Origin of the sequence: Brevibacterium otitidis (genome assembly GCF_042429315.1) — a bacterium.
Lineage (GTDB): Bacteria > Actinomycetota > Actinomycetes > Actinomycetales > Brevibacteriaceae > Brevibacterium > Brevibacterium otitidis.
On record NZ_JBHMAU010000056.1, the window covers coordinates 1 to 43,537 of the forward strand.

Below are 43,537 nucleotides of genomic sequence, written 5' to 3' on the forward strand. Positions count from 1 at the left end.
AGGGTGTTCCACGTCGTGCCCAACTGGCGGGCCAGTCCCTGGACGGAGGCGTTCTCATACCGCAGCTGACGGATCGCCCACCGGACCGCGCGGGTTGTCAGCAGGCCGCGCGGGGCGGCTACCTGCGTGTTCTGCTCGAGGAACGTCACGACCGGGCAGGCAGACTCCCGGCAGATCCAGCGGTGCTTGCGCCACCGCAAGCGGGCAGGACGCCCAGCGGACGGAGCATCGATCAGGGTCACGGTGATGCGTCCGTGGCCGGTCGGGATGACGCCGCAACCGGGGCAACCGGTCAGCCGGTCGCAGGCCTCGACGTCGAGGACCACGCTCTCGTCGGTGGCATCGACGTCGGTCAGGTGCAGTCCGGGGAGGCCGAGGAGGACATCGCAGCGACTGCAACGGTCCAGAGATGTCGAGCAGGNTCATCATCAGGGACCTCGATGCTTATCCCCAGCACCCTTGCCCGATCGGCGTGCCCACACTCAACTCTGAAGAGCCACATAACGGAACATCGCACCGATGAGGGCAAGCTGTACATGTGCGCGGTCAAGGACGTGTTCAGCAACAAGATCGTCGGCTACACCATCGACGCACGGATGAAGTCCCGCCTGGCCGTCGCTGCGATCGAGGACGCTGTGGCACGTCGCGGCGGGCCACGCGCCGTGACCGGTTGCGTGGTGCACTCCGACCGCGGGTCGCAGTTCAGGTCGCGGAAGTTCCAGCACGCCTTGAAGCGTCTCGGCCTGGCGGGGTCGATGGGCCGAGTCGGTGCCGCTGGAGACAATGCGGCGATGGAATCGTTCTTCGCTGTGTTGCAAAAGAACGTCCTCAACCGGCGCCGGTGGGCCACCCGCGCACAGCTTCGCACAGCAATCGTCCACTGGGTCGAGCGGACCTATCACCAGAAGCGTCGGCAGCGCCGTCTGGGTAAACTGACCCCGGTTGAATACGAACTGGTTCACCACAAGGCCGTCGCCCTGACGGCATAAACCCCAGAGTCAACCAAACCTTCAGCAGTCCCTATTCGATATCTCCGACCTGACTGGGGTGCTCTAGGGATTTCGGACAGTGGCCCCAATAGAATTGGGGGTGTTATAGAAAGTGAGATTCTGTCCGAATGTCTACCTCTCGTCGTCGCTACAGCCAGGAGTTCAAGGACCAGCTGTGCGAGGAAGTTGTGTCCCAGTCGAAGACGATCCGCTCGGTCGCTGACGCCTACGGCATCGGCGCTGAAACCCTGCGGAACTGGGTCAAGAAGTACAAGGCCGCCCGCGGCGAAGATGAAGCACAGACGCCGCTGTCGGGATCGGAGCGGGCCCGGCTGGCGGAGCTGGAGCGGGAAAATCAGCAGCTGCGTGCCGAGGCCGCGTTCTTAAAAAAAAGCGGCCGCGTACTTCGCGCGGGAGCCACGGTAGTGGCGAAGTACGAATTCATCGACTCCCAACGCAAGCATGCCCACCCGGGATGGACGGTGGTGAACATGTGCGCCTGGCTGGAGGTCTCGAAGTCTGGCTACTACAACTGGCGCTTTCGCCCGCAGTCGGCCACCGCTGCACGTCGGCAGGCACTGACCGCACGGGTTCGGCACTTCTTCGAGGAATCGGATGGCACGTACGGGTACCGCCGCATCCACGCCGACCTGGCCGATGAGGGCACCGAGGCGTCCCCGGAGCTGGTCCGCCAGATTATGCGCGATGAGGCCCTCTACCCTGACTTGGCTCAAATTGGTGTGATGTAGATCATATTGACACTATGACCTGCGGGTTTGGGTTGTGAAGTGCTGGAATTCCTGACTAATCGGGTGGTTGGGGTGGNATATCGGTACCGATGCCGTTTTTCGACAGTCCGGTTGGCGCCACATCATGTGCCCGCTCTGCAACTGCGCCTAGGCTGGAGGAGAGGAGGCCATCATGGATCGCATCACCTTTCTGACCGGAGCTGGGATCTCCACCGGCGCCGGCATCCCCGACTTTCGCGGACCTGAAGGCATCTGGACGAAGGATCCCGATGCCGAACTCACCTCGACACTGTCCTACTACCTCGGCGATGCTGCGATCCGGCGCAAGGCGTGGCAGTATCGCTCGCAATCACGCTTCTGGGAAGCCGCACCGACACGCGCCCACCGCGCGATCGCCGAGTTCGAGCAGCGCACCGGTCGCGTGCGGGGCATCATCACCCAGAACGTGGACGGGCTGCACCAGCTGGCCGGCAGCAGCGATGCCCTCGTGCACGAAGTCCACGGCAACGTCCGCACCTGGCGCTGCGAGGACTGTCAGCAGACCGGCCCGATGAAGGACATGATCGACAGAGTCCGGGCCGGAAAGATCGAACCCCGCTGCCTGCAGTGCGGCGGCATCATCCGCGCGACGACGATCCTGTTCGGCGAGATGCTCGACGAGGCGGTGCTCGATGCGGCCATCGACGTAGCCGAGGACTGCGAGGTCATCATCGCCGTCGGCACGAGCCTGAATGTCACTCCCGTCGCCTCGCTGTTCCCCTTGGCGGTCGAGAGCGGGGCTGTCGGCTATATCGTCAACGCCGAGCCGACTCCCTTCGACGCATGGGCCGACGATGTGCTCGACGGGGACATTGAGGACGTTCTGCCGCCGCTGCTGTCCACACTGAGCTGATGAGCTAGACCCAGCGCCCCGGCTTTCGAGGCTTCTGGTCGGTCTCCGCCGCGCGAGGCAGCTGCAGGAACTCAGCGAACACCTCGGCGCCGGTGACCGTGACCGGCTGCTGAGCCCGGACCAGCCGGTCCTGGGTGAGCAGCATGGAGTGCTCTCGCCCAATGTGCGCGCCTCCGGCGGAGACCTCCATGAGCGAGCCGTTGGGCACATAGCCGACCTTCTCCGAGACGCGCCGGCTGGCCTCATTGCCCTCGAAGTAGGACGTCACGAGTTCGCGTGCACCGAAGTGGTCGAAGAAGGCGGCGGCGATCGTCTGGCGCATGAGGGTGCCGATGCCGTGTCCCTGATGCTGGCGGCCCAGCCACGACCCGGTCCCGACCGTGCGGCGCTGTGCGAAGGCGCGTGCGCCGGCACTCTGGACGCCGATTGCCTCACCTGCGAGCCGGGCGGTGAACTCGACGCGCCAGTTCTGTGGAGTCGCCTCCGCGCGGGTCCGCCAATGGTAGGTCGCCATGCTGCGCGCGACCTCCTCGGGAGTGCCCTTGTCCCAGTCGACGATGAAGGCACCGGGATGCGTCTTGACGCCGCCGGCGGCCAGCGCAGCGAGCTCCGGCAGATCGGATTCGCGGACAGGGGAGAGGCTCAGGTCCCCGCAGCTGATGGTCAGCGCGTACGGCGGCCAGATCTCCTCCAGGCTCAGGAGCATCTTTCGATATGCCATGCCATGACCCTATAACAGCGCTGTCCGCGGCAGCAGGGGAAACGGAGTGGGCCCGCACCGATGAGAGTCGATGCGGGCCCGATCACGGTCTCAGCGATCAGCTGTTGCGGCGCCGTGCCATCCACACTGCGGTGGTGCCGGCTGCTGCCAGCAGTGCGCCGATGCCGGCCAGTGCGCCGATCTGGGCACCGGTGCGCGGCAGGCGACCGTCGTCCACGGCGCGCTTATCATCATCATCGTCGTCGTCCTTCGGCTGCTCGGACGGATCATCCGACGGAGCCTCGCTCGTCTCGTCGCTGGGAGCCTGGGACGGATCTTCGCTCGGGTCCTCGCTGGGATCCTGCGAAGGCTCCTCGCTGGGCTCATCCGACGGGCCGTCGGTCGGCTCGTCAGTCGGTTCCTGGCTCGGCTCTTCGGTCGGCCCATCCTCAACGAGGCGGGAGTCGACATTGTAGAAGGTCGTCGAACCGGTCACCTCGTTGCCGACGATGAGCATGCCGGCGTTGCCCGCCTTGACTGCAGCGCCGTCGGCGGTCAGGTCAGCGGTCGGGACGAACACAATGCTCTCCGGGCCGGAGTCGCCGGCGTCAGCGACATTGTCCTCAGGCTGGACGCTGAAGTCGCGGTTGTTGACGTAGGTGACGTACTCAGAGTTGGCCGGATCGGTGATGTCGTAGACGAAGATGCCGCCGATACGCTCCAGGCCGATGAAGGCGTAGGTCTTCTCGCCGATCTGGCCGACCTCGATGGCCTCGGGCTCCGGGCCCTTGTCATCGGAGCGGTTGTCGAAGTTCGACTCGGTGTTGTCCGAGTTGAAGAAGTTCGGCAGGGCCTCTTCGGTGATCTGCTCGAAATCAGCGCCGGAGTCGAAGACCTGGTTGCCGTCGGTGTCGAGGATCGAGAACGACCGGCCGCCGACACCGTAGATGGTCTCGTAGCAGCTTCCGTCCTCCAACAGACCGTCAGCCGTCGTGATCTTCAGGCGGCCGAGATTCTCATCCTTGAGCATCTCCTCCTTACTCACCGGTGCCTCGTCACCGGGGCCGTCACCCTCGAAGAGCGAGTCACAGACCGGAGGCAGACCCTCCTTCTCATCACCGAGGTCCTTGACCCGCGCCTCTTCGGAGTAGGCATCGTAGTCGCGAGTATCGCCCTCATTGGCTGTCAGCAGGTAGTCCTTGCCGCCGATCTCAACCGACTTGATGGTGTCCGGCTGCAGGAACGACTCCACCGGCCAGTTCTGGAGATTGAACTTGTCATCCTTGTCCGACACATCGAACGGAACCACGGAGACATCCTGCGTGCCCATCGGCATCAGCTTCTCAGTCTTCGCCGACGGCAGATCGACGACGGCGATCGCGTTGGCTTCCTGCAGCGTGACATAGGCCTTGGTACCGATGACTGCGCTGTACTCCGGTTCGAGGTTCTCCGAGACCGGGAACTCCGGGGTGCCGGTGCCCGCGTCCTCACGGCCGCCGTAGATCCGCACGCCATCGGGCAGCGCATCGCCTTCGAAGTCATGGAAGTCGGCAGTTTTGACGCTGTCCTGGCTGGGAGCCTCAACCGCCTCGGGCAGGGTGATGATGCCCACCGAGCCCTCCGGGTCGACCGAGTAGTCGTCAGCCGGCTCGCCCTCATTGGCGACGACGCCGTACGTGCCGTCCTTGTCGAACACGATGGAGTCCGGCAGCGCACCGACGCCCACAGCGCCCAGCTGCTGGGGCTCATCGCCGGTGAGGTCGAAGAACGCAACCCAGCCGTCATCGGTCTTGGTCGGCGCTTCGAGCGCAACCGCAGCCAGACCGTCCGCGCGGACAGCCACAGAGTTGGCGACTGCGCCCTCCGGCACCGTCGTGCCGTCATCGGAGCTCATACCGGCAGTGGCCAGCTCGGTCACGAGGGTCGGCTTCGCAGCGTCGGAGGAGTCGAGCACCTGCACGGTTCCAGCCTGAGCATTGACGACCAGGGTCTGCTGCTTGGCCGGGTAGTAGCCGACGATCTCCGAGGCACCTTCGTCGAAGATGTCGGTGCGGTGCGAACCGAGGACAGACAGCTCGACAGCGGCGTCGGGAGCTGAATGGGAGGTGAAGTAATCCGGGTTGGCGGCGTTGGCCGGCAGCACGGTGACCGGTGCCAGGGCCGTGAGACCGACGACGCTCAGAGCGGTCAGACCAGCGGTGAAGCGAGACATAGAGGTTCTCCAGTCGAGTGCAAGGGGCACATTTGACCTTACGGTCTGGGATGGGCAGCGGATTGCGACAAAAGTGACGTCAAAGTGAATTCTCGGCTCCGCCGCCTGGAGCGATAGACTGGCCGGGCACTTCACCGACAGCCACATAGGGAGCACAGTGTCGAAGCCTGACGACGAATCACAGGACCGCCCGCGCCGCAGCAGCGACGGTCACAAGCGTCCCCGCGGCAGCGGACACGGCCCCCGCACCCAGCGCGGTGAGCGGAGCTTCGGTGACCGCTCCCGAGGCGGGAAGGGCTTCCAGCGCAGCGACCGGCGCCGGGATGATCGCCGCGACGGTCAGCGGTGGGACAACCGGCGTGATGATCGCCGCGGCGGCAAGGACTTCCGCCGGGACGAGCGCCGCGGCGGCAAGGACTTTCGGCGCGACGAGCGCCGTGGTGGGAAGGACTTCCGTCGGGCCGAGCGCAAGCGCAACGACCGTGAGCGCGGCGGCACCCGGCGTGAACGCCGGCACGAACCGCCGATTCCCGAAGGCATCACGGGCAAGGAGCTGCACTCCGAGACCCGCCGCCAGCTGCGGCCTTTGGAGAAGTCCAACGCCGACGTCGTTGCCAAGCACCTCGTCGCGGCTGGGCAGCTCGTCGATGCGGCCCCGGAGGTCGCGTATGAGCATGCCCAGGCTGCGCTCGGGCGCGCTGCCCGGATCGGTGCGGTGCGTGAGGCCGTCGGCATCGTCGCCTACCAGCTGGAGAAGTATGGAGAGGCGCTGCGGGAGCTGCGCACCCACCGGCGCATCACCGGTTCGAATGACAACGCCGCCCTCATGGCCGACTGCGAACGCGGTCGCGGCAATCCGCGCAAGGCCTTGGAAGTCGCCGCCGAGTTTGAAGCAGCGGAGCTCGACCCGGCCGTGCGCATCGAGCTGCTCATCGTCAAGGCCGGTGCCTACAGCGACCTCGGCGACAACGCCACTGCCAAGGAGATCCTCAGCAGTGCTGGCTTCACCGGCCACCCCGCTGGTGCCACCGTGCGGCTGCTGTCGGCTTATGCTGATCTGCTGCGCGTCGACGGCGAAACAGAGCTGGCGGACAAGTATGAACAGCTCGCTCGCCGCACTGCCAAGCTGAAGAACGTCATGTACGGCGATGAGGAGCCTGATCCCAACGCTGATGTCGAGATCATGACGATCCACGAGATCCCCGATGAGGAGCTCGCCGAGCCCGTCGCCGATGGGGCGGACGAGAACGAGGATCCAGCGCCTGGCGAGGATCCGGAAGCCGGCGATGCGGCTGCCTGGCCGGCCACCGCCTCGGGTGCGGCAGACGAGGCGCCGAGCAGCGAGGAGTCCGACGGCACCGCAGCAGAGGGCACCGCGGCACACGACGCCGAACCGGCCGAGGCACCTGCCGCGGAGCCGGAGCAGCCGGTGGCTGCGAACCTGTCCTTCGAGGATGAGGTCGAAGCCGAGCTGCAGGAGCTGCTCATCGAGGCCGGCATCGAGCCGGACGCCGGAACGCAGCCCGATGGCGGGGAGGAACCGCCGCAGGAGGAGACGCTCTTCTGAGCGGGCCGAAAGCACCCGAGACCGCTGAGCGCGCAAGGAGGCATCCATGAACGATCGCGCCGAGACCCGCACCGCATCGTCGGTGCTTGCGGCGACCGCCCACCTGGGGCCGGTCGACGGTGTGCTCTTCGATCTCGACGGCGTCATCTACGCCGGCCCCGAGGTGGTGCCCGGCGCCCAGGAAACCCTCACGCGGCTGGGGGAGGCCGGCATCCCCTACGGGTTCGTCACGAACAACGCCTCCCGCAGCGCCGAGGACATCGCCGCCCAGATCCGGTCCTATGGTCTGCCGGCTGAGGCTGCGCAGGTGACGACCTCGGCGCAGGTCGCTGCCCGCGCACTGGCCGCCGAGTTCCCATCCGGTGCCCCGATCCTGACGCTCGGCTCACCGGCATTGGCCGACTGCCTGCGCGAGGTCGGCCTCGCACCGGTCGCTGCGGGATCCGGGACAGTGCCGGCGGCGGTGGTGCAGGGATTCCACCGCGAACTCAACTGGTACGACTTCGCCGCGGCCTGCGAGGCGATCCGCGCCGGTGCCGCCTATTGGGCGACCAATCGCGACATCAGCATGCCCACCGATCGCGGTCCGATGCCCGGCAACGGTTCGTTCGTCCGCATCGTCGAGACCATCACCGGTGTCGAGCCGACCGTCACCGGGAAGCCCTCAGCGCTCATGATCACCGCCGCGGCAGCGGCGATCGGGGTGCAGCGCCCGCTCATGATCGGCGACCGGCTCGACACCGACATCGCCGGAGGCCGGGCGGCCGGCTATCCCACCGCACTCGTGCTCACCGGCATCCACCAGGTCGAGGATGCCCGGGCTGCCGGCGCCGAGGCGCAGCCGGACCTCATCGTCGCTGCCCTGCCCGAGCTGTTCGAACCGGTGACCGGCCGCAGCACAGAGGAGACCTCATGAACGACAGCGGCGCACAGCCCAACAGCCCGAAGCCCAGCTCCAGCCCGAAGCCCAGCCCGGCAGCTGCTGCCGGAGCGCTGGAGACCGCCGCCTGGCAGGAGGCAGTCGAGGCTCTCGAACACGCCGATGATGCCACCGCGCTCGAGCAGTCCGGCCGGCTGCTCGACGAGCTGGAGCAGGGGCTGTCCTCGCTATGACGCGGCGCAGCTCATGAGCGGACCGGACGCACAGCGCCTCGACGCAGCGCTCGTCACCCGCGGGCTGGCCGTCTCCCGCAACCGGGCTGCCCGGCAGATCGCGGCCGGGCACGTCGTCGTCAACGGCGGTGCCGCACAGAAGGCCTCGCAGAAGGTCAGCGCCGATGATGTCATCGAGCTGCGCGGTGAGGACCCGTGGGTGGCCCGCAGCGCCCACAAGCTGCTCGGCGCCTTGGAGGACTTCGGACTGCAGGACTTGCCCGCCGGAGCAGTGTGCCTGGACGCCGGCGCCTCGACCGGCGGATTCACCCAGGTGCTGCTGGCTGTGGGGGCCGCCCATGTGTACGCCGTCGACGTCGGCCACGATCAGCTGGCCCCGCTGCTGCGCGCCGATGCGCGGGTGACGAACCTCGAAGGCACCAATCTGCGGCATCTGCAGCTCCACCAGCTGCCGCCGCTGCCCGAACAGCAGGCTGGCAGGCAGAGCAGCGGCGTCGATCTCGTCGTCGCCGATGTCTCCTTCATCTCCCTGACCCTGCTGCTCGAACCGCTGCTGGCACTCACGCGCCCGGGCGGCGCCCTGCTGCTCATGGTCAAACCGCAGTTCGAACGCGGCCGACATGCCGTCAACCGCAACGGCGTCGTCACCGATCCGGCCGAGCGGAAGGCGGCCGTCGACACGGTCGCCGCCGCTGCACAGGCCGCTGGCGCCACCGTCCACGGCTGGTGCGAAACCCGGCTGCCCGGTCCGAGCGGCAACCGCGAGTACTTCATCCACATCACCCAAGCAGATTCTCAGGCTTGTACAGTTGACTGAGATCAGCACGCCAGACATCGGCCCGGCAGCAGCGGCCTGAGCGCCGCATCCGCACAGCCGAGGTCTGGCGATCGACTGCCCAGCTGCCGTGCAGCTGAGCCCAGCCAGCCGGCTGACGGCATGAGAGCCGCACTCGACGACACGATGAGGAAGGGGACAGACGTGCAGCGCAGCATCGCCGTCATGCTCCACCCGCAGCGCGCGGACTCCCGCGAAGCTGCCCTGCGCGTGTGCGCCACTCTGCACTCCGACGGCATCCAGCCGGTCATGCTCGCCTCCGATCATGAGATGCTCATCAGCCACACCGGCCTGCTCGACACGCCGGTGCGCGTCTGTGATGACGACAACGTCGCCTGCCTCGGACCCGACTGCGAACTCGTCATCGTCCTCGGCGGCGACGGCACCATCCTGCGGGCGGCAGAGAAGTTCCGTCACCTCGCCGTCCCGCTGCTGGGCGTCAACCTCGGCCACGTCGGTTTCCTCGCCGAAAGCGAACGTGAGAACCTCGACGCCGCCGTCCACCGGGCCGTCAGCCGCGACTACGAAGTCGATGAGCGCATGGCCCTCGATGTCCGCGTCATCGCCGATGGGCGGATCATCCACCGCACCTGGGCGCTGAACGAAGCGACGATCGAGAAGAGCGACGAATGCCGGATGATCGACGTCATCCTGGGCGTCGACTCCCGGCCGGTGTCCTCCTTCGGCTGTGACGGCGTCATCCTCGCCACCCCCACCGGCTCGACGGCCTACGCCTTCTCCGCCGGCGGCCCGATCGTGTGGCCGGATGTCGAAGCGCTCATGATGCTGCCGATCTCCGCTCACGCCCTGTTCACCAAGCCGCTCGTCGTCAGCCCCGACTCCCGCCTCGGCGTCGAATTCCAGCCCTCCCAGCCGGGCATGCACGCCGGCCTGTGGTGCGACGGCCGCCATGAGATCGACCTGCCGGCAGGCGCACGCATCGAAGCCCGTCGCTCGACGACCCCGGTCGCGCTCGCCCGCCTGTCGACGCGCCGCTTCGCCGACCGGCTCGTCGCCAAGTTCCAGCTGCCGGTCACCGGCTGGCGCGGCCCCAGCCGCACCACCGACACGAACACCCTGCCGGTCGTCAGCCCCGAGACCCAGCCGCGAGGCGATCGATGATCTCGAGTCTGCGCATCGAGAACCTCGGCGTCATCTCCGCAGCCGACATCGACCTCGGCTCCGGGCTGACCGTCGTCACCGGCGAGACCGGCGCCGGCAAGACGATGTTCGTCACCGCCCTCGACATGCTCACCGGCGCCCGCGCCGAACCGCGCGTCGTGCGCGCCGGTGCGCAGCGCGCCGTCGTCGAAGGGATCTTCGACCTCACCGACCAGGCCGCGTCAGCCCGCGAGCAGATCACCGAGCGCATCGGCGAAGCCGGAGGAGAAGCCGATGAGGAGGCGATCCTCACCCGCAGCATCCCCGCCGAGGGCCGCGCCCGAGCCACGGCCGGCGGACGGACCGTGCCGCTGGCAGTCCTCAAAGACGTCGGCAATGCGCTCGTGTCGATGCACGGCCAGTCGGAGCAGATCACCCTGCGCTCCGCAGCCAAACAGCGCGCCCTGCTCGACCGCTACGGCGGGCGGGCGATCGCCGAGGCGCTCGACAGCTACCAGCAGGCCTACCGGCGCTGGCAGGAGCTCGCAGCCGAGGCGGCGCGCCTGCGTGAGACCGCTGATGAGCGCGCAGCCCGCATCGCCTACCTCAACGAGAGCCTCGAGACGATCGACGCGGTGCGCCCGGTGGCAGGCGAGGATGAGGAGCTCCGGGCCCTGTCTGCCCGGCTGGGAGCGGCCGAGGACCTCAAACAGGCCGTCGGCACTGCCCATGATGCGCTCGCCGGCAGCGACTGGCAGGAGACGCACAACGCCCTCGACGCCCTCGAAGCCGCCATCGCCGAGGTGACCCGCGCCGCCGGCACCGACTCCAGCCTCGAAGCCCATGTCGAAGCGCTCACCGATGTGCGCATCCGGATGACGGACACCGCCACGGAGCTCGCGGCCTATGTCGCCTCCTTCTCCGACCTCGAAGGCCAGTCCCTGGAAGAGACCGAAGCCCGACGGGCAGCGCTCGGCTCCCTTTCGGCCTTCGGCGCCGATGTCGAGGAGGTGCTCGCCTTCGAGACGCAGGTTGGAGAAGAGCTGCTGGAGCTGCAGAACGCCGAGAGCTCCTCTGCCGGCATGGACGATGCCGTCGCCGCGGCCTTCGACGCTGTCACCGAGACCGGCCAGCGGCTCACACAGCTGCGCGAACAGGCCGCCGAGGAGTTCGCCGCCGCCGTCTCCGATGAGCTCACCGCCCTGTCGATGCCGCGGGCCCGGATCGTCTTCGAGATCACCGCGGCCGAACCCCACAGCCTCGGCACCGACACCGTGGCGATGCTCTTCAGCGCCCACGACGCTGCCGTGCCCGGAGAGATCGGCAAGCTCGCCTCCGGCGGTGAGCTCTCCCGCGTCATGCTCGCCATCGAAGTCGTCAAAGCCGCCAAGGACACCTTCCCGACCTTCGTGTTCGACGAGGTCGACGCCGGCGTCGGCGGCAAGGCCGCGATCGAGATCGGGCGGCGCCTGGCCCGGCTGGCCGCCCACTCCCAGGTCATCGTCGTCACCCACCTGGCGCAGGTCGCCGCCTGGGCCGACACCCACATCACCGTCGTCAAGGACGACCAGTCCGACGGCGCGGTCTCCGGTGTCACCACCCTCGACCAGGCGGGCCGTGAAGCGGAGCTGGCCCGGATGCTCGGCGGAATGGCCGACTCCGGATCCGCGCGCGCCCATGCGGTCGAGCTCATGGACACGGCGGCCGCGGAGAAAGCACAGTTCTGACATGCCGCATGCGACAATGGCGGCACCATGAAAATCCGCAGAAGCCGCGAGACCATCGAGACCGATCTGGCCATCGGCCCAGCCGTCACCCGCGTCGACCGCCGTACGAAGGACCTGACGAAGCGGCTGCAGCCCGGCGAGATCGCCGTCATCTGCCATTCCGATATCGACCGGGTCTCCGCTGAAGCACTCGTCGAATGCCGTCCCGCGGCCGTGGTCAACACCGTCAAGTCGATCTCCGGACGCTACCCCAACCTCGGGCCCGGCATCATCGTCGAAGCCGGCATCCCCCTCATCGACGAAGCCGGCGAAGAGCTCATGGACACCCTCACCGAAGGCGAGGAGCTCACCCTCAGCGAAGGCGTCATCGAACGCGACGGCGAGCCGGTGGGCGAAGGGCGCGTGCACACTCCGCTCAGCATCGAGAAGGAGATGAAGGAAGCCGAGTCCGGGATGAACAAGGTGCTCGTCGACTTCGTCGAGAACACCATCGAATACATCCGCAAGGACTCCGATCTGCTGTCCGAGGACTTCGTCGTCCCGCATGTGCGCACGAACTTCGCCGGCCGGCACGCCCTCATCGTGGTGCGCGGCTACCACTACAAAGAAGACCTCGCGATGCTGGGGACCTACATCCGCGAGTACCGGCCGATCCTCATCGGTGTCGACGGGGGTGCGGACGCGATCCTGGAGGCTGGCTATTCCCCGGACATGATCGTCGGCGATATGGACTCCGTCTCCGATGCCGCGCTGAGCTCCGGAGCCGAACTCGTCGTCCACGCCTATCGCGACGGCCGCGCGCCGGGCGTCGAACGGCTGCACGACCTCGGCCTCGAATGCGTCATCTTCCCCGCCTCGGGCACCAGCGAGGACATCGCGATGCTGCTGGCCGATGACAAGGGCTCACCGCTCATCGTCGCCGTCGGCAGCCATGACACGCTCATCGAGTTCCTCGACAAGGGACGCCGCGGTATGGCCTCGACGTTCCTCACCCGCCTGCGCGTGGGCTCCAAACTCCTCGACGCCAAAGGAGTCTCCCTGCTGTACCGGCAGCGGATCTCCTCCTGGCAGCTGACGATCCTCGCGCTGGCCGGCCTGTTCGCCCTGTTCATCGCGCTGTCGGCGACGCCGGCCGGGCAGACGCTGCTTGGACTCATCGGCGCCCAGTTCGACGGCATCATCCAGTGGTTCGAGAACCTGTTCTCACCCACTCCCACCCCCGAGGCGCTCGGCGGCCGCCTGCCGCACACCCACCTGCCCGTTTCCTGCCCCATCGATGAAGGGTCCGCTCTGACGTGATCGACTTCCGCTACCACCTCGTCTCGCTCATCTCGGTGTTCGTCGCCCTGGCGATCGGCATCGTGCTCGGTGCCGGACCGCTCAAGGAGCCGATCGGCGACTCCCTGGAGAGCCAGGTCGAGTCGCTGCGCGCCGACCGCGACGAGCTGCGCACCGAACTCGATCAGTCCAAGACCGATCTCAATGACCTCAACGAGTTCATCGTCGCCACCGCCCCGGATCTCCTCGGCGACACCCTGACCGATGTGCCGGTCACCCTCGTGCGCACCGCCGGCACCAATGCCGATGCGGTCAACGCCGTGCGCGACCGGCTCTCCGAGACCGGTGCCGGCGTGCATGACGGCGGGGAGCTGTCAGCCGAGGTCTTCGACCCCGAGGGTGCGGATAAGCTGCTCACCACCCTGCGCTCGATCGACACGGATCTGCCCGATGACGATGCGAAGGCCCTGAGCGAGGCGCTCGCCTCCGCGATCTCGACCGGCAGCTCCGATGCCGCCGATGAGCCGAGCCCGGAGCCCACCGAGGGTGAGAGCGCCGCCCCGGACGCCGGAGCAGCGCAGGGGTACGACCAGAAGCAGTCCGAAGAGGTGCTGCAGGCCTTCGCCGCCGCCGGCCGGATCAACGGCGGCGGATACGCTGAAGCCGCGGTCATCGTCCTCATCGCCCCGCCGGTGCCCGAAGCCCAGGCCGCCGCCGGTGAGCCGGCCGAGGCGACGGCCCCGGAGCCGAGCGCCTACTCCGACTTCGCAGCCTCCCTCGACGCCCGCACCCCGACCGTCGTCGCCGGCACCACCGCCGGTGCCGAGAGCGGACTCGTCGGCTTCGTGCGGGAGTCCGACCCCGGCGTCTCCAGCGTCGACAGCATCGAGCTCGGCGCCGGACCGGTCATCACCGCCCTGACCGTCGGAGCGCTGCACAATGATGAGGTCGAAGGCCACTTCGGCTTCGCCGCCAACGCCGATGACCTCATGCCAGGAGCAGAGAAATGATCCGCACCCTCATCTCCGCCTCGGTCGCCGCTGTCGCCGGCTACGCCGTCACCCGCGGTGTCATCGCCGCCCGCAACCGCCTCGGCTTCGGCGCCGCGATGGACCGGACGAACCACGCCGGCGAGACCGTCTCCCTCATCGAGGGCCCGGCTGTCGCCGCCGGCACCGCCGTCGTCTCAGCGTTCGCCGACCCGCTGCCGCACCGCCTGGCCGCAAGCCTGGCCACGACTGCCGCCGGAGTGCTCGGCGCCGTCGACGACTTCGCCGAATCCGGCAGCGCCAAGGGGCTGCGCGGACACCTGAGCGCCCTGGCCCGCGGCGAGATCACCACCGGCGGGCTCAAGGTCTTCGGCATCTCCGCCTCGGCCGTCATCGCCGCGGCGCTCGGCCGCGACGCCGAGGAGCTGGCCGGCTCCCAGACGCTCGGCACGCTCGCCGATGCGGTGCTCGCCGGCGGCGTCATCGCCGGGACCGCCAACCTCATCAACCTCCTCGACCTGCGTCCGGCCCGCGCACTCAAGGCCAGTGCGATCCTCGCCGCCGCCAGCCTGGCCGGCGGCCGTGGCTCCGCGATCGTGCTGAGCGCCGGCAGCCTCGGCGTCATCGCCGCCGCCTTCACCGAGGATGCTGCCGGGCTCACGATGCTCGGCGACACCGGCGCCAACGCGCTCGGCAGCCTGCTCGGTACCGCCACCGCCCTCGAGGCCTCCCGCACACAGCTGGCCATCGGCCTCGCCGTGCTCGCAGCGCTGACCCTGGCGAGCGAGAAGATCTCCTTCACCGAGGTCATCGAGAGCACCCCGGGCCTGCGGGAGCTCGACGCCTGGGCACGAGTGCACTGATGCCCCGCTGGCTGCGGGCCACAGCCGGAGCGGCGCTGGCCGTCTCCGTCATCACCCTGCTGACACGGGTCATCGGGTTCCTCCGCTGGCTCGTCTTCTCACCGACCGTCGGCGCCGGCGTCGTCGGCACCGCCTACCAGGCCGCCAACCAGGTCCCCAACATCCTCTACGAGGTCGTCGCCGGCGGCGCGCTCGCCGGTGCCGTCGTACCCCTGCTGGCCGCGCCGATCGCACGCAGCGACCGTGCCGACGTCAACCGGATCGCCTCCGCGCTGCTGACCTGGTCGCTGGCGCTGACAGTGCCGCTGGCCGTCATCGTCGCAGTGTTCCACCAGCCGCTCGCCACCGTCATCATCGCCGGGGGAGCCGGGGCGGACCCAGCCGCCGTCCACTATGCCGGGCAGTTCCTCCTCATCTTCGCCGCACAGCTGCCCCTGTACGCGATCGGCGCGGTGCTCACCGGCGTGCTGCAGGCCCACCGCCGGTTCCTGTGGCCGGCATTCATGCCGCTGCTCTCAAGCCTCGTCGTCATCGGCACCTATCTGGCCTACGGCGCCGTGCCCACCGACCCGAACTCCGCTGCTGCCGGGCCGCTGGCGCTGCTGGCCTGGGGCACCACCGCCGGCGTCGTCGCCCTGGCCCTGCCGCTGTGGCTGCCGACCGCCGCCACCGGTGTGAAGCTGCGGCTGAGCTTCTCCTTCCCCGCCGGCGTCGCCCAGCGGGCGGTCCGCCTGGGCACCGCCGGCATGACCGCGCTCATCGCCCAGCAGGTGGCGATCCTGTCCGTGCTCACCGTCTCCAACCGCACCGGCGGCACCGGCGTGTTCGTGCTGTTCAACTACATCCAGGCCGTCTACATGCTGCCGTACGCAGTGCTCGCAGTGCCGATCGCCACCGTCGTGTTCCCGCGCCTGTCGCGGCAGGTCGCCGAAGCCGCCGCCGAGGTGCCGCGCACCGTGGCGACGACGACAGCGGCGATCCTCATCGCCGGCGGGCTCGGCGCTGCGATCCTCGCCTCCGCCGCCGTGCCGCTGCAGCAGTTCTTCACCGCCTTCGACGCCGCCTCCGGCTCAACGGCTGTGCCCTTCACAGCGATGTCCACAGCGATCCTCGCGATGGCGCTGGCGGTGCCCGGCTGGTGCCTCATCGCCTGGGCGATGCGCATGTACGCCGCACTCGAATCCTCCCGCTATGCCGCGATCGGCACGACCACCGGCTGGCTCACGGTCATCGCCATCGTCCTCATCGGCGCACTCATCATCACCGGCACCGCACCCGCCCAGCCGGCCGCCGCCACCCTCATCCTCGTGTGCCTCGGCCACGCGGTCGGCATGAGCGCAGCCGGGCTCATGCACCTGCTGTTCCTGCGCCGCGCCATCGGGCCGGCCGCACTGCAGGGACTGCCTCGCACACTCGCCACCGCCGGCCTCAGCACCGCCGCCGCCGCCGGAGCCGGATACGCCAGCGCCCGCCTCCTGCTCGGCGCCACCAGCGCCTGGCCGCCGGCCGCCGGAGCGGTCATCTCCGGACTGGCCGCTGGCCTCATCGCCGTGGCTGTCATGGGCGGGCTGACGCTGCTGCTCAACCGCTCCCTCGTCGCCGCGATGCGGCAGCTGGCCGGCAGCTGATGCACCCGGTGGGCATTCGGTAGACTTGGCGACGGGGTGCCGTCAGGCGCCCGGTCAGCGATCGACTGAGAGGACACCGCCCGATGCGCAGTCTGCGGATTCTGCTGGTCCTAGCCACCTCCACGGGAGGAGTGGGAACCCACGTCGCCTCCCTGGCACGCGAATTCGCCCGCACCGGCCACACCGTCGGCGTTATCGGCCCCTCGGTGACCAATGCGCAGTTCGGCTTCGACAGCCTCTGCGATGTCGCCTTCGCTCCACTGGAACTCGGCACCAGCCTCAGCCTCAAGGACACCGCCGCGGTCTCGCGGCTGCGCAAGCTCATCATCACCTTCGACGCCGATATCGTCCACGCCCACGGCTTCCGCGCCGGCTTCACCACCCTGCTCGCCGCCAGCCGGGTGCCCAAGCGCCACCGCCCGCGCACCGTCGTGTCCTGGCACAACCAGGCCATGGGCAGCGGCCTGCGGGAACTGGCCGAGAAGTCCGTGCAGATGTACGTCGCCCGCAATGCCGACCTCACAATCGGCGCCAGCTCCGACCTCGTCGTCCGCGCCCGCGACAACGGCGCCCGCAATGCGGTGTTCGCACCCGCCGCAGCCCCGGACCCCCAGTTCGCCGAAGACGTCAACAACCGGCTGCTGCGCTCGCAGGTGCTGCGCGAACTGGCTCTGCCGCGCGATACCGTCCTCACGCTCGCCGTCGGCCGGATCGCCCCGCAGAAGAACTACGGCATGCTCTTCGATGCGCTGGCCCGCATCGACGACGACCGCATCCGCCTGCTCATCGCCGGCGCCGCCGATGACGACGAACTGCGGATGCTGCGCAAACGCGTCGTCGCCGAGAAGCTGCCGGTGCACTTCCTCGGCCAGCGCGATGACGTCACCACCCTCAACCAGGCCGCTGACATCTTCGTCCTCTCCAGCCTGTGGGAGGCCCGCGCGCTCGTGCTGCAGGAGGCGATGATGGCCGGCAAGGCGATCGTCGCCACTGCCACCGGCGGCACCCCCGAACTGCTCGGCGACGCCGGACTGCTCATCACCCCCGGCGACGCCGAGGCGATGGCCGACGGCATCCGGATGCTCGCCGCCGACGAGCAGATGCGCATCGAGCTCGGCCGCCGTGCCGCCCACAAGGCTCTCGACCTGCCGCGCGAACCGGACGTCGCCCGCACCATCCTCCGGCACTACGGCGCCCTCGTCGAACCGGAGGACCGCTGAGCCGGCGGCGGCTGAAACATCGCTAGGCTAGAGACCAGACGGACCACTCGCCCCACCAGCAGAAAGAGCGACAGCAATGAGCGACCTCGCCCGCCAGACGTCCTTCGGACCGGATCCGAGCACCCGGATCATGCATGTCCTCGACACGGCCGACTCCGTCGTCGTCGAGATGGCCCGCGAGACGATCGCCCGCCACCTGCAGGCCGGCTACCCGACCGCTGTGGCCGCCCGCACCTCCGTGTTCGACAGCCTCGGCCTCGACGTCTCCGATCCGCTGCTCGTGCACATCGAGATCGGCGCGGTCACCGGCGTCAGGCTGGCCGATGCCGCCCACGCCTTCACGCTGCACAAGTACTACCGGCACGTCGACCTCGTCCACGCCCATGGACTGCATGCCGGTGCCCTCGCCGGCCTGGCGCTCACCGGCCTGCCCAAGCGCATGCACCCGGCGATCGTCACAACCGTCGAGCGGTTCGAGGAGGACGGCAGCATCGACGCGCTGCTCGCCCGCAACGTCGCCCGCACCTCGACGGCGGTGCTGGGCACGACCGAACCGGTCTGCGAGCACTTCGCCGATCTGGAGGTCCCGGTCATCGAACGCGCTCCGCTGCTGCGGCCCGATCTCGACCCGCGCGCCGACATCACCACCGCGCTGACCCGCGACCGCAAGCGGGTGCGCCGCGACCTCGATGTGCCTGCCGGCCACTGGCTCATCGCCAGCCCCATCGAGATGCGCGATGACACCGCCGTGGCCACCGTCCTCGACGCTGCGATCCGCCTCCCGCAGCACCGCCCCGACCGCCGCTGGGTCGTCGTGTTCACCGGCGGGGGACCGGCGCGGGCGCAGGTGCGCGACGAGATCGCCTCCCGCTTCGCCCACATCCGGCTGGCCAGCGAGTACTCCGCCGCCGAGGTGGCAGCTGCCGCTGATATCGTCATCGCCGCCGACCGGATGACCGGGCTGAGCACCGAAGGCCTCATGCAGATGCGCAGGCCGGTGCTGCACATCGGCCGGGAGCGCGGTGCCCGCATCTGGGGTGAGCGCGTCATCCACGTCGCCGCCGGCGACACGCCGGGACTGCTCGTCGGCATCGCCGAATACGCCGACAGCCCCGCCGCCCGCGCCACCGCCGCCGTCGCCGCCAAGGACCGGGTGACCGGCTCCACCAGCGTCGACACCGCCGGGATCATCCTCCTCGACATCTACGACACCGCACTCACGGTGCATGCCGGCGCCGATCCGGCCTCCCTGCGCTGATGACCGCCGCTCGCTCTGCGCGGGACGCGGTGCCCTCCTCCTGATAGGATTCAATCCCGTGGTGAATCGATTGCGTACAAGCGGACAGAACACGACCCGGCACATCTTCGTCACCGGGGGTGTGGCCTCCTCCCTCGGCAAGGGACTGACAGCCTCATCGCTGGGGCACCTGCTCGCACAGCGCGGGCTCAAGGTCGCGATGCAGAAGCTCGACCCCTACCTCAACGTCGACCCGGGGACGATGAATCCGTTCCAGCACGGCGAGGTGTTCGTCACCAACGACGGTGCGGAGACCGACCTCGACATCGGCCACTACGAGCGCTTCCTCGGCACCGACCTCGACGCCAGCGCCAATGTCACCACCGGCCAGATCTACTCCTCGGTCATCGCCAAGGAGCGCCGCGGCGCCTACCTCGGCGACACCGTCCAGGTGATCCCGCACATCACCGATGAGATCAAGCTGCGGATGCGCTCCCAGGCTGAGCGCAAGGACGGCGAAGCCCCTGATGTCATCATCACCGAGGTCGGCGGCACCGTCGGCGACATCGAATCGCAGCCGTTCCTCGAAGCCGCCCGCCAGGTCCGCCACGACGTCGGCCGCGAGAACTGCTTCTTCATCCACGTCTCGCTCGTGCCCTACCTCGGGCCCTCCGGCGAACTCAAGACCAAGCCCACCCAGCACTCAGTGGCTGCGTTGCGCTCGATCGGCATCCAGCCCGATGCGATCGTGCTGCGCTCCGACCGCGAGCTGCCCGATGCGATCCGCGCGAAGATCGGCTCGGCCTGCGACGTCGACTTCGAAGCCGTCGTCTCCTGCGTCGACGCCCGTTCGATCTACGACATCCCCAAGGTCCTGCACGACGGCGGCCTCGACGTCTACGTCATCCGCCGCCTCAACCTGCCCTTCCGGGACGTCGACTGGGCCGAATGGGACTGGGTGCTCGACCGGGTGCACAATCCGCGCCACGAAGTCGAGATCGGGCTGGTCGGCAAATACATCGACCTGCCGGACGCCTACCTGTCCGTGACCGAAGCGCTGCGCCACGGCGGGTTCGCCGAGGACGCGAAGGTCAACATCCACTGGATCGCCTCGGACTCGTGTGAGACCCCCGAAGGCGCTGCCGAACATCTCGCCGGCCTCGACGCGATCTGCGTGCCCGGCGGCTTCGGCATCCGCGGCATCGAAGGCAAGCTCGGCGCGCTGCGCTATGCGCGTGAGAACGGCATCCCCACGCTGGGACTGTGCCTTGGCATGCAGTGCATGGTCATCGAGTACGCCCGCAGCGTCGCCGGCATCGATGAGGCCTCGTCGACGGAATTCGATCCCGACACCTCGGCGCCGGTCATCGCCACGATGGCCGAACAGCTCGACATCGTCGACGGCGAAGGCGATCTGGGCGGCTCCATGCGCCTGGGCCTCTACAGCGCTGAGCTGCTGCCCGGCAGCGTCGTCGCCAGCGTCTACGACGCCGAGGAGGTCGCCGAACGCCACCGGCACCGCTACGAGGTCAACAACGCCTACCGTGAACAGCTCACCGAGGCCGGCCTCGTCATCTCCGGCACTTCGCCGAACCAGCAGCTCGTCGAGTTCGTCGAGCTGCCCGCCGATGTCCACCCGTACTATGTCGCCACCCAGGCGCATCCGGAGCTGCGCTCCCGGCCGAATCGGGCGCATCCGCTGTTCTCTGGCCTCGTGCGCGCCGCACTCGACCGCCGCAGCGTCTGATGCACGCCGCCCGCTCCACCTCGGCCGCCGATGCGCTGCACGCCGCGCAGATGCCGGCAGACCGGCTGCGCGATGAGTTCACGCCTGCCGAGGTGCTCTCGACGGAGACAGCGTTCCACGGCTACGTGTGGGACGTCTACCGCGAGACCATCCGAGTGCCGGAGACCGACGAACCGCTGACCCGCGACTTCGTCCAGCACACCGGCGCGGTCGCCATCGCCGTGCTCGACGCCGCCGACCGGATCCTGCTCATCCAGCAGTACCGCCACCCGGTGCTGTGCCGCGACTGGGAGATCCCCGCCGGGCTGCTCGACATCGCCGGGGAGGACCCGCTGGCCGCTGCGAAGCGGGAACTGTACGAGGAAGCCGATCTGCGCGCCGGGCAGTGGCATCTGCTCGCCGACCAGCTCTCCACCCCCGGCGGGGTGAGCGAGACCCTGCGGATCTACCTCGCCCGGGATCTCACCCCCGTGCCCGAGGCGGACCGGCACGTACGCGACGGGGAGGAGCACGGCATCGTCCCCGCCTGGATCCCCCTGACCGAGGCGGCTGCCGCGGTGCGCGCCGGACGAGTGACGAACGGCACCGCAGCCCTGGCGATCCTGCATGCCGAGCTTTCCCGCAGCGGCGGCTTCAGCGATCTGCGCGCAGCCGATGAGCCTTGGCAGGCCCGTGAGGTGCAGCTGCGCACCCGCGGCACCCGCACCGCATCCGGGCCCGCTGCCGACGGCTCCTGATGGCCCGCCACGCAGCCGAGCTGCTGCCCGAGGTGCCGGCCGGCCTCGCAGACCCCGTGCAGGACTACCTCGCCCACCTGCAGCTCGAACGCGGCCTGTCGCACAACACCCTCGACGCCTATGCCCGCGATCTCGCCCGGCTGCTGCGCTGGCTGCACGCACAGCAGATGAGCGCGCTGACCGAGGTGAGCGGCGCAGACCTGGAGGCCTTCCTCGCCCACACCGCAGACACCGGGCTGGCGGTGCGCTCCCGTGCCCGGCTGACCGTGGCGATCCGGCGGCTCTTCGGCTTCCTCCACGCCGAGGGCCGGGTGCCCGATGACCCGGCTGCGGAGATCACCCCGCCGCGGGATGCCGACTCGCTGCCCCATGCGCTCAGCATCGCCGAGGTGGAGCAGCTGCTGGCTGCCACCGCCGGGGACGAACCGGTACAGCTGCGCTCCCGGGCGCTGCTGGAGTTCCTCTACGCCACCGGCGCCCGGATCAGCGAGGCGATCGGCGTCGACATCGACGACATCGACCTCGAATCCCGCATCGTCCGGCTCTACGGCAAGGGCAGCAAGGAACGCCTCGTGCCCCTGGGCTCCCATGCCGCCGAGGCGCTCGATGCCTGGCTCGTGCGGGCCCGGCCGCAGATGATCGCCCGGGCCGCCGTCGGCCAGCAGGGCAGCCGGCAGCGCGCCGGTGCGGTGTTCGTCAACCAGCGCGGCGGCAGGCTGAGCCGCCAGTCGGCCTGGCAGACGATCAAGACCGCTGCCGCGCATGCCGGCCTCGACGCCGCAATCAGCCCGCACTCCCTGCGCCACTCCTTCGCCACCCATCTGCTCGAAGGCGGCGCCGATATCCGCGTCGTCCAGGAGCTGCTCGGCCATGCTGCGGTGACGACGACCCAGATCTACACACGCGTGACGAGCCAGACGCTGCGCGCGGTCTACGCCAGCACCCACCCACGCGCGCGGTGACCGCGCACCCGCAGGCGCGATGACCGGGCCCGGGCCCACCGCCTCGGCGGCGGGTGCGGTGGACAGGCGGACGTCGCCGGGCGCACGATAAGCTGAGCACATCCGAGACGAAAGGTGAGACTCGCGTGGCTGATTCGCAGCAGAAGCTGGACATCCCAGATGCCGAGGTGATGGGGCCGACCGGGCGACCGCAGGTCGAGTATCCCGAACCGCCGCCGCTCGACGGGCACGGCCCGGCCCGGATCATCGCGATGGTGAACCAGAAGGGCGGCGTCGGCAAGACGACCTCCTCGATCAATCTCGGAGCTGCGCTGGCCGACTACGGGCGCAGGGTGCTGCTCGTCGACTTCGACCCGCAGGGCGCGCTGTCGGTGGGACTCGGTCTCAACCCTCACGACCTCGAGCGCAGCATCTACAACGTGCTGATGAACTCCCGCCTCGACCCGCATGAGGTCATCGAGCACTCCGCTGTCGAGGGCATCGACATCCTGCCGGCCAACATCGACCTCTCGGCGGCCGAAGTGCAGCTCGTCGGCGAAGTCGCCCGCGAACAGGTTCTCGCCCGCGCCCTGGCCAAGGTCGCCGATGAGTACGACGTCATCCTCATCGACTGCCAGCCCTCGCTCGGCCTGCTGACCGTCAACGCGCTCACCGCCGCCCATGGCGTCATCATCCCGCTGGAGACCGAGTTCTTCGCGCTGCGCGGCGTCGCCCTGCTCGTCGAGACGATCGAGAAGGTCCAGGATCGCCTCAACCCCGGCCTGGAGATCGACGGCATCCTCGCCACGATGTTCGACGGGCGCACCCTGCACGCCAAGGAGGTCATCGCCCGGGTCGTCGAGGCCTTCGGTGACCGGGTCTTCGACACCGTCATCAGCCGCACCGTGAAGTTCCCCGACGCCTCGGTGGCAGCCGAGCCGATCATCTCGTTCGCCCCCACCCACACCGGAGCACAGGCCTACCGTCAGCTGGCATGCGAGCTCGTCGCCCGCGGGGGAGCACCCTGAGCCCAGCGATGACCACGGCACAGCAGGACGCCTCGGCCCCGGCCGCCGGCGATGCCGAGAGCAGCGGAGCCGCCGGGCAGCACGCGTCCGGCGGCTTCGTCGTCAGGCTGGAGAACTTCTCCGGCCCCTTCGACCTGCTGCTCGGGCTCATCTCCAAGCGCAAGCTCGACATCACCGATGTCGCCCTGGCCGAGGTGACCGACGAGTTCATCGCCTACGTCACCGCGCTGCGCGAAGAGCAGAGCCTCGAGGAGCTGTCGAACTTCCTGCTCGTGGCAGCGACCCTGCTCGACCTCAAGACCGCCCGGCTGCTGCCGCGCGGCGACGTCGACGACGAACTCGACTTGGAGCTGCTCGAAGCCCGCGACCTGCTCTTCGCCCGGCTGCTGCAGTACCGCGCCTACAAGGCCGTCTCCGCCGTCTTCGCCGAGCAGATGGCACACGCCGCCACCCGCACCGCCCGCTCAGTGCCGCTGGAAGACGGGCTGCGCGACATCCTGCCGCCCCTGGAGATCACCGCCACCCCGCAGGTCCTCGCCGCGATCTACGCCACCGTCCTGCAGCGCGACCACACCCCGCCGACGGTGAGCACCGACCACCTGCACCTGCCCCAGATCAGCGTCGCCGAACAGCGCACCGTGGTCCTCACCCGCCTCGGCCAGCACGGCCGGCTGACCTTCTCGGACCTCATCGCCGATGCCGAGAGCACCCTCGTCGTCGTCGCCCGGTTCCTGGCACTGCTCGAGCTCTTCAAAGCCGGGATGTGCGACTTCGACCAGCCCGCCCCGCTCGGCGAGCTCACCGTGGTGGCCGCAGAAGCTGCAGACCTGGCGACCATCGCACTGCCCGACACCGACGAATGGGACGCCCCGACCCCACCCGATGACGAGGAGCCGACATGAGCGAGCAGCACACCCTGCAGGGTGGGGAACCGGCCGCGACGCCGGGCGTTGAGCCGGCCGTGACTCAGGTCGAGGACACGCTGCTGGCCGGGATCGAAGCCGTGCTCATGATCGCCGATGCCCCCGTCACCGCCGAAGCGCTGGCGGTCAGCCTCGGCATCGACACCGGCGCCGTCACCGCCGCCTGCCGGCAGCTGCAGTCCGACTACGACGGACGGCAGCCGGGCACCCGGCGGCGCGGCTTCGAACTGCGGGAGGCCTCCGGCGGCTGGCGGATCTACTCGCGCAGCGACTACCACGACCTGGTCTCCGACTTCCTAACCGCCGGGCAGACCGCCACCCTGTCCCAGGCGGCGCTGGAGACCCTGGCCGTCATCGCCTACCGGCAGCCGGTCACCCGCGCACGAATCTCCGCGATCCGCGGCGTCAACGTCGACGGCGTGGTGCGCACCCTGCTCATGCGCGGGCTCATCGTCGAAGCCGGCACCGAGGAGGTCACCGGCGCACGCCAGTTCACCACCACCGGCCAGTTCCTCGAAAGCCTCGGCATCGACAGCCTCGACGAACTGCCCGACATCGCACCCTTCCTGCCACCAGACGACGACGTGGCCACCGGCGACGACATCGACTGTGACTGTTAGCGGGAGATGGCGGGGAATCGCAGTTTCGCTTGGCGGCTCCGGGTGCTTCTGTTCTTGCCCGGTGGGCCGTCGTCAGTTCTGGATCTCGGTCCACAGGGCGCGGACGCGGCCGTCGATCTGGTCGACGATTTCGCGGATTCGTTCCGGTGTCTCCTCGGCGGGGTCGGCCAGTTCCCAGTCCAGGTAGCGTTTGCCGGGGTAGATGGGGCAGGCGTCGCCGCAGCCCATGGTGATGACGTAGTCGGCTGCGCGGACGACGTCGTCGGTCAGTGGTTTGGGGAAGGCTCCGGACAGGTCGATGTGGCGTTCGGCCAGCGCGTCGATCACCAGGGGGTGGACCTCGGATCCGGGCAGCGAGCCGGCCGAGCGGCCCTCGACCCGGTCGCCGGCGTAGTGGGCCAGCAGGGCGCTGGCGATCTGGGAGCGTCCGACGTTGTGCACGCAGACGAACAGCACCTGCGGGACGGTTGTCTCGATTTTGCCCTGTGCCAGGGCGAGAGCGCGGAGGCGGTCGGCGGCGAACCGTTCGGCGAGGATCGCCAGGTGGTCGCGGATTCTCGCGGTCCGCGACAGGGTGGTGTAGGACTCGAAGACGTAGCGCTCGATGGTCTCCGGGGAGAAGATTCCCTCGTACTTGCGGGCGAGGTCATCGGCTGTGTGTTGGAGGACTTGGGTGTCGAGCGGCGGGGTGTCGGCGGCCATGGCCTGGTCCTTTCAGGAGCAGCAGGAGGAGGTGGGTGCGCCGCCGATGGTCACCGGGAGTGGCCCGGCTGGCACGTCGCAGTATCCGCCGAGGTCTGTGGTGCAGACGCCGGTCTCGGGCAGTTCGAGGTGGACGGTGTCGGCGGCGACCCGGTCACCTGCCAGTGCTGCGGCGATGGAGCGGACCTGTTCGTAGCCGGTGGCCATGAGGAACGTCGGTGCGCGGCCGTAGCTCTTCATGCCGACGATGTAGAACCCGGGCTCGGGGTGGGCCAGCACGCGTTCGCCGTGCGGGGGCACGCTGCCGCAGGAGTGGAACTCCGGATCGATGAGCGGGCCGAGCTTCTGGGGTGCATCGACGGTCGGGTCGAGGTCGAGGCGCAGCTCGGTCAGCATCGACAGGTCGGGGCGGAACCCGGTGGCCGGGACGAGGACGTCCACGGTGAGCTTCTCGGCGCCGCTGGGTCCTGCGGCCTGGACGTGCAGCTGCTCGCCGTGAGTTTCGAAGCCGGTGATCACGAACGAGGTGTGGACATCGATTCGGCCGGATTCGACCAGGTCCCGGAGGCGGGTGCCCAGGGCGCCGCGGGCGGCGAGCTCGTCGCGGTCTTCGCCGCCGTAGGCGCGGGAGGCGTCCGCTGACCGGACGGCCCAGCTGATCCGGGTCGCGGGGTTGTCGTCGGCGAGCTCGGCGAGGTCGAGCAGCGTGTTGGCCGCGGAGTGGCCGGCGCCGACGACGAGGACGTGGCGGCCGGCGAACCGGTCACGGTCGACACCGGTGACGGCGGGCAGGGGCTGGGTGATGAGGCCGCGGGCTGTCGCCTCGGCTTCTCCGGGGGCGGGCAGGCCGGACCGGCCGAGTGGGTTGGGCTGGTGCCAGGTGCCCGAGGCGTCGATGACGCTGCGCGCCAACACGTCCTCGGACGATCCGTCGGAGGAGGCGATGCGGACGAGGAACGGGGTGGTCCCCTGCCGGTGCTGCGGGTCTTGTCGATCCCTTCCCGGGAGACCGCGATGACGCGGGCGTCGGTGCGGACGACGTCGCCCAGCGCGTCTGCCAGCGGGGTCAGGTAGTCGGTGATCAGCTCGTGACCGGTGGGCAGGACTTCCGGGTTCGGGGCCTGCCAGTCGTCTGCCTCGAGGAGGCGGCGGGCGGCGTCGTCGATGTTGAACCGCCACGGCGAGAACAGGCGGGTGTGGCCCCAGTCGCGGATCGCGGCGCCGCTGGTGCTGCCGGCCTCCAGCACCAGCGGGGTCAGGCCGCGTTCGCGCAGGTGGGCGGCGGTGGTCAGCCCGACGGGGCCGGCGCCGATGACGACGACCGGCAGACTCTTGGTGTGGTTGGTGGTGTCAGCCATGGCTGGTCTCCTGAAGGACGGGGGCGGTTGCCGGTTCGGTGGCGGCGAGGAAGCGTTCGGCGTCTAGGGCGGCGGCGCACCCGGTGCCGGCGGCGGTGATGGCCTGCCGGTAGCGGTGGTCGGGGCGTCGATGACGATGTAGCCGTCCGGGTCGAGTTCCAGCTGGCCCTTGACGAGTTCGGTGCGGGGCAGGTGCCCGATGGCGACGAAGATCCCGGTGGCATCCAGCTGGCTGGTGTTGCCGGTGAGTGAGTCGGTCACGCTCACGCCGGTGACCTTTTCGTCTCCGTGGATGGCGGTGATCTGGCTGTTGTACAGGAAGCGGATCTTCTCGTTCTGTTGTGCCCGCTGGGCCATAATCTTCGATGCGCGCAGGGTGTCGCGCCGGACCACCACGGTCACGGTCGCGGCGAACCGGGTCAGGAACAGTGCCTCCTCCATGGCCGAGTCCCCACCGCCGACGACGATGATGTGCTGGTCGCGGAAGAAGAACCCGTCGCAGGTGGCGCACCAGGACACGCCGTGCCCGGTGAGCCGCTTCTCATCGGCCAGTCCCAGCTCCTTGTACGCCGAACCCGTGGCGACGATGACGGCCGGTGCTCGGTAGGTGGCACCGGACAGGGTCGTGACCTCTTTCAGGGGCCCGGTCAGGTCGACGGCGGAAGCGTCGTCGTACTCGATGCGGGCCCCGAAGTTTGCGGCCTGCTCGCTGAGTCCCATCATGAGTTCCGGGCCCTGGATGCCGCCGGGGAATCCGGGGAAGTTCTCGACGTCGGTGGTGTTCATCAAGGCGCCGCCGTGGGTGACGGATCCGGCGATCACGCGCGGGGACAGCCCGGCGCGTGCCGCGTAGATCGCGGCGGAATAACCTGCGGGGCCGGACCCGATGATGATCAGCTCATCCGTTTGGGTGCTGGTGGTCGTCATGGTGTCAGCGCCTCACTTCGCGCCGGTCGATGCTGGCAGCAGCTCGGAGACGAGCTGCTCGATGCGGGCCTTGATGTCATCGCGGACCGGGCGGACCGCCTCGATGCCCTGGCCTGCGGGGTCTGCGAGGTCCCAGTCTTCGTAGCGCTTGCCCGGGAAGATCGGGCACGCGTCCCCGCAGCCCATGGTGATGACGACGTCGGAGGCCTTGACGGCGTCGGTGGTGAGGATCTTCGGGGAGGCAGAGGTGATGTCGATGCCGTCTTCTGCCATCGCCTCGACGGCGACCGGGTTGATCTGGTCGGCGGGTTCCGAGCCTGCCGAGCGGACCTCGATCCGGCCGCCCGACAGTTCGGTGAGGTAGCCGGCGGCCATCTGGGAGCGGCCGGCGTTGTGGACGCACACGAACAGCACGCTGGGCTTGGTCGTGGTGGTGTTGGGGGCAGCGGTCATAGGACCATCCAATCCGGGAGTGGGGATTCAGTCGTTGAGAAGTGCGGAGTGCAGAGCCTGGACGCGGGTGTCGATGTCGTCGCGGACCAGGCGCATCCGTTCGATGCCCTCGATGCCGCGCTCCGAGGGCTCATCGGTGTTCCAGGTCTCGATCGTGGCGGTCATACCGTCGACGGGTTCGACGTGTGCTTCCTCGCCGAGGACGATGACCCGGTCGACCCGGCGCAGCAGCTCGGGATCGATGGGCTTGGGCGATTCTCCGGACATGTCTGCGCCCACCTCGGCGACCACGTCGGCGGACAGGGCGTTGAGGGAGGTACCGGGCTTGGTGCCGGCCGAGTGCACCTCAACCGCGTCGCCGGCATGGTAGCGCATCAGCGCGGCGGCCATCTGGGACTTGCCGCCGTTCTTGACGCAGACGAAGAGGACGCTGGGCCTTTTCGGTTCAGAGGTGCTGGTCATGCTCGGACTCCAGAGGTTCTGCGTGCGGGGACAGTCGGGTCGTTGGGGAACAGCTTGGGACCGGCCCAGAGAGCGACGTAGACGAGACCGACGAGGACGGGGACTTCGATGAGCGGGCCGACGACACCGGCCAGCGCCTGCCCCGAGGTGATCCCGAATGCGCCGATCGACACCGCAATCGCGAGCTCGAAGTTGTTGCCCGACGCGGTGAAGGCCACGCTGGTCGACTTCGCGTAGTTCAGGCCCACCGCTTTGGATGCGAAGAGGCTGATGGCGAACATCAGGACGAAGTACAACAGCAGCGGCACCGCCATCCGGGCCACATCCAGGGGCTGCGAGGTGATCGCCTCACCCTGCATGGCGAACAGCAGCACGATGGTGAACAGCAGTCCGTAGAGCGCCCAGGGACCGATCCTCGGCAGGAACGTCTCCTCGTACCACTGCCGGCCCTTGACCTTCTCCCCGAACACGCGGGTGAGGAAGCCGGCCAGCAGCGGAATGCCGAGGAAGACCAGTACCGAGGCCACGATCGCCCAGACGGAGAACTCCGCCGAGGTCGTGGGCAGTCCCAGCCAGGACGGCAGCACCTGGAGGTAGAACCAGCCCAGCGCGCCGAACGCCACGACCTGGAACACGGAATTGATCGCCACCAACACGGCGGCGGCCTCCCGGTCCCCACAGGCCAGGTCGTTCCAGATGAACACCATCGCGATGCAGCGGGCCAGACCCACAATGATCAGCCCGGTGCGGAACTCCGGCAGATCGGGCAGGAACACCCAGGCGAGCGTGAACATGAATGCAGGCCCGACGACCCAGTTGAGGAACAGCGAGAGTGTCAGCAGCTTCCGATCCCCGGTTACCCGGTGCATCTCGTCATAGCGGACCTTCGCCAGCACCGGATACATCATGACCAGCAGACCGATCGCGATCGGCACGGAGATCCCGCCAATCTTCACGGAGTCCAAGACCGCATCGAGCCCGGGCACGAAGCGCCCCAGCAGCAGACCCACCGCCATCGCCGCCAGGATCCAGACTGCCAGCCACCGGTCCAGGAAGGACATCTCCTTCGTCACCGGCACCGCGTTCTGCGCAGCCGTCGTTGCAGTGGTACTCATCCAAGCTCCTCGTATAGACGAACGTCTATCAGAAGACTAAACCGACACTTAGACGGACGTCAATGTATGATGGTGTGATGGCTATTGCACTCGAGAACGTCAAACTACTGGCTCCCCACGCCAACGACTGCTGTGCGTTGGCAGCCGCGCCGTTGAGCACCGGCCAGGCCGAGCAGATGACGAGAAAGCTCAAAGCGCTGTCCGACCCGACCCGGCTGCGGGTGCTGTCGCATGTGGCCGCGCAGGGATGCGACGCGGTGTGCGCCTGCGACCTGACCGAGACGCTCGACATCAGCCAGCCGACGATCAGCCACCACCTCAAGAAGCTTGTCGAGGCCGGTCTCCTGACGCGTGAGCAGCGTGGGAAGTGGGCGCACTACACCGTGGTGCGCGAAGCGTTCGCCGAGCTGCGCCAGTTCCTCGCCCTGGACTGATGACCGCGCTCGGGGCAGTCAGTCGCGCGGTGGAGGCGCGAGAACGAGTCGATGTTGCCGTGATCGGTGGCGGACAGGCCGGCTTGGCGGTCGGCTACTACCTGCGCCGTGCCGGATTGTCCTTCGTGATTCTCGATGATCAGGAGGTTCCTGGTGGGGCCTGGAGGCATGTGTGGTCCTCGCTGCGGCTGTTCTCGCCGGCAGAATACTCATCATTGCCCGGCCGGCTGATGCCGAGGACGTCCGGCGGCAATCCCGATGCCGATCACGTGATCCGGTATCTGGCCGACTACGAGGAGCGGTATTCGCTCCCGGTCGTGCGGCCGGTGCGAGTCGCCCAGGTCATCCCTACCAGTGAGGGGTTCCAGCTGCTCACGGGTGCCGGGGATTGGCGGGCGCGTGCCGTCGTCAACGCGACAGGCACATGGTCTCAGCCCTTCTGGCCATCCATGCAGGGACAAAGGAATTTCCGCGGGAGTCAGATGCACAGTGCCGACTATCGCGGACCAGGCAAGTTCAAGGGCCAATCCGTCCTCGTCGTCGGCGGAGCGAACTCAGCCGCGCAGATCGCAGCCGATCTCGCCCGCGCCGCGACACTGACGTGGTGCCTGCGCGGTGCGCCGCGCTATCTGCCCGACGACGTCGACGGGCGTGAACTCTTCCGGGTGGCCAGCCAGCGGGTGCGCGCACTGGCTGCCGGGAAGCCGGATCCCGGCGGCGTCGCGGACTTGGGTGACATCGTTGCCGTCCCGCCCGTGAAGGAGGCACGGGATGCAGGGCTGCTGATCCCGCACCCGATGTTCGAACGCTTCACCCGCGAGGGCGTGGTCTGGAGCGACGGCAGTGCCCGCCGGGTGGATGCGGTGATCTGGTGCACCGGCTTCCGGCCGGCGCTGCGTCATCTGCGCAAACTCGACATTCGCGAGTCAGACGGGACGATCAGGCTCGACGGAACGGCGTCACCCCGGATCCCGGGGCTCTATTTCGTGGGCTACGGGGACTGGACCGGTCCGGGATCGGCCACCCTCGTCGGTGTCGGATCTCCCGCGAAAGCCACGGTCGGCGCCATCGCCGGCCACCTTGTCTCCGCCACGACTGCTGCGGCCATCTCTGCACGAGCACGGTGAGTACCATCAGCGCATGGAGATGATGTGCGCGGACTGCGGATGCGCGGTCAGGCGGGGCGTGATCGTGCGCGCCTGTGAGCAGTATCCGGATTGCTGCTGTCAGGATCTGGCCGTCGCGGGCGACCATGGCACTGCGCGCGATGCATGACGCTCTTCGCCACGAGTGACCATATTGTGGTCGGCCGCACCCAGGGCGATCCTGCTCGTCTCAAGCAGAAGCCGTCCGGGTTCCGGGCAGGCTGAGCTGGGATGCATGAAAGTCGAAATGCCGGATCGGGTAGGCGTACACGTCCATCGGGTGCCGTTGCTGCCCCGTCGCGCCTCGGAGCCGCTCGCGCGGTGCAGGGCAGGCAGCCTCTAACTCGGCACAGTTGCGGCTGTATCCATCTCTGATCGCGGTTCGATCCATGATCGTCACCCTCAGCAGGTGGGGGCTTCCTCCGGCCTGCTTATCTCACCGACAACGCGGTCAGGCTGCGGCTGTAGCAGTAACGACCGTTTTCGCTACAAGACATCGCGCCACCGGCGCATCGTCGTCGGCACCAGGAGAAATCACGGCCGGCAAATCCTGACGCTGTAACGAAACTTAGTGCCAGTATCTATGTTTCGGTTCTTCCCGTTCTTCACGGGAATTGGTACATTCGGGGGATGGGACACGCTTTGGGCTATGCCCGAGTATCGACCGGCGACCAAGATGCAAGCTTGCAGCATGACGCGTTGAAGGCGGCCGGCTGCTATCGCATCTTCGCCGACACTGCGTCGGGATCTTTGGAATCGCGTCCCGAGTTGGACAAGCTCCTCGACCAGTTGCGGCCGGGTGACACCCTGGTGGTGTGGCGATTGGACCGGCTCGGCCGCTCGATTCGGCATCTCATCGACCAGCTCGCTGAGCTGCGCGACCGCGGGGTCGAGTTCCGGTCCTTGCAGGAGAACATCGACACCGGCTCATCCGGCGGCAGGCTGGTGTTCCACATCTTCGCCTCGCTGGCCGAGTTCGAACGTGACCTCATCCGAGAGCGCACCAACGCCGGCCTGAAAGCCGCTCGCGCCCGTGGCCGGACCGGGGGCCGGCCGCCGCTGCTGACGAAAGACAAACTTCGCACAGCCCGCAAGCTCTACGAGCAGCAGGACATGACGGTCGCTCAGATCGGAGAGGTCCTCGGCGTCAGCCGCACCACGGTCTACCGCGCTCTGCGTCGTGAACCCGGAGGCACTTCGCCTCGCCGCCGGCAGGCGTCACCCAAGACGGTGTAGTCATGGCTGGAGGCACTCAACCCGCGAACCCCGAGAGTGCGTCCACACGTGAGAACACAGCGGCCGCCCGCTGGCAGGTGCTGCGTCGCCACGTCGAGGACGGCACAACTCTGACCACGCTGGCCGCGACCGAAGGAATCGGACTCCGGACCCTGCAACGCTGGCATGCGGCATACCGCCGCCACGGCATCGCAGGACTCTCCCCGACCGCCCCACCCAAGCGCGAGCGAAAAATTCATCCGGAACTCCTGACGCTGATCGAGGGTCTCGCCCTGGTCAAGCCACGGCTGTCGACCGCGACCATCACCCGGAAAGCCCGCGCAATCGCGGAAATGCACGGGTGGGAGACGGTCTCCTACAGCACAGTCCGATCCATCGTCACCGCGATGGACCCCGGCATGCTCACGCTGGCCCACCGCGGCAGCGCCGCCTACCGCGACACCTATGAAATCGTATGGCGGCACCGAGCAGAACGCCCCAACGCCACCTGGCAGGTCGATCACACCGAACTCGACATCCTCATCCAGGACGCCAACGGCAAACCTGCCCGGCCGTGGTTGACCGTCATCCTCGACGACTACTCCCGGGCAGTATGCGGCTACATGGTGTTCCTGGGCGCCCCATCCGCCTTGAACACTGCCCTGGCACTCCGCCACGGCATCTGGACGAAGAACGACCCGCACTGGCCGATGTGCGGCATCCCCGACCGGCTCTACGTCGACCACGGCACCGACTTCACCAGCGACCATCTCTCCCAGATCGCCAAGGATCTGCACTTCGAAATCATCTACTCCGCAGTGGCCAGGCCGCAGGGGCGCGGCAAAATCGAGCGGATCTTCGGCACCATCAACACCGAACTCCTGGCCACCCTTCCGGGCCATCTTGCCGAGGGCCACCGCCACCCCGACCCCGTGCTGACACTGCCGGACCTCGACGACGCCATCGGGGCGTTCATCGCCGATGACTATCACCAGCGCGAGCACCCAGAGACCACAGCATCTCCGCACCAAGCGTGGCTCGGCGACGGATGGCTGCCCCACCTGCCCGAAACTGTCGATCACCTCAACCTGCTGCTGACCGTAGCCAAACCTCGCATCGTCCACCGCGACGGCGTCCACTTCCAAGGCCTGCGCTATATGTCTCCACTGCTGGCCGCCTACGTCAAAGAGCCGGTCGTCATCCGTTACGATCCCAGCGACATCTCAGAAATCCGCGTCTTCCACAAAGACCAATACATCTGCAAAGCCGTCGACCCCGACCACGTCGCCGCCACCGTCAGCCTCAAAGACGTCCAGGCAGCACGCGCCGCCCGACGCCGCGAGCTGCGCGGCCAGATCAACGAACGCCTCGCCGCCGTCACCCGACACCAACCGGTGCCTCCACCCACGCCGCAACCGACTCCCGTCGAACGTCCGAGCAACAAGAAGCCGAAACTGCGGACCTACCTTGAGGATGACTGATGCCCCAGCAACGATTCGTCGCCACCAAAGAACACCGCAGGTTCGCCGAATTCGCCGATGCCGTGCGCCGGCAACACACCATCGGCATCTGCTACGGGCAGGCAGGAATCGGCAAAACCCTGTCGGCCAGGCGATATGCCAACTGGCACAAGGCCGAGAAACTACTGGAACAATGGGGGCCCCGCGATGACTCGGACCACCAGGTCTACGCCGCCTTAGCCCAAAGGCGAACCGTGTTCTACACCCCGCAGGTCCTCGCCAGCCCTCGCCAGTTCATGCAAGACCTCACCCACATCACCTCTCGCGTGGCGATCTGCATCGACCAACACCTGAACAAGAACGGCACGCGACAAGGACCGGTTATGCACTGGGACAAGCACGTCGAACTCATCATGATTGACGAGTCCGAACGGCTTCGCCCTGCCGCTCTGGAGTACCTACGCGACAGCTATGACCGCACCAACACCGCGCTCATCCTGATCGGAATGCCAGGAATCGAGAAGCAATTCAGCCGCTACGCACAGCTCTACAGCCGCGTCGGCTTCGCCCACGAGTACCGGCCCCTCGCCGAAGACGAACTCCGCTTCGTCCTCGAACGCCGCTGGCGCAAACTCGGCCAAACCCTCGACCCCGACGACTTCACCGACGCCCAAGCCCTCGCGGCGATCGCTCGCATCACCCGCGGCAACTTCCGCCTCGTCGACCGACTCTTCACCCAGATGGAACGCATCATGAAGATCAACGATCTCAACACCATCACCGACGACGTCGTCGAAGCCGCCCGCTCCACGCTCGTCATCGGCATCACCTGAAGCCGCCACCTCCAGCTGCAGAAAGCCGCCAACTCGAGCTAACAGTCACAACATCGACCTCGACGCAGACGCCGACGAACCGGCAGCACCGGCCGAGGTCGGCCTGGAAGCCAGCGGTGAGCCCGCCGGCACCTGAGCGGCAGCACGACCCGCAGCCACACCTCGTGCCCGGTTCGGCAACCACGTGCGGGTTTGAGACAATGACCCCTATGACTCGCAGCAATCCTCGCGGACCCGGTCACCGGTCCAACCGCCCGACCCGCCGACAGCGCAGCCACGCGCAGCGCACCGCCCAGCAGAGCGCCTCGGCGGCCAGTGCCGTCCACCAGCCAGACGGTGTGCGCCTGCAGAAGGTCCTCGCCGATGCCGGCCTCGGCTCCCGGCGCGCCTGTGAGCAGCTCATCGCCGATGCCCGCGTCGAAGTCGACGGGCAGATTGTGACCGAACTCGGCACCCGCATCGACCCGGAGACGCAGACCGTCCATGTCGACGCGATGCGCATCATCACCCAGCCCGACCGCGTCTACCTGGCATTCAACAAGCCCGCCGGTGTCGTCTCGACGATGGACGACCCGGACGGCCGGCCCAGCCTCGCCGACTATCTGCGCGACCGCACCGAGCGCCTCTTCCACGTCGGCCGTCTCGACGCCGAGACCGAAGGCCTGCTGCTCATCACCAACGACGGGGAGCTGTCGAACCGGCTGACCCATCCCTCATATGAGATCCCCAAGACCTATCTCGCGCAGGTCCGCGGGCCGGTCGCCAAGGACGTCGGCGCCCGCCTGCGGGAGGGCATCGACCTCGACGACGGCATCGCCCGCGTCGACTCCTTCAAACTCGTCGACTCGACACCCGGACACGCCCTCGTCGAACTCGTCCTCCACGAGGGCCGCAATCGGATCGTGCGCCGCCTGCTCGACGCCGTCGGCAACCCCGTCGACCGGCTCGTGCGCACCCACTTCGGCCCGATCGCCCTGGCCGAACAGCGCCAGGGCAAGGTCCGTGAGCTGCGCCCGGAGGAGATCGGCGAACTCATGCAGGCGGTCGGTCTGTGAGCAGCCAGACGATGCGCGTGCACATCGTCGGCACCGGCCTGCTCGGCACCTCACTCGGCCTCGCGCTCACCGGCGCCGGCCACACCGTGACGCTCGCGGATCTCTCACCGACCGCCCAGCGCCTGGCCGCCGACCTCGGGGCCGGCACCTCGGGCGCTCCGGCCGACACCGACGTCGTCATCATCGCCACCCCGCCCGATGTCGCCGGGCAGGCGATCGTCACCGCGCTCAACGCGTACCCGGAAGCCACCGTCACCGATGTTGCCAGCGTCAAGACCGTGCTGCTGCGCGAAGTGCAGGCGCAGTGCACACCCGGCTCGCTCGACCGCTACATCGGCTCCCATCCGATGGCAGGCCGCGAGAAGTCCGGGGCGATCGCCGCCCGCGACGACCTGTTCGTCGGCCGGCCCTGGGTGGTGTGCTCCGATGCGGACACCCCGGCTGAGCGCCTCGCCCAGATCGTCGCGCTGGCCACCGATGTCGGCGCAGCGGTCGTCCACCTCGATCCGGAGTTCCACGACTCCTCAGTCGCCCGGGTCTCCCACGCCCCGCAGGTGATGGCCAGTCTCATGGCCGCCCAGCTCGTCGACATGCCTGCCGACGGAGTGGCACTGGCCGGGCAGGGACTGCGCGACGTCACCCGCATCGCCGCCTCCGACGCCGGGCTGTGGACCCAGATCCTGGCCGGCAACGCCGCAGAGGTGCGTGCCGTGCTCACCGCCATCCGGACAGACCTCGACACCCTCATCAGCGCCCTCGACCTGGAACCGGGAGCGATCGCGACGATCGCGCAGACGATCACCGCCGGCAACGACGGCTACGACCGGATCCCCGGCAAGCACGGACAGGCGCCGCAGAAGTACGCCGAGATCACCGTCCTCATCGACGACACCCCCGGCATGCTCGGCAGGCTGTTCGCCGATGTCGGCGAACTCGGCATCAACATCGAGGACATCCGGATCGAACATGCCACCGGCGTTAAGCTGGGCAGTGTCGAAGTCGCTGTTGTGCCGGCACGCCAGCGCGAACTCGAAGAGGGCCTCACCTCCCGCGGCTGGTGGGTTCCCGAAGCCGTCATCGAACACGAAGGACAGGAATGACCGTTATCGCCATCGACGGCCCCAGCGGCGTCGGAAAATCCAGCGTCTCGAAGGCCGTGGCCGCCCGCCTCGGCTACGCCTACCTCGACACCGGGGCGATGTACCGGGCGATGGGCTGGCTGTGCATGACCCGCGGCATCACCGACCCCGGCGATGTCGTCGAACTCGTCCGCGGCGCCGACCTGGAGATCTCCACCGATCCGTCCGCCCCGACCGTCGCCGTCGACGGCATCGATGTGACCGAGGAGATTCGCTCCGACGAGGTGTCCTCCAGCGTCCAGGTCGTCTCCGCAGTGCCCGATGCGCGCAGCGAGCTCATCGAGCTGCAGCGCCGGATCATCGCTGCCGCGGATCCCGGCATCGTCGTCGAAGGTCGCGACATCACCACCGTCGTCGCCCCGGACGCGCCGGTGCGGATCCTCATGACCGCCGATGACGAGGTGCGGGTCGCCCGCCGTGCCAAGGAAAACCACGGCACCGCCGACGCCGAGGCGGTGGCCGCCACCCGCGACGTCACCCTCGGCCGCGATGCCAAGGACGCGCAGACGACGAGCTTCCTCACGGCAGCAGACGGCGTCCACACCCTCGACACCACCCATATCGATTTCGACCAGTCGGTCGGCGCAGTCCTCGACCTCGTGGCCGCGGCACAGAAGGCCTGATGAACATGTCACCAGAGGTCCCGGAATCCGACTCCCCGCTGGCGCGGCAGCCCGGTGACGGTTTCGTCGAGAACCCGGACGAGACGCTGCCCGAGCGTGTGCAGGCGATCGACCACGACGACGCTGAGAAGCGCGCCGCCTCGCTGCGCGCCGGCCTCGACCAGTACGAACTCGAAGACGAGGACCGGGAGCTGCTGGAGGCCTACGGCGTCATCGAAGCCGAGGAGGGCGGCCGCGGCCCGGCCCCGGTGCTGGCGATCGTCGGCCGGCCCAATGTCGGCAAGTCGACGCTCGTCAACCGGATCCTCGGCCGCCGCGAAGCCGTCGTCGAAGACGTCCCCGGCGTCACCCGCGACCGCGTGAGCTACCACGCCGAATGGAACGGCCGCCCGCTCACCCTCGTCGACACCGGCGGCTGGGACATCGACTCCCGCGGCATGGCCTCCCGGATCGCCGAACAGGCGGAGATCGCTGTGCGGATGGCCGACGGCGTCGTCTTCGTCGTCGACGCCACCACCGGCCCGACGGCCACCGATGAGCATGTCGTGCGGATGCTGCGCCGCTCCGGCAAGCCGGTGCTGCTGGCCGCCAACAAGGTCGATGATGAGCGCGGCGAGCTCATGGCCGCTGAGCTGTGGTCTCTGGGCCTGGGCGAACCGCACCCGATCTCGGCGATGCACGGCAGGGGAGTGGCCGACTTCCTCGACGCGATCATGGAGATGCTGCCGGAGGTCTCGGCGACCGGGCAGACCGAAGCGGTCGGCGGACCCCGCCGCATCGCGCTCGTCGGCCGCCCCAATGTCGGCAAGTCCTCCCTGCTCAACAAGCTCTTCGGCAGCGAGCGGGTCATCGTCGACAATGTCGCCGGCACCACCCGCGACCCGGTCGATGAGCTCGTCGAACTCGGCGGCCGGCAGTGGCGCTTCATCGACACCGCCGGCATCCGCAAGCGCGCCCGCCAGTCCTCCGGCGCGGACTTCTACGCAGCGCTGCGCACCCAGACCGCACTCGAACGCGCTGAGGTCGCCATCGTGCTGCTGGAGGCCAATGAGCCGCTGAGCGACCAGGACATGAAGATCATCCGCCTCGTCCTCGACGCCGGCCGCGCGCTCGTGCTCGCCTTCAACAAATGGGACCTCGTCGATGAGGAGCGCCGCCACTTCCTCGAACGCGAGATCGAACGCGACCTCGGCCACGTCGCCTGGGCCCCGCGGGTCAACATCTCCGCCAAGACCGGCCGGCACGCCGAGAAGCTCCTCCCCGCACTGGAGGCCGCGCTCGAGGGCTGGGACACCCGGATCCCGACCGGCCGCTTCAACGCCTTCCTCGGCGAGCTCTCGGCCGCCAATCCGCACCCGCTGCGCGGCGGCAAGCAGCCGCGCATCCTGTTCGGCACCCAGGCCTCCTCCCGGCCGCCGAAGTTCGTGCTCTTCACCACCGGTTTCCTCGACCCGAGCTACCGGCGGTTCATCATCCGCCGGCTGCGCGAGACCTTCGGCTTCACCGGCACCCCGATCGATGTGAGCATGCGCATCCGCGAGAAGAGGAAGGGACGGTGACGAGCGCCGGGCAGACCGCTGCCGAGGTGGTGCGACCCCGCGACTGGGCGCTGCCGCGCTTCACGATCATCGTGCTGGGCCTGGCCGGCCTGTTCTTCGCCGTCGGCTTCATCCAGCAGATCCAGCTCATCATCGCCCCGGTGTTCCTGGCCCTCAACCTCGTCATCGTCGCCTACCCGGTGCAGGCCTGGCTGCTGCGCTGCCGGGTCCCGGCGGCCATCGCCGCGACTGCGACCGTGGTGCTCGTCCTCAGCGTCGTCGCTGCGTTCTTCGCGCTCACCGGCTGGTCGATCGCCGAGCTCGTCCTCGTCATCCCCGAATACTCCGATGAGCTCGACGGCCTCTACCGCGATCTGCTCGCCAGCAGCTCATCGCTGGGCCTGACCCCGGAGTTCGTCAAGGAGCAGGCGGCGAACTTCGACGTCAACCAGATCGCCTCGGCCCTGCGCGAGGTGCTCTCCAACGCCTCCCTCGTCGTCACCCTCGTGACGACGGCTCTCATGGCGACGTTCTTCATCGTCATGGACTCCCTCGCCTTCCCGCGCCGCATGGCCATGGCCGCCGGCGTGCAGCCGCGCTTCGTCCAGGCGATGAACACCTTCGCTGTGGGCGTGCGTCGCTACTGGGTCGTCGCCACGGTCTTCGGGCTCATCGTCGCCGCCCTCGACGTCGTCGCCCTCATCATCATCGGCGTGCCGCTCGCCCTCGTCTGGGGTGTGCTGGCGTTCCTGACCAACTACATCCCCAATATCGGCTTCATCATAGGCCTGCTGCCGCCGGCGCTCATGGCGCTCATCGAAGGCGGCTGGTGGGACGCACTGTGGGTGGTCATCGCCTACAGCCTCCTCAACTTCGTCATCCAGGCGATCATCCAGCCGAAGTTCACCGGCCAGTCCGTCGGCGTCACCCCCTTCATCTCGTTCCTCTCGCTGCTCTTCTGGCTGTGGGTGCTCGGCTGGTTCGGTGCGCTGCTGGCGCTGCCGGCCACGCTGCTCGTCAAGGCGCTGCTCGTCGACGCTGATCCGCGCGCCCGCTGGGTCAATCTGCTCGTCGCCTCCGATGTCCGGGCCGCCGGCTCGGCGATGCTCGCCAGCCCGAGCGAATCGATGGGCTCCACCGCTGAGGCGGAGGAGGCGCGGGACGCAGAGCCCGAACCGGGGATCACGCTCAGTGAGGAGACGGTCCCGCTCCGACCGCCGCAGCGCACGGTCATCGACCTCGACTGACGGGCCCGTCGGAGGTGGGCACAGCTGCGCAGCGTCGATACACTTGGGCAATGGCACAGATACTCGACATCCATCCTGAGAACCCGCAGCCGCGACTCATCCGGCAGACCGCCAAGATCATCGCCGAAGGCGGACTCGTCGCCTACCCGACCGACTCCTGCTATGCGCTCGGCTGCGCGCTGGAGAACAGGGAAGGCATCGAGCGGATCATCCGCATCCGGCAGCTGGACTCCAAGCACCACTTCACGCTCATGTGCCACGACTTCGCACAGCTGGGCCAGTTCGTCATCGTCGACAATCACGCCTTCCGCACCATCAAGTCCCTGACGCCGGGGCCCTACACCTTCATCATGAAGGCGACGAAGGAGGTGCCGCGGAAGATGATGCACCCGAAGAAGCACTCGGTCGGCGCCCGGATTCCGCAGAACGCCACCGCACTCGCACTTGTCGAGGAGGTCGGTGAGCCGATCCTGTCCTCGACCCTGCTGCTGCCCGATCACGAGGAGCCGCTGACCCACGCTGAGGACGTCGCCGAGGCGCTCGGCAAGCACGTCGACGTCATCATCGACTCCGGCGTGCCCGGCACGACGCCGACCTCGGTCATCGACTTCACACCCGGCTCACCGGTCGTGCGCCGGATCGGCGCCGGCGACATCTCCCGCTTCGACGACATCGACGAAGCCTGACCAGAAGCCTGACGATCAGCCGCTACCGCCGGCCGGGGCGAGCCCGAGGGCCGAAACCCACAGCTGTGAGAGCTTCTCGGCCAGCTCCTCGACTCCTGCGTCGCTGAGATAGCGCTGCTCGGGCTCGTCGACGAAGATCGACCTGCACGTCCGGCTCACCATCGCCGACAGCGCCTTGGCCGTCAGGTCCGGGTCGAGCTCGGCCGGGATGTGCCCGGCGGCCTGCATCTGCTCGATGCTGCGCCTGTTGCGCCGGTAGAACACCCGGTTGCGCGCGATCCGGATATCCCGGACCTCCGGATCGACCGCAGCCGCCTGATCCATGAGCGCCACCTCCCGGGCATTGTCCCGATACCGGCGCACGTACACTTCGGTGGCCTTCCGGATCTTGGCGACGAGCGCCTCGGGGCCGGGCGCCTCCGCGCCGGCCTCATGATCCGGGCTGATCCACGCATGATCGGCAGCGACCACCGGGGCGTAGGAGTCCTCGATGATCGCAGCGAGGATCTCCTGCCGATTGGCGAAATACGTGTACAGCGTGCCGGTCGAGCAGCCGACCCGCTCGGTGATCGCCGAGAGCGGCGTAGTGAGGTAGCCGTGCTCGCAGAACACGTCGATCGCCGCGTTGATGAGGGCCCGCCGGGTGCGGCGGCCGCGCTCGGTCAGCGGCGCACCGGGCTGACGCTGGACGGTCATCGCTCACTCCCTCACAGCTCGATCGAGCGCTTGCGGATCTTGCCCGTGGGCCCCTTCGGCAGACCGTCGACGATGCGGATGATGCGCGGGATCTTGTACGCCGACAGCGACTGTCGGCACCACGCCTCGATCTCCTCAGCGGTCAGCTCGGCGCCGGGCATCGGGGTGACGACGGCGGCGACCTGCTGGCCGTAGTGCTCATCGGCCGCTCCGATGACAGCCGCCTCGAAGACCTGCGGATGAGCGTAGAGGACCTCCTCGACCTCACGCGGATAGACGTTGTAGCCGCCGTGGATGATGAGGTCCTTGAGCCGGTCGACGATGTAGAGATAGCCGTCCTCATCGACATGCCCGAGATCCCCGGTGCAGAAGAACCCGTCGGCATCGAACGCCTCAGCGGTGGCCTCGGGGCGGTTCCAGTAGCCGAGCATCACGAGCGGGCCGCGCAGCCGCACCTCCCCGGTCTGCCCGGGTCCGCACGCCTGACCGGTGGCAGGATCGACGATCCGCACGTCCATCGTCGGGGCAGGCAGGCCGACCGAGCCGATCTTGTTCTCACCCTCGGCGGCGTTGAACGTGCCGAACGCGCAGGTCTCAGTCAGCCCGTAGCCCTCGGTGATCGAGGCGCCAAACCGGGTGTGGAAGGCGCGCATGAGGTCCAGCGAGATCGCCGCCCCACCTGAGAGCGCCAAGCGCAGCTGCGGAGTCGTGACGTCCTCGTGGGCAGTGGAGTGGGTGAGCGCATTCCACATCGTCGGCACGCCTGCGACGATCGTGAGCTCATCGGCGATGATCGTCTCCAGCAGCTCATCGGCATCGAAGCGCGGCAGCAGCGTAATGGCGGCGCCGTTGGCCAGCACCGGGTAGGCCACCGAACCGAGCCCGAAGACGTGGAACAGCGGCAGTGCGGTGCCAGCCCGGTCGGCAGGGGACAGGCCGGCCACCGCCTCGGCGGCGGTGACACCGGTGAGCAGGGTGCGCGCTGAGAGCATCGCCCCCTTCGGGCGGCCGGTGGTGCCCGAGGTGTAGAGCAGCAGCACGCAGTCCTCCGGGTCCCGGGTCACCGGGGCGAAGTCCGGGCTCGCCTGCGCCAGCGCGTCCATGTCGACAGGTGTGAGCAGTTCGGCGGTGATGCCGAGCGCCGCGGAGGCCGCAGTGCCTGCCTCGGGGCAGATCGGGTGCATGATGAGGCGGCTGGCACCGGAATCGGAGAGCACGAAGCTCAGTTCGGGAACCGTCGAAAGGGGATTGAGGGCTCTTCGGACATCCGGTGGGGGTCATGGGGTGAGTCCGCCGGCGGCGAGGAGCATGCGGAGGCGGTAGTTGTGCTGGTTGCGGTAGCCGCGGGCGAGG

At 68.4% G+C, this 43,537-nt stretch carries 39 protein-coding genes and 5 pseudogenes; 32 read left to right on the forward strand and 12 right to left on the reverse strand.

The genetic code is table 11. The features are described from left to right. A pseudogene (locus ACFFN1_RS08875) lies at nucleotides 1-242 on the reverse strand (ISL3 family transposase); the annotation flags it as partial. 114 nt (nucleotides 243-356) lie between these two features. Here ACFFN1_RS08875 and ACFFN1_RS08880 point away from each other — a divergent pair. The 3 genes and pseudogenes from ACFFN1_RS08880 (at nucleotide 357) to ACFFN1_RS08890 (ending at nucleotide 2,630) form a co-directional block, all read left to right on the forward strand. Beyond that, entirely contained in the window at nucleotides 357-989 is a 633-nt protein-coding gene (locus ACFFN1_RS08880) for an IS3 family transposase (protein WP_376840379.1), read from the forward strand. Nucleotides 990-1,117: 128 nt separating this feature from the next. Continuing rightward, nucleotides 1,118-1,711 (forward strand): annotated as a pseudogene (locus ACFFN1_RS08885) (transposase); the annotation flags it as partial. Nucleotides 1,712-1,910: 199 nt separating this feature from the next. After that, complete coding sequence (locus tag ACFFN1_RS08890; protein ID WP_376840340.1) at nucleotides 1,911-2,630, forward strand: SIR2 family NAD-dependent protein deacylase; 720 nt, start codon at nucleotides 1,911-1,913, stop codon at nucleotides 2,628-2,630. 4 nt (nucleotides 2,631-2,634) lie between these two features. Here the strand turns inward: ACFFN1_RS08890 and ACFFN1_RS08895 are convergent, their stop codons facing one another. Then, nucleotides 2,635-3,351, reverse strand: coding sequence for a GNAT family N-acetyltransferase (locus tag ACFFN1_RS08895; protein ID WP_376840342.1), 717 nt, complete (start codon nucleotides 3,349-3,351; stop codon nucleotides 2,635-2,637). A 97-nt stretch (nucleotides 3,352-3,448) separates the two neighbouring features. Next, on the reverse strand, nucleotides 3,449-5,542 hold the full coding sequence (locus ACFFN1_RS08900) for a choice-of-anchor I family protein (RefSeq protein ID WP_376840343.1): 2,094 nt from the start codon (nucleotides 5,540-5,542) through the stop codon (nucleotides 3,449-3,451). A 157-nt stretch (nucleotides 5,543-5,699) separates the two neighbouring features. Here ACFFN1_RS08900 and ACFFN1_RS08905 point away from each other — a divergent pair, with 157 nt between their 5' ends. The 18 genes from ACFFN1_RS08905 (at nucleotide 5,700) to scpB (ending at nucleotide 25,096) form a co-directional block, all read left to right on the forward strand. Next, complete coding sequence (locus ACFFN1_RS08905) at nucleotides 5,700-7,109, forward strand: hypothetical protein (protein ID WP_376840345.1); 1,410 nt, start codon at nucleotides 5,700-5,702, stop codon at nucleotides 7,107-7,109. A gap of 46 nt (nucleotides 7,110-7,155) precedes the next feature. Next, a complete protein-coding gene (locus ACFFN1_RS08910) occupies nucleotides 7,156-8,025 on the forward strand; it encodes an HAD-IIA family hydrolase (protein ID WP_376840347.1) in 870 nt (289 codons plus the stop codon). Beyond that, nucleotides 8,022-8,222, forward strand: a complete 201-nt coding sequence (locus ACFFN1_RS08915; protein ID WP_376840349.1) for a hypothetical protein — start codon at nucleotides 8,022-8,024, stop codon at nucleotides 8,220-8,222. Before ACFFN1_RS08910 ends, ACFFN1_RS08915 begins: the two co-directional genes overlap by 4 nt. A gap of 13 nt (nucleotides 8,223-8,235) precedes the next feature. Beyond that, nucleotides 8,236-9,039 carry a TlyA family RNA methyltransferase gene (locus ACFFN1_RS08920; protein ID WP_376840351.1) on the forward strand — a complete coding sequence of 268 codons (804 nt, stop codon included), beginning with the start codon at nucleotides 8,236-8,238 and terminating at the stop codon, nucleotides 9,037-9,039. A gap of 120 nt (nucleotides 9,040-9,159) precedes the next feature. Beyond that, the gene (locus ACFFN1_RS08925) at nucleotides 9,160-10,179 is read left to right on the forward strand and encodes an NAD kinase (RefSeq protein ID WP_376840352.1); all 1,020 of its coding nucleotides are present in this window, start codon (nucleotides 9,160-9,162) and stop codon (nucleotides 10,177-10,179) included. After that, nucleotides 10,176-11,885: a DNA repair protein RecN gene (recN, locus tag ACFFN1_RS08930; protein ID WP_376840353.1), complete on the forward strand. Its 1,710-nt coding sequence runs from the start codon at nucleotides 10,176-10,178 to the stop codon at nucleotides 11,883-11,885. Before ACFFN1_RS08925 ends, recN begins: the two co-directional genes overlap by 4 nt. 27 nt (nucleotides 11,886-11,912) lie before the next feature. Beyond that, on the forward strand, nucleotides 11,913-13,184 hold the full coding sequence (gene steA, locus ACFFN1_RS08935; RefSeq protein ID WP_376840354.1) for a putative cytokinetic ring protein SteA: 1,272 nt from the start codon (nucleotides 11,913-11,915) through the stop codon (nucleotides 13,182-13,184). Then, a complete protein-coding gene (locus ACFFN1_RS08940; protein WP_376840356.1) occupies nucleotides 13,181-14,173 on the forward strand; it encodes a copper transporter in 993 nt (330 codons plus the stop codon). Before steA ends, ACFFN1_RS08940 begins: the two co-directional genes overlap by 4 nt. Beyond that, nucleotides 14,170-15,015, forward strand: a complete 846-nt coding sequence (locus tag ACFFN1_RS08945; protein ID WP_376840357.1) for a hypothetical protein — start codon at nucleotides 14,170-14,172, stop codon at nucleotides 15,013-15,015. The genes ACFFN1_RS08940 and ACFFN1_RS08945 overlap by 4 nt, the downstream gene beginning before the upstream one ends. Then, nucleotides 15,015-16,643 (forward strand): murein biosynthesis integral membrane protein MurJ, encoded by a 1,629-nt coding sequence (gene murJ, locus ACFFN1_RS08950; protein ID WP_376840358.1) that lies wholly within the window; start codon nucleotides 15,015-15,017, stop codon nucleotides 16,641-16,643. Before ACFFN1_RS08945 ends, murJ begins: the two co-directional genes overlap by 1 nt. 131 nt (nucleotides 16,644-16,774) lie before the next feature. Then, nucleotides 16,775-17,863 carry a glycosyltransferase family 4 protein gene (locus ACFFN1_RS08955; RefSeq protein ID WP_376840359.1) on the forward strand — a complete coding sequence of 363 codons (1,089 nt, stop codon included), beginning with the start codon at nucleotides 16,775-16,777 and terminating at the stop codon, nucleotides 17,861-17,863. A 76-nt stretch (nucleotides 17,864-17,939) separates the two neighbouring features. Next, nucleotides 17,940-19,121, forward strand: a complete 1,182-nt coding sequence (locus ACFFN1_RS08960; RefSeq protein ID WP_376840360.1) for a glycosyltransferase family protein — start codon at nucleotides 17,940-17,942, stop codon at nucleotides 19,119-19,121. Between the two features lie 40 nt (nucleotides 19,122-19,161). Beyond that, nucleotides 19,162-20,847: a CTP synthase gene (gene pyrG, locus ACFFN1_RS08965; RefSeq protein ID WP_376840380.1), complete on the forward strand. Its 1,686-nt coding sequence runs from the start codon at nucleotides 19,162-19,164 to the stop codon at nucleotides 20,845-20,847. After that, nucleotides 20,847-21,584: an NUDIX domain-containing protein gene (locus ACFFN1_RS08970; RefSeq protein ID WP_376840361.1), complete on the forward strand. Its 738-nt coding sequence runs from the start codon at nucleotides 20,847-20,849 to the stop codon at nucleotides 21,582-21,584. The genes pyrG and ACFFN1_RS08970 overlap by 1 nt, the downstream gene beginning before the upstream one ends. Beyond that, on the forward strand, nucleotides 21,584-22,546 hold the full coding sequence (gene xerD / locus ACFFN1_RS08975) for a site-specific tyrosine recombinase XerD (RefSeq protein WP_376840363.1): 963 nt from the start codon (nucleotides 21,584-21,586) through the stop codon (nucleotides 22,544-22,546). Before ACFFN1_RS08970 ends, xerD begins: the two co-directional genes overlap by 1 nt. A gap of 170 nt (nucleotides 22,547-22,716) precedes the next feature. After that, a complete protein-coding gene (locus ACFFN1_RS08980) occupies nucleotides 22,717-23,553 on the forward strand; it encodes a ParA family protein (protein ID WP_376840382.1) in 837 nt (278 codons plus the stop codon). Nucleotides 23,554-23,561: 8 nt separating this feature from the next. Continuing rightward, a complete protein-coding gene (locus tag ACFFN1_RS08985) occupies nucleotides 23,562-24,455 on the forward strand; it encodes a segregation and condensation protein A (RefSeq protein WP_376840364.1) in 894 nt (297 codons plus the stop codon). Beyond that, nucleotides 24,452-25,096, forward strand: coding sequence for an SMC-Scp complex subunit ScpB (gene scpB / locus ACFFN1_RS08990; protein WP_376840365.1), 645 nt, complete (start codon nucleotides 24,452-24,454; stop codon nucleotides 25,094-25,096). Before ACFFN1_RS08985 ends, scpB begins: the two co-directional genes overlap by 4 nt. Nucleotides 25,097-25,168: 72 nt before the next feature. Here the strand turns inward: scpB and ACFFN1_RS08995 are convergent, their stop codons facing one another. The 6 genes and pseudogenes from ACFFN1_RS08995 to arsB all read right to left on the reverse strand — a co-directional run bounded on the left by ACFFN1_RS08995 (nucleotide 25,169) and on the right by arsB (nucleotide 30,113). Then, on the reverse strand, nucleotides 25,169-25,798 hold the full coding sequence (locus ACFFN1_RS08995) for an arsenate reductase ArsC (RefSeq protein WP_376840366.1): 630 nt from the start codon (nucleotides 25,796-25,798) through the stop codon (nucleotides 25,169-25,171). Nucleotides 25,799-25,810: 12 nt separating this feature from the next. Then, nucleotides 25,811-27,156: pseudogene (locus ACFFN1_RS09000) on the reverse strand (FAD-dependent oxidoreductase). Next, nucleotides 27,149-28,083 (reverse strand): annotated as a pseudogene (locus ACFFN1_RS09005) (NAD(P)/FAD-dependent oxidoreductase). Before ACFFN1_RS09005 ends, ACFFN1_RS09000 begins: the two co-directional pseudogenes overlap by 8 nt. A gap of 12 nt (nucleotides 28,084-28,095) precedes the next feature. Further along, a complete protein-coding gene (locus ACFFN1_RS09010) occupies nucleotides 28,096-28,536 on the reverse strand; it encodes an arsenate reductase ArsC (protein WP_376840367.1) in 441 nt (146 codons plus the stop codon). Between the two features lie 27 nt (nucleotides 28,537-28,563). After that, nucleotides 28,564-28,998, reverse strand: a complete 435-nt coding sequence (locus tag ACFFN1_RS09015; RefSeq protein WP_376840368.1) for an arsenate-mycothiol transferase ArsC — start codon at nucleotides 28,996-28,998, stop codon at nucleotides 28,564-28,566. Beyond that, on the reverse strand, nucleotides 28,995-30,113 hold the full coding sequence (arsB, locus tag ACFFN1_RS09020) for an ACR3 family arsenite efflux transporter (protein WP_376840369.1): 1,119 nt from the start codon (nucleotides 30,111-30,113) through the stop codon (nucleotides 28,995-28,997). Before arsB ends, ACFFN1_RS09015 begins: the two co-directional genes overlap by 4 nt. A gap of 77 nt (nucleotides 30,114-30,190) precedes the next feature. Between arsB and ACFFN1_RS09025 the strand changes: the two genes are divergently transcribed. The 11 genes from ACFFN1_RS09025 (at nucleotide 30,191) to ACFFN1_RS09075 (ending at nucleotide 41,488) form a co-directional block, all read left to right on the forward strand. Continuing rightward, nucleotides 30,191-30,547 carry an ArsR/SmtB family transcription factor gene (locus tag ACFFN1_RS09025; RefSeq protein WP_376840370.1) on the forward strand — a complete coding sequence of 119 codons (357 nt, stop codon included), beginning with the start codon at nucleotides 30,191-30,193 and terminating at the stop codon, nucleotides 30,545-30,547. Further along, a complete protein-coding gene (locus ACFFN1_RS09030; RefSeq protein WP_376840371.1) occupies nucleotides 30,547-31,674 on the forward strand; it encodes an ArsO family NAD(P)H-dependent flavin-containing monooxygenase in 1,128 nt (375 codons plus the stop codon). Before ACFFN1_RS09025 ends, ACFFN1_RS09030 begins: the two co-directional genes overlap by 1 nt. Nucleotides 31,675-32,322: 648 nt before the next feature. After that, the gene (locus ACFFN1_RS09035) at nucleotides 32,323-32,928 is read left to right on the forward strand and encodes a recombinase family protein (protein ID WP_102163263.1); all 606 of its coding nucleotides are present in this window, start codon (nucleotides 32,323-32,325) and stop codon (nucleotides 32,926-32,928) included. A gap of 2 nt (nucleotides 32,929-32,930) precedes the next feature. Then, nucleotides 32,931-34,388, forward strand: a complete 1,458-nt coding sequence (locus ACFFN1_RS09040) for a TnsB C-terminal domain-containing protein (protein ID WP_376840373.1) — start codon at nucleotides 32,931-32,933, stop codon at nucleotides 34,386-34,388. Beyond that, nucleotides 34,388-35,200, forward strand: a complete 813-nt coding sequence (locus ACFFN1_RS09045) for an AAA family ATPase (RefSeq protein ID WP_210047992.1) — start codon at nucleotides 34,388-34,390, stop codon at nucleotides 35,198-35,200. Before ACFFN1_RS09040 ends, ACFFN1_RS09045 begins: the two co-directional genes overlap by 1 nt. A gap of 209 nt (nucleotides 35,201-35,409) precedes the next feature. Next, nucleotides 35,410-36,255: a pseudouridine synthase gene (locus ACFFN1_RS09050; protein WP_376840374.1), complete on the forward strand. Its 846-nt coding sequence runs from the start codon at nucleotides 35,410-35,412 to the stop codon at nucleotides 36,253-36,255. An 11-nt stretch (nucleotides 36,256-36,266) separates the two neighbouring features. Next, the gene (locus ACFFN1_RS09055) at nucleotides 36,267-37,355 is read left to right on the forward strand and encodes a prephenate dehydrogenase (protein WP_376840383.1); all 1,089 of its coding nucleotides are present in this window, start codon (nucleotides 36,267-36,269) and stop codon (nucleotides 37,353-37,355) included. Then, the gene (cmk, locus tag ACFFN1_RS09060) at nucleotides 37,352-38,017 is read left to right on the forward strand and encodes a (d)CMP kinase (RefSeq protein ID WP_376840375.1); all 666 of its coding nucleotides are present in this window, start codon (nucleotides 37,352-37,354) and stop codon (nucleotides 38,015-38,017) included. Before ACFFN1_RS09055 ends, cmk begins: the two co-directional genes overlap by 4 nt. A 5-nt stretch (nucleotides 38,018-38,022) precedes the next feature. Next, a complete protein-coding gene (gene der, locus ACFFN1_RS09065; protein ID WP_376840384.1) occupies nucleotides 38,023-39,576 on the forward strand; it encodes a ribosome biogenesis GTPase Der in 1,554 nt (517 codons plus the stop codon). Continuing rightward, nucleotides 39,573-40,802, forward strand: coding sequence for an AI-2E family transporter (locus ACFFN1_RS09070; RefSeq protein ID WP_376840376.1), 1,230 nt, complete (start codon nucleotides 39,573-39,575; stop codon nucleotides 40,800-40,802). Before der ends, ACFFN1_RS09070 begins: the two co-directional genes overlap by 4 nt. Nucleotides 40,803-40,852: 50 nt before the next feature. Continuing rightward, nucleotides 40,853-41,488: an L-threonylcarbamoyladenylate synthase gene (locus ACFFN1_RS09075; RefSeq protein ID WP_376840377.1), complete on the forward strand. Its 636-nt coding sequence runs from the start codon at nucleotides 40,853-40,855 to the stop codon at nucleotides 41,486-41,488. 15 nt (nucleotides 41,489-41,503) lie between these two features. Here ACFFN1_RS09075 and ACFFN1_RS09080 read toward each other — a convergent pair whose 3' ends face one another. The 3 genes and pseudogenes from ACFFN1_RS09080 to ACFFN1_RS09090 form a co-directional block, all read right to left on the reverse strand. Next, nucleotides 41,504-42,184, reverse strand: a complete 681-nt coding sequence (locus tag ACFFN1_RS09080; protein WP_376840378.1) for a TetR/AcrR family transcriptional regulator — start codon at nucleotides 42,182-42,184, stop codon at nucleotides 41,504-41,506. Between the two features lie 11 nt (nucleotides 42,185-42,195). Further along, nucleotides 42,196-42,615, reverse strand: a complete 420-nt coding sequence (locus tag ACFFN1_RS09085; protein WP_376840385.1) for a class I adenylate-forming enzyme family protein — start codon at nucleotides 42,613-42,615, stop codon at nucleotides 42,196-42,198. Then, nucleotides 42,613-43,425, reverse strand: a pseudogene (locus ACFFN1_RS09090) (class I adenylate-forming enzyme family protein); the annotation flags it as partial. The pseudogene ACFFN1_RS09090 and the gene ACFFN1_RS09085, both read right to left, overlap by 3 nt. Between the last annotated feature and the right edge of the window lie 112 nt (nucleotides 43,426-43,537).

Bases quoted from the DNA above. Each gene is read 5' to 3' on its own strand.
- ACFFN1_RS08890 (WP_376840340.1), top strand. From the start codon at position 1,911: ATGGATCGCATCACCTTTCTGACCGGAGCTGGGATCTCCACCGGCGCC.
- ACFFN1_RS08895 (WP_376840342.1), bottom strand. From the start codon at position 3,351: ATGGCATATCGAAAGATGCTCCTGAGCCTGGAGGAGATCTGGCCGCCG.
- ACFFN1_RS08900 (WP_376840343.1), bottom strand. From the start codon at position 5,542: ATGTCTCGCTTCACCGCTGGTCTGACCGCTCTGAGCGTCGTCGGTCTC.
- ACFFN1_RS08910 (WP_376840347.1), top strand. From the start codon at position 7,156: ATGAACGATCGCGCCGAGACCCGCACCGCATCGTCGGTGCTTGCGGCG.
- ACFFN1_RS08915 (WP_376840349.1), top strand. From the start codon at position 8,022: ATGAACGACAGCGGCGCACAGCCCAACAGCCCGAAGCCCAGCTCCAGC.
- ACFFN1_RS08920 (WP_376840351.1), top strand. From the start codon at position 8,236: ATGAGCGGACCGGACGCACAGCGCCTCGACGCAGCGCTCGTCACCCGC.
- ACFFN1_RS08925 (WP_376840352.1), top strand. From the start codon at position 9,160: ATGAGAGCCGCACTCGACGACACGATGAGGAAGGGGACAGACGTGCAG.
- recN (WP_376840353.1), top strand. From the start codon at position 10,176: ATGATCTCGAGTCTGCGCATCGAGAACCTCGGCGTCATCTCCGCAGCC.
- steA (WP_376840354.1), top strand. From the start codon at position 11,913: ATGAAAATCCGCAGAAGCCGCGAGACCATCGAGACCGATCTGGCCATC.
- ACFFN1_RS08945 (WP_376840357.1), top strand. From the start codon at position 14,170: ATGATCCGCACCCTCATCTCCGCCTCGGTCGCCGCTGTCGCCGGCTAC.
- murJ (WP_376840358.1), top strand. From the start codon at position 15,015: ATGCCCCGCTGGCTGCGGGCCACAGCCGGAGCGGCGCTGGCCGTCTCC.
- ACFFN1_RS08960 (WP_376840360.1), top strand. From the start codon at position 17,940: ATGAGCGACCTCGCCCGCCAGACGTCCTTCGGACCGGATCCGAGCACC.
- ACFFN1_RS08970 (WP_376840361.1), top strand. From the start codon at position 20,847: ATGCACGCCGCCCGCTCCACCTCGGCCGCCGATGCGCTGCACGCCGCG.
- xerD (WP_376840363.1), top strand. From the start codon at position 21,584: ATGGCCCGCCACGCAGCCGAGCTGCTGCCCGAGGTGCCGGCCGGCCTC.
- ACFFN1_RS08980 (WP_376840382.1), top strand. From the start codon at position 22,717: ATGGGGCCGACCGGGCGACCGCAGGTCGAGTATCCCGAACCGCCGCCG.
- ACFFN1_RS08985 (WP_376840364.1), top strand. From the start codon at position 23,562: ATGACCACGGCACAGCAGGACGCCTCGGCCCCGGCCGCCGGCGATGCC.
- scpB (WP_376840365.1), top strand. From the start codon at position 24,452: ATGAGCGAGCAGCACACCCTGCAGGGTGGGGAACCGGCCGCGACGCCG.
- ACFFN1_RS08995 (WP_376840366.1), bottom strand. From the start codon at position 25,798: ATGGCCGCCGACACCCCGCCGCTCGACACCCAAGTCCTCCAACACACA.
- ACFFN1_RS09010 (WP_376840367.1), bottom strand. From the start codon at position 28,536: ATGACCGCTGCCCCCAACACCACCACGACCAAGCCCAGCGTGCTGTTC.
- ACFFN1_RS09015 (WP_376840368.1), bottom strand. From the start codon at position 28,998: ATGACCAGCACCTCTGAACCGAAAAGGCCCAGCGTCCTCTTCGTCTGC.
- arsB (WP_376840369.1), bottom strand. From the start codon at position 30,113: ATGAGTACCACTGCAACGACGGCTGCGCAGAACGCGGTGCCGGTGACG.
- ACFFN1_RS09025 (WP_376840370.1), top strand. From the start codon at position 30,191: ATGGCTATTGCACTCGAGAACGTCAAACTACTGGCTCCCCACGCCAAC.
- ACFFN1_RS09030 (WP_376840371.1), top strand. From the start codon at position 30,547: ATGACCGCGCTCGGGGCAGTCAGTCGCGCGGTGGAGGCGCGAGAACGA.
- ACFFN1_RS09035 (WP_102163263.1), top strand. From the start codon at position 32,323: ATGGGACACGCTTTGGGCTATGCCCGAGTATCGACCGGCGACCAAGAT.
- ACFFN1_RS09040 (WP_376840373.1), top strand. From the start codon at position 32,931: ATGGCTGGAGGCACTCAACCCGCGAACCCCGAGAGTGCGTCCACACGT.
- ACFFN1_RS09045 (WP_210047992.1), top strand. From the start codon at position 34,388: ATGCCCCAGCAACGATTCGTCGCCACCAAAGAACACCGCAGGTTCGCC.
- ACFFN1_RS09050 (WP_376840374.1), top strand. From the start codon at position 35,410: ATGACTCGCAGCAATCCTCGCGGACCCGGTCACCGGTCCAACCGCCCG.
- ACFFN1_RS09055 (WP_376840383.1), top strand. From the start codon at position 36,267: ATGCGCGTGCACATCGTCGGCACCGGCCTGCTCGGCACCTCACTCGGC.
- cmk (WP_376840375.1), top strand. From the start codon at position 37,352: ATGACCGTTATCGCCATCGACGGCCCCAGCGGCGTCGGAAAATCCAGC.
- der (WP_376840384.1), top strand. From the start codon at position 38,023: ATGTCACCAGAGGTCCCGGAATCCGACTCCCCGCTGGCGCGGCAGCCC.
- ACFFN1_RS09075 (WP_376840377.1), top strand. From the start codon at position 40,853: ATGGCACAGATACTCGACATCCATCCTGAGAACCCGCAGCCGCGACTC.
- ACFFN1_RS09080 (WP_376840378.1), bottom strand. From the start codon at position 42,184: ATGACCGTCCAGCGTCAGCCCGGTGCGCCGCTGACCGAGCGCGGCCGC.
- ACFFN1_RS09085 (WP_376840385.1), bottom strand. From the start codon at position 42,615: ATGCTCGGCTACTGGAACCGCCCCGAGGCCACCGCTGAGGCGTTCGAT.